This is a genomic window from Chryseobacterium sp. KCF3-3, assembly GCF_045865955.1.
Taxonomy (GTDB): Bacteria; Bacteroidota; Bacteroidia; order Flavobacteriales; family Weeksellaceae; genus Chryseobacterium.
In genome coordinates this window covers 5,013,993-5,071,663 of record NZ_AP035792.1, presented here as the reverse complement: position 1 = coordinate 5,071,663, position 57,671 = coordinate 5,013,993, and the positions used below count along the sequence as shown (strand labels likewise).

General features: G+C 36.0%; 49 protein-coding genes (1 of these 49 only partly in view). 26 read left to right on the top strand and 23 right to left on the bottom strand.

Features of this window, described 5'->3' with window-relative positions; translation table 11 throughout:
- Window positions 1-2,808, bottom strand: partial view of a fibronectin type III domain-containing protein gene (locus tag ACKTTZ_RS22645; protein WP_407846673.1) — the 5' portion only. It extends 1,701 nt beyond the left edge of the window; the window shows 2,808 of its 4,509 coding nt (coding positions 1-2,808); the start codon lies at window positions 2,806-2,808; the stop codon falls past the left edge of the window.
- Between the two features lie 768 nt (window positions 2,809-3,576).
- Between ACKTTZ_RS22645 and ACKTTZ_RS22640 the strand changes: the two genes are divergently transcribed.
- A complete protein-coding gene (locus ACKTTZ_RS22640) occupies window positions 3,577-4,335 on the top strand; it encodes a response regulator transcription factor (RefSeq protein WP_253317364.1) in 759 nt (252 codons plus the stop codon).
- A 161-nt stretch (window positions 4,336-4,496) separates the two neighbouring features.
- Here ACKTTZ_RS22640 and ACKTTZ_RS22635 read toward each other — a convergent pair whose 3' ends face one another.
- Window positions 4,497-4,856: a hypothetical protein gene (locus ACKTTZ_RS22635; protein WP_034696561.1), complete on the bottom strand. Its 360-nt coding sequence runs from the start codon at window positions 4,854-4,856 to the stop codon at window positions 4,497-4,499.
- Between the two features lie 252 nt (window positions 4,857-5,108).
- Between ACKTTZ_RS22635 and gndA the strand changes: the two genes are divergently transcribed.
- From gndA to ACKTTZ_RS22610, 5 genes are all read left to right on the top strand, one after another.
- On the top strand, window positions 5,109-6,527 hold the full coding sequence (gene gndA, locus ACKTTZ_RS22630) for an NADP-dependent phosphogluconate dehydrogenase (protein WP_034696560.1): 1,419 nt from the start codon (window positions 5,109-5,111) through the stop codon (window positions 6,525-6,527).
- A 13-nt stretch (window positions 6,528-6,540) separates the two neighbouring features.
- Window positions 6,541-8,022, top strand: a complete 1,482-nt coding sequence (gene zwf, locus ACKTTZ_RS22625) for a glucose-6-phosphate dehydrogenase (protein WP_407846672.1) — start codon at window positions 6,541-6,543, stop codon at window positions 8,020-8,022.
- 27 nt (window positions 8,023-8,049) lie between these two features.
- Entirely contained in the window at window positions 8,050-8,760 is a 711-nt protein-coding gene (gene pgl / locus ACKTTZ_RS22620; protein WP_407846671.1) for a 6-phosphogluconolactonase, read from the top strand.
- A 705-nt stretch (window positions 8,761-9,465) separates the two neighbouring features.
- Window positions 9,466-10,104: a TetR/AcrR family transcriptional regulator gene (locus ACKTTZ_RS22615; RefSeq protein WP_407846670.1), complete on the top strand. Its 639-nt coding sequence runs from the start codon at window positions 9,466-9,468 to the stop codon at window positions 10,102-10,104.
- 715 nt (window positions 10,105-10,819) lie between these two features.
- On the top strand, window positions 10,820-11,458 hold the full coding sequence (locus tag ACKTTZ_RS22610; protein WP_034696556.1) for a TetR/AcrR family transcriptional regulator: 639 nt from the start codon (window positions 10,820-10,822) through the stop codon (window positions 11,456-11,458).
- A 66-nt stretch (window positions 11,459-11,524) separates the two neighbouring features.
- On the opposite strand, the gene ACKTTZ_RS22605 is transcribed toward ACKTTZ_RS22610, so the two are convergent.
- Genes ACKTTZ_RS22605 through ACKTTZ_RS22590 form a run of 4 tightly spaced genes read right to left on the bottom strand, consistent with a single transcriptional unit; the run spans window position 11,525 to window position 17,047 of the window.
- Window positions 11,525-13,051 (bottom strand): peroxidase, FMP-type, encoded by a 1,527-nt coding sequence (locus tag ACKTTZ_RS22605; protein ID WP_407846669.1) that lies wholly within the window; start codon window positions 13,049-13,051, stop codon window positions 11,525-11,527.
- Window positions 13,052-13,069: 18 nt separating this feature from the next.
- The gene (locus tag ACKTTZ_RS22600) at window positions 13,070-14,524 is read right to left on the bottom strand and encodes a ferritin-like protein (RefSeq protein WP_156106469.1); all 1,455 of its coding nucleotides are present in this window, start codon (window positions 14,522-14,524) and stop codon (window positions 13,070-13,072) included.
- Window positions 14,525-14,528: 4 nt separating this feature from the next.
- The gene (locus ACKTTZ_RS22595; protein WP_407846668.1) at window positions 14,529-16,604 is read right to left on the bottom strand and encodes a GMC oxidoreductase; all 2,076 of its coding nucleotides are present in this window, start codon (window positions 16,602-16,604) and stop codon (window positions 14,529-14,531) included.
- Window positions 16,601-17,047, bottom strand: coding sequence for a hypothetical protein (locus ACKTTZ_RS22590; protein ID WP_034696550.1), 447 nt, complete (start codon window positions 17,045-17,047; stop codon window positions 16,601-16,603). Before ACKTTZ_RS22590 ends, ACKTTZ_RS22595 begins: the two co-directional genes overlap by 4 nt.
- A gap of 470 nt (window positions 17,048-17,517) precedes the next feature.
- Here ACKTTZ_RS22590 and ACKTTZ_RS22585 point away from each other — a divergent pair, with 470 nt between their 5' ends.
- Window positions 17,518-18,837 carry a M20 family metallopeptidase gene (locus ACKTTZ_RS22585; protein ID WP_407846667.1) on the top strand — a complete coding sequence of 440 codons (1,320 nt, stop codon included), beginning with the start codon at window positions 17,518-17,520 and terminating at the stop codon, window positions 18,835-18,837.
- On the opposite strand, the gene ACKTTZ_RS22580 is transcribed toward ACKTTZ_RS22585, so the two are convergent.
- Window positions 18,834-19,250, bottom strand: a complete 417-nt coding sequence (locus ACKTTZ_RS22580) for a RidA family protein (protein WP_034696549.1) — start codon at window positions 19,248-19,250, stop codon at window positions 18,834-18,836. The genes ACKTTZ_RS22585 and ACKTTZ_RS22580 overlap by 4 nt on opposite strands.
- 158 nt (window positions 19,251-19,408) lie before the next feature.
- A complete protein-coding gene (locus tag ACKTTZ_RS22575; protein ID WP_407846666.1) occupies window positions 19,409-20,011 on the bottom strand; it encodes an FMN-dependent NADH-azoreductase in 603 nt (200 codons plus the stop codon).
- Between the two features lie 118 nt (window positions 20,012-20,129).
- Between ACKTTZ_RS22575 and ACKTTZ_RS22570 the strand changes: the two genes are divergently transcribed.
- Both ACKTTZ_RS22570 and ACKTTZ_RS22565 read left to right on the top strand, forming a co-directional pair.
- Complete coding sequence (locus ACKTTZ_RS22570) at window positions 20,130-20,486, top strand: helix-turn-helix domain-containing protein (RefSeq protein ID WP_034696547.1); 357 nt, start codon at window positions 20,130-20,132, stop codon at window positions 20,484-20,486.
- A 112-nt stretch (window positions 20,487-20,598) separates the two neighbouring features.
- Window positions 20,599-21,195 (top strand): Crp/Fnr family transcriptional regulator, encoded by a 597-nt coding sequence (locus tag ACKTTZ_RS22565; protein ID WP_253317359.1) that lies wholly within the window; start codon window positions 20,599-20,601, stop codon window positions 21,193-21,195.
- Between the two features lie 28 nt (window positions 21,196-21,223).
- Here the strand turns inward: ACKTTZ_RS22565 and ACKTTZ_RS22560 are convergent, their stop codons facing one another.
- Window positions 21,224-22,066, bottom strand: a complete 843-nt coding sequence (locus ACKTTZ_RS22560) for a universal stress protein (RefSeq protein ID WP_407846665.1) — start codon at window positions 22,064-22,066, stop codon at window positions 21,224-21,226.
- Window positions 22,063-22,539: a MarR family winged helix-turn-helix transcriptional regulator gene (locus ACKTTZ_RS22555; RefSeq protein ID WP_407846664.1), complete on the bottom strand. Its 477-nt coding sequence runs from the start codon at window positions 22,537-22,539 to the stop codon at window positions 22,063-22,065. The genes ACKTTZ_RS22560 and ACKTTZ_RS22555 overlap by 4 nt, the downstream gene beginning before the upstream one ends.
- A gap of 254 nt (window positions 22,540-22,793) precedes the next feature.
- Here ACKTTZ_RS22555 and sph point away from each other — a divergent pair, with 254 nt between their 5' ends.
- Window positions 22,794-24,362 carry a sphingomyelin phosphodiesterase gene (gene sph, locus ACKTTZ_RS22550; RefSeq protein ID WP_407846663.1) on the top strand — a complete coding sequence of 523 codons (1,569 nt, stop codon included), beginning with the start codon at window positions 22,794-22,796 and terminating at the stop codon, window positions 24,360-24,362.
- Window positions 24,363-24,472: 110 nt separating this feature from the next.
- Here the strand turns inward: sph and ACKTTZ_RS22545 are convergent, their stop codons facing one another.
- From ACKTTZ_RS22545 to ACKTTZ_RS22535, 3 genes are all read right to left on the bottom strand, one after another.
- On the bottom strand, window positions 24,473-25,678 hold the full coding sequence (locus ACKTTZ_RS22545; RefSeq protein ID WP_407846662.1) for an MFS transporter: 1,206 nt from the start codon (window positions 25,676-25,678) through the stop codon (window positions 24,473-24,475).
- Window positions 25,679-25,766: 88 nt separating this feature from the next.
- Window positions 25,767-26,681: an AraC family transcriptional regulator gene (locus ACKTTZ_RS22540; protein ID WP_034696540.1), complete on the bottom strand. Its 915-nt coding sequence runs from the start codon at window positions 26,679-26,681 to the stop codon at window positions 25,767-25,769.
- Between the two features lie 166 nt (window positions 26,682-26,847).
- Complete coding sequence (locus ACKTTZ_RS22535; RefSeq protein WP_034696612.1) at window positions 26,848-27,363, bottom strand: hypothetical protein; 516 nt, start codon at window positions 27,361-27,363, stop codon at window positions 26,848-26,850.
- Window positions 27,364-27,481: 118 nt separating this feature from the next.
- Here ACKTTZ_RS22535 and ACKTTZ_RS22530 point away from each other — a divergent pair, with 118 nt between their 5' ends.
- From ACKTTZ_RS22530 to ACKTTZ_RS22510, 5 genes are all read left to right on the top strand, one after another.
- Window positions 27,482-28,897: a PLP-dependent aminotransferase family protein gene (locus ACKTTZ_RS22530; protein ID WP_407846661.1), complete on the top strand. Its 1,416-nt coding sequence runs from the start codon at window positions 27,482-27,484 to the stop codon at window positions 28,895-28,897.
- A gap of 308 nt (window positions 28,898-29,205) precedes the next feature.
- Window positions 29,206-29,382 carry a histone H1 gene (locus ACKTTZ_RS22525; protein ID WP_002978882.1) on the top strand — a complete coding sequence of 59 codons (177 nt, stop codon included), beginning with the start codon at window positions 29,206-29,208 and terminating at the stop codon, window positions 29,380-29,382.
- 218 nt (window positions 29,383-29,600) lie between these two features.
- Window positions 29,601-30,749 carry a carboxypeptidase-like regulatory domain-containing protein gene (locus ACKTTZ_RS22520; RefSeq protein ID WP_407846660.1) on the top strand — a complete coding sequence of 383 codons (1,149 nt, stop codon included), beginning with the start codon at window positions 29,601-29,603 and terminating at the stop codon, window positions 30,747-30,749.
- Between the two features lie 189 nt (window positions 30,750-30,938).
- Window positions 30,939-32,510: a M28 family peptidase gene (locus tag ACKTTZ_RS22515; protein WP_407846659.1), complete on the top strand. Its 1,572-nt coding sequence runs from the start codon at window positions 30,939-30,941 to the stop codon at window positions 32,508-32,510.
- Between the two features lie 141 nt (window positions 32,511-32,651).
- Window positions 32,652-34,277 (top strand): IS1182 family transposase, encoded by a 1,626-nt coding sequence (locus ACKTTZ_RS22510; RefSeq protein ID WP_407846658.1) that lies wholly within the window; start codon window positions 32,652-32,654, stop codon window positions 34,275-34,277.
- Window positions 34,278-34,309: 32 nt separating this feature from the next.
- On the opposite strand, the gene ACKTTZ_RS22505 is transcribed toward ACKTTZ_RS22510, so the two are convergent.
- From ACKTTZ_RS22505 to ACKTTZ_RS22485, 5 genes are all read right to left on the bottom strand, one after another.
- Window positions 34,310-35,512, bottom strand: coding sequence for an IS256 family transposase (locus ACKTTZ_RS22505; protein ID WP_253318248.1), 1,203 nt, complete (start codon window positions 35,510-35,512; stop codon window positions 34,310-34,312).
- Window positions 35,513-35,603: 91 nt separating this feature from the next.
- Window positions 35,604-36,254 (bottom strand): RDD family protein, encoded by a 651-nt coding sequence (locus ACKTTZ_RS22500; RefSeq protein ID WP_407846657.1) that lies wholly within the window; start codon window positions 36,252-36,254, stop codon window positions 35,604-35,606.
- A gap of 99 nt (window positions 36,255-36,353) precedes the next feature.
- Window positions 36,354-36,992 carry an HAD family hydrolase gene (locus ACKTTZ_RS22495; protein ID WP_253317351.1) on the bottom strand — a complete coding sequence of 213 codons (639 nt, stop codon included), beginning with the start codon at window positions 36,990-36,992 and terminating at the stop codon, window positions 36,354-36,356.
- A 46-nt stretch (window positions 36,993-37,038) separates the two neighbouring features.
- Window positions 37,039-39,162, bottom strand: a complete 2,124-nt coding sequence (locus ACKTTZ_RS22490) for a Tex family protein (protein ID WP_407846656.1) — start codon at window positions 39,160-39,162, stop codon at window positions 37,039-37,041.
- Between the two features lie 116 nt (window positions 39,163-39,278).
- Window positions 39,279-41,666 (bottom strand): hypothetical protein, encoded by a 2,388-nt coding sequence (locus ACKTTZ_RS22485; protein ID WP_407846654.1) that lies wholly within the window; start codon window positions 41,664-41,666, stop codon window positions 39,279-39,281.
- Window positions 41,667-41,993: 327 nt separating this feature from the next.
- Here ACKTTZ_RS22485 and ACKTTZ_RS22480 point away from each other — a divergent pair, with 327 nt between their 5' ends.
- A complete protein-coding gene (locus ACKTTZ_RS22480; protein WP_034696530.1) occupies window positions 41,994-42,671 on the top strand; it encodes a YceI family protein in 678 nt (225 codons plus the stop codon).
- 89 nt (window positions 42,672-42,760) lie between these two features.
- Here ACKTTZ_RS22480 and ACKTTZ_RS22475 read toward each other — a convergent pair whose 3' ends face one another.
- Entirely contained in the window at window positions 42,761-43,117 is a 357-nt protein-coding gene (locus ACKTTZ_RS22475) for a hypothetical protein (RefSeq protein WP_407846653.1), read from the bottom strand.
- Between the two features lie 309 nt (window positions 43,118-43,426).
- On the opposite strand from ACKTTZ_RS22475, the gene ACKTTZ_RS22470 reads away from it, so the two are divergent.
- The 6 genes from ACKTTZ_RS22470 (at window position 43,427) to ychF (ending at window position 49,752) form a co-directional block, all read left to right on the top strand.
- Complete coding sequence (locus tag ACKTTZ_RS22470) at window positions 43,427-43,681, top strand: DUF1294 domain-containing protein (RefSeq protein ID WP_034696528.1); 255 nt, start codon at window positions 43,427-43,429, stop codon at window positions 43,679-43,681.
- 109 nt (window positions 43,682-43,790) lie between these two features.
- Complete coding sequence (locus tag ACKTTZ_RS22465) at window positions 43,791-43,997, top strand: bacteriocin-like protein (protein ID WP_034696527.1); 207 nt, start codon at window positions 43,791-43,793, stop codon at window positions 43,995-43,997.
- 136 nt (window positions 43,998-44,133) lie between these two features.
- Window positions 44,134-45,939 carry a translational GTPase TypA gene (typA, locus tag ACKTTZ_RS22460; protein ID WP_034696525.1) on the top strand — a complete coding sequence of 602 codons (1,806 nt, stop codon included), beginning with the start codon at window positions 44,134-44,136 and terminating at the stop codon, window positions 45,937-45,939.
- A gap of 129 nt (window positions 45,940-46,068) precedes the next feature.
- The gene (locus tag ACKTTZ_RS22455; protein ID WP_407846652.1) at window positions 46,069-47,685 is read left to right on the top strand and encodes a glycoside hydrolase family 10 protein; all 1,617 of its coding nucleotides are present in this window, start codon (window positions 46,069-46,071) and stop codon (window positions 47,683-47,685) included.
- 245 nt (window positions 47,686-47,930) lie between these two features.
- Complete coding sequence (locus tag ACKTTZ_RS22450) at window positions 47,931-48,482, top strand: ferritin (protein ID WP_034696518.1); 552 nt, start codon at window positions 47,931-47,933, stop codon at window positions 48,480-48,482.
- A 178-nt stretch (window positions 48,483-48,660) separates the two neighbouring features.
- The gene (gene ychF / locus ACKTTZ_RS22445; protein ID WP_034696517.1) at window positions 48,661-49,752 is read left to right on the top strand and encodes a redox-regulated ATPase YchF; all 1,092 of its coding nucleotides are present in this window, start codon (window positions 48,661-48,663) and stop codon (window positions 49,750-49,752) included.
- A 420-nt stretch (window positions 49,753-50,172) separates the two neighbouring features.
- On the opposite strand, the gene ACKTTZ_RS22440 is transcribed toward ychF, so the two are convergent.
- Together ACKTTZ_RS22440 and ACKTTZ_RS22435 are read right to left on the bottom strand one after the other, a co-directional pair.
- Window positions 50,173-50,331 carry a hypothetical protein gene (locus ACKTTZ_RS22440; protein WP_185103701.1) on the bottom strand — a complete coding sequence of 53 codons (159 nt, stop codon included), beginning with the start codon at window positions 50,329-50,331 and terminating at the stop codon, window positions 50,173-50,175.
- Between the two features lie 271 nt (window positions 50,332-50,602).
- Window positions 50,603-50,794 carry a hypothetical protein gene (locus ACKTTZ_RS22435; protein ID WP_156106467.1) on the bottom strand — a complete coding sequence of 64 codons (192 nt, stop codon included), beginning with the start codon at window positions 50,792-50,794 and terminating at the stop codon, window positions 50,603-50,605.
- Window positions 50,795-51,030: 236 nt separating this feature from the next.
- Here ACKTTZ_RS22435 and ACKTTZ_RS22430 point away from each other — a divergent pair, with 236 nt between their 5' ends.
- From ACKTTZ_RS22430 to cls, 3 genes are all read left to right on the top strand, one after another.
- Complete coding sequence (locus ACKTTZ_RS22430; RefSeq protein ID WP_034696515.1) at window positions 51,031-51,969, top strand: AraC family transcriptional regulator; 939 nt, start codon at window positions 51,031-51,033, stop codon at window positions 51,967-51,969.
- A gap of 89 nt (window positions 51,970-52,058) precedes the next feature.
- Window positions 52,059-52,823: an SDR family NAD(P)-dependent oxidoreductase gene (locus ACKTTZ_RS22425; protein ID WP_034696514.1), complete on the top strand. Its 765-nt coding sequence runs from the start codon at window positions 52,059-52,061 to the stop codon at window positions 52,821-52,823.
- Window positions 52,824-52,903: 80 nt separating this feature from the next.
- Complete coding sequence (gene cls, locus ACKTTZ_RS22420; RefSeq protein ID WP_407846651.1) at window positions 52,904-54,370, top strand: cardiolipin synthase; 1,467 nt, start codon at window positions 52,904-52,906, stop codon at window positions 54,368-54,370.
- 91 nt (window positions 54,371-54,461) lie between these two features.
- Here the strand turns inward: cls and ACKTTZ_RS22415 are convergent, their stop codons facing one another.
- Window positions 54,462-55,610 carry a methionine aminotransferase gene (locus ACKTTZ_RS22415; RefSeq protein WP_407846650.1) on the bottom strand — a complete coding sequence of 383 codons (1,149 nt, stop codon included), beginning with the start codon at window positions 55,608-55,610 and terminating at the stop codon, window positions 54,462-54,464.
- A gap of 111 nt (window positions 55,611-55,721) precedes the next feature.
- On the opposite strand from ACKTTZ_RS22415, the gene ACKTTZ_RS22410 reads away from it, so the two are divergent.
- Window positions 55,722-55,820 carry a hypothetical protein gene (locus ACKTTZ_RS22410; RefSeq protein WP_081906471.1) on the top strand — a complete coding sequence of 33 codons (99 nt, stop codon included), beginning with the start codon at window positions 55,722-55,724 and terminating at the stop codon, window positions 55,818-55,820.
- Window positions 55,821-55,906: 86 nt separating this feature from the next.
- Here the strand turns inward: ACKTTZ_RS22410 and ACKTTZ_RS22405 are convergent, their stop codons facing one another.
- Complete coding sequence (locus ACKTTZ_RS22405; protein WP_407846649.1) at window positions 55,907-57,622, bottom strand: hypothetical protein; 1,716 nt, start codon at window positions 57,620-57,622, stop codon at window positions 55,907-55,909.
- Window positions 57,623-57,671: the final 49 nt, after the last annotated feature.

The following is a 57,671-nucleotide window of genomic DNA, read 5'->3' as shown; positions in this document are numbered from 1 at the left end:
CGTTATTGGAGTTGTGGTGCTGGCAGCAGAAGTCATTACTTTTTCAGCATCTGTGAAAACTCCGTCTCTGTCCCAATCGATCCATGCATTTATAGCATCGGCATATTGTGTTCCTACCCAGCCTTTAGAAACAGCTAATTGATTTCCCTGAGAACCGATCTCCAGATTAATAAGAGTAGCTGGTGTCGTATAGCTGATGTAGTTCGTTTGAACTGAGGTGTTGTCTATTGCCGGGAAGTTAACAGGGGTAACTTTCACATTAGAAATATAATCGTTTGTTCCTGTTCCGGTCATGCTACAATATGTTAATGGTGGAGTTGTAAAACTTATACTTGGAGAAAATGCTCCCTGGTTTCCATTACAGATTGTGGCAATTTGTACCTGATATCCGGTCTGCTCGGTAAGTCCCGTTATGGTATAAAAGCTTTGTCCTGCAGGAAGAGTTTGTCCTGTTGCAGATGGAAGCCATGCTCCTGTACTTCCTTGTCTCCATCTGATAACATAAGTAGCATTAGCCGTAGGAATCCATGACACATACGCAGAATTATGAGTAAGGTTATTCACTGCAATAGTAGTAGGAGCAGCTGTAGTACAAGGCTGAAGATCAATGAACTTTACGTAATAATCTTCCACCTCTCCATTACTTGTTAAAGGTCCGCAGGCGTTGGCCGGAGTGAGAGAATATACAATGACACGCATTTTTACTTTACTTGTTCCCAGATAAGCATTTGCAGGAACATCAAAAGTAGCAGTAACAGGAGTTGTGCTGGAATAGCCAAGATTCATAATTCTTTCTCCACCAGCAGTGGTTGTTGGGTTGTTATCAAAAATACCATCACCGTTAAAATCTATCCATGCATTGGTAGAATAGGTTCCTGATATAATTGATCTTCCTACAGATAATGTATTGTTAACTGAATTTCTCAGGAGTGTAATGGTCTTTGTAGGATCTGTAGAATAATCTGTATATGTTGTTGGCCCTGAATTATTACTTGTTAAAGGTACATTGGTACCCATCATCGTAATGTTATTAATGTAACCGTTCGTAACTGTTGCTGGAGCAGCATTACAGTAGGTGAGTGCAGGTGTTGTAAAACTGATAGGGGTAGAAAATGTCCCTTGCGTTCCACAAATGGTTGCGATCTCTACCTCGTATTGAGTCTGCTCAGTTAAAGAGGTAAGCGTTACACTATTAGTAAAAGGAGTTGTTACATTAATCGTTTGCCATGTAAGGGAAGGAGGTATTCTGTATCTTACAACATAGGTGGCATTGGCTGTTGCAGTCCAGGTAACATTGGCTGAGGTAGCTGTAATATTATTTACGGCAATATTGGATGGAGGCGTATTTGTACAACTTGGTAACGTTGTACCTGTCAGTTGTAACCTCGGTAATACAGCATATCTGCTTGTTGCAGTAGGAAGATTTGCCGGATCCGGATTGGTAGTAGAATTGTAATAAATCATCCCACGGTTATTTCCTGCAGAATAACTTCCCCAGTTGGCGGTACATGATGTTCCTGTTGAATTTTCATCAACACCGATCACGACATTGCTGACACCATCCCATAAGAATGGTGTACTTAAAGGAATTTCAACCCACGTACCTGCTACCATTGTTGGTAAAGTTCCAGAATATACCTGTGTTAAAGATGGGGTAGGGATCCAGCTTGAAGTGGTTGCAAAATCTGCTTGTGAGGTGTTTCCCATATATACTACCCATTGATTATAATTAGCTTGGGTAGCTGCAGTTGTGGAAACAAAAAATCTGATGGCTGTTATATAATTATTCGTTCCGACAGCGGCTCCAATCTCTGTAGCCATATAAATCTGCTGGGAATAATTAAAGCCTGAGCAGGAATAAACAGGTAGAAAGGCATGAGTGGCAGTACCTCCACCAATTTGTCCTGGTGTAAAAGGATTACCTGCTACCCATTGTGATTTATCCGTTGCAGAACAGACAGATCTTATCCACCAGTAATAAGTAGCACCCGAAGTAAGAGAGCTGATATTAGCACTCGTTCCGGGATTGGGTGTGCCTGGTGTTGCGGCTGCAGGAGGAGTACTGTTTGTACTGTAGTAATATTCATATCCATTGGCTGGAGCTGGTGGCGGTGCAAGAGGAGCAGTCCAGTTCAGTGTTGCAGAAGTAGGTGCAATATTAGACGCAGACAAAGTAACAGGTTCAAAACATGTAGGAGCTTGTATTACCTGAACTTCATCTAACAATACATCATCATAAAAATCACCATTTCCGGCTACATCTTTATCAACGGTAAATTTTAACTGAATGGTTGATCCAACATAACTTGCTGCCAAAGGAACGCCAACAGTTCTCCATTCAGGAGAATTGGTGTCACCGGACCAGACTTGTACCCATCCGGAACCACTATTTACAGCAAGTTTCAGCTGATTGTTGTCGGCAGCAGGCACTGTGCCATTGAGTGCAGTCAAATGATCCTTAAACCATTCAAATTTGATATAAGGATTCGTTAATCCGGCTAAGTTGATTTGAGGGCTTATCAGTTCAACGGTGTGTTCCCCTGCATAAGGGGAAGATGCATCAACCCATGCAAAAGTTCCGGCAGGTTTACCTCCGTTTCCGGTGGCTCCATATCCGGCTGATCCGGAAAATTTCCATTTAACATTAGCGTTCGTTGAGGTTGAAGAAGGGTTCTGGCTGGTCCAGCATGCTGGTAGTGCACCACTGCTGAATGACTGTGAAAAAGGCACAGGAACGGGAGAACAGGTTTGCCCCCGGGCATGCGCAAAAATCATTAAAAATAAGATAACGGGTAGAATTTTTCTCATATAGTTTCATTTTAAATTAGAGTCTGTTATTCAATTTACTTAAGCGCTCTTTTGAAAAGTACACGTGCTTTTCTATGGGATTCGTTTCAGAAACTCATAGAAAAACTCTGTTTTCAATTCACAGAGACGATAAGTGGGTTAAAGCATATCACTGTACTTCCACATCACCTCTTTAACAAAAGTGATTAATGGATAAACAGGAAAAATAGTAGAATACTAAGCGAGTGGGAATAATTTCGGTTGCAGATGAGTGGGGTTTAATATTTTTTATGAAAAATTCACTTTACTGCGTATAAGTTGTTATAGTTTTTAATTTTTTTTGGTGTCTTTCATTTTTATATGGTTCTCTTTGATTAGTTTTTATTGTTATGGCTTGGGTAAAATTAATTTATTAAAAATTGAATGTTACTATACTTTCGTATAGTTTTTAAATCAAAGTTTGATGAATTAATAAGAGACTGATCCTCTAAAAATGCTTTCAAAACAGAAAAAATATAAGTTTCCTTTTAAAAATAATGATTTATATATATCTTTCTTTCATTCTTTTGCTTTTTTAATTTCCGTACAAAGTGGAAAAATATAATTTTCAAGGTATTAAAAATGTAATAAAATGAAGCTGTGTAGATTTTTTTATTATCAAAATAAATAATTTGTAGTTTTTAGTTTAATTATAATTAAGTTTTGATAGATTTTTTATTTAGCGTAATTATGAATATGTTTGCAAAAATCATCTAATAAAAAAATATATCTTCTTATCATGTCAAAAATATGAGTGATAAAAATAATTCATTGGTTGCCAAAAAGGCATCAGGTTTATCAAATTTTGAAAATAAGAGTGGATCAGACAAATATCTTAATGTACTAAAAGCGGTATCGGAAACCAGTCTGGGCTGTGTTTACATTGCAGATCTTAAAACAAAGAAATTAGAATTTGTTTCAGAAAATCCTCTTCTTTTTTCTGGTTTAAGTGCTGCTGAAGTTGAAAAAATGGGCTATAATTTTTTCCGGAAATACACCAAGAAAGCAGATCTTGAAATATTAAGGAAAGTAAGTACTTATGGGTTTCAGTTTTTTGAATGCCTTTCAGCAGAAGAAAAAAAAATACACACGATTACTTATGATTTTCATCTGAAGTATACCAATAGTGTAGATGTACTCGTAAATCACAGGGTTACACCCATAGAAATTTGTGATGATGGCGAGATCTCCAAAATAGTCTGTGTAGTGTCTTATTCTCTCAATCGGAATGCAGGAAATATCCGGATTATATCCAATACCTCAGATACCTATTGGAAATATAATCTTTTTACAGGAAAATGGACAGAAGAATGTAAAGTTGCCTTAAAATTAAGGGAAATAGAAATAATACGGCTTTACCTTCAGGGGTTAAAAATAGAAGAAATTGCAGAACAATTGTTTGTGTCGCCAAGTACCATAAAGTTTCACAGGAGCAAATTGTTTGAGAGAATTGGAGTGAAGAATATCATCGAAGCAATATCCTACGTAATAACGAATAATTTGATTTAAACTATACTTTTTTAAATGCTTCCAGGCCGAAATGGCTGAGAATCAAAATAGAACGCTCAGTATAACTTACAGTTTTTAATTAAAAACTGGTTGCTTTCTGTGTATTGTTTTCTGAACATTCTCCCTCTGAAAAATGATAGAAGGAGAATGTCCGGAACAGCTTAATTAAGCTGATAATTTGTAATTACTAAACTCAGGATGAAATGAACATAATTCTGTTCTACCTCTTTTCTGTTAATCAGTTTGTTTTTGTATTCATAAGAGTTCAGGTCTCTGGATAATTTCTGATACGTTTCAAAATCATCACCCTTTATCTTTACTCTTATATTACCATCTTTTCTGTTGATAATGACATTATCTAAAGTTCTTACTTTAAATAAAACCTCACATAATGTAGGACGAGCCTTCATTGACCCGATATATCTTTCAACTATATTAATCTTGAACGAATCAAATATGATATTATTAAAAACGATTTTAGAATTAGGCTCCTGAGTGTTGAGTTCAAGTTTATAGTTCATTACTTTATAAATTTTGGCAAATATAAGTTTAATTATGCCAAAAAACAGACTGTTTTAATAGATCATTCCCATATTAATGATTGAATTTTATTCTGTAAGCACAAAATCATGTGAAAATGTGAATATTAGGGTATTATAAATGAGGGAAAAACAAAAGTGCTCTCAACTTTTTATTTCCTTTTATTTTTTTCATAATAGGCATTTCCGTAATTTTATTGTCTGTATAACAAAATTCATATTAATACCAATATAATGGAAAGATATAGTTATGGGATGGTTGGCCTTGGAGTAATGGGGCGGAATCTGCTTTATAATATCGCTGACAACGGATTTTCAATCGCAGGATTTGATCTGGATCAGGAAAAAGTGAAAGAATTAGAAGGCGGAGCTGCTTCAGAAATGAAGGTAAAAGGTACAGGCTCTTTAGAAGATTTCGTATCCGCACTGGAAGTTCCAAGAAAAATTATTCTTATGGTTCCTGCAGGAAAACCTGTAGATGCTGTGCTGGAAAATATTACCCCACTTTTAAATGAAGGTGATATCGTAATTGATGCAGGAAATTCTTATTTTGAAGATACCAACAGACGTGTTGCTGATCTGGCATCTAAAAAACTGCATTTTATGGGAATGGGAGTGTCAGGAGGAGAAAAAGGAGCCAGAACAGGTCCAAGTATAATGCCTGGAGGAGATCTGGAAGCCTTCAAACTTCTGAAACCAATGCTGGAAGCTATTGCAGCAAAAGTAGACAATGAAGCATGTACAGCTTATATGGGAAAAGGGTCTGCCGGAAACTATGTGAAAATGGTACATAATGGTATTGAATATGCAATTATGCAGCTTATCAGTGAGGCTTATGATCTTCTTAAAAGAGGAGCAGGCTTAAATAATGAACAGCTCTATCAGGTTTTCAAAGAATGGAATAATGGCGAAATGAACTCATTCCTTATTGAAATCACCAGAGATATCTTCACTCAAAAAGATTCATTAACAGATAGCTATCTTGTGGATCAGATTTTAGATAAGGCAGGAGCGAAAGGAACAGGGAAATGGACTTCCGAGCAAGCTATGGAAATCGGAGTTTCTATTCCTACCATTGACATTGCTGTAACTTCAAGAATTTTATCTGCCTATAAAACCGAAAGAGTTCAGGCTTCAAAAATCTATACTGAAAGCGAAATTACAAAGCCGGAAAATATAGAATTATTCATCAAGGAAGTGGGCGATGCTCTTTTCCTTTCTACCTTAATCAGCTATGCGCAAGGTTTATCTTTACTGGTAAAAGCATCTGAAGAATATGGTTTTGAAATTCCGCTGAAAGATGTGGTGAAAATCTGGAGAGGAGGATGTATTATCCGTTCTGTATTGCTGGAAAAATTCTATTCAGCATATACCCAAAACCCTAGTCTTTCTAATATTCTTCTTGATCAGGATATTTCCGAACTGGTAAAATCAAAAATCAAAGCTTTAAGAAAAACTGCAGGATATGCCGTTACCAACGGAATCTCAAGTTTGGGAATCCAGACGGCTTTGGGATATTTTGATGCCTATACTACAGAATCTCTTCCTGTGAATCTGATCCAGGCTCAGCGTGATTATTTTGGTGCTCATACCTATCAGCGTATAGACAGAGAAGGAGTTTTCCATACTTCTTGGCAAAGTGCAAATAATTAAAAATTCGGAAGAAATGAATCAAAATAGAATCTTGCAGCCAACAACTATCGTTATTTTTGGTGCTACAGGAGATCTGGCAAAAAGAAAACTTTTTCCGGCATTTTATAACTTATATATCGATGGCAGAATGCCCAAAGGCTTTAATATTGTAGCATTGGGAAGGGCAGAAAATACCAACGAAAATTTCAGAAATTATATCAAAGAAAACCTTGAGAGTTTCTCCAGAAAAAAAGTGACTTCTGAAGACTGGGCAGGTTTTCAGGCTCATATTACTTATTTTCAGCATCAGCTGGATGAAGAAAGTTCTTATGAGAATCTACAGCAGAAATTGCAGGATTTTGATTCCGTGTATGGGATAAGAGCAAACAGGTTATTTTACTTATCCATTGGACCTAATTTTATTACCACGATATCCAATCATATCAAAACAACTTCATTGGCTTCTGATCCGAAAAAGGACCGTATTATTATTGAAAAACCTTTTGGTCATAATAAACAGTCAGCCATTGAATTAAACAGTCTTTTGGCAAAAACTTTTGAAGAAGAACAAATCTATCGTATCGACCACTATCTGGGGAAAGAAACAGTGCAGAATATATTGGCGTTCAGGTTTGGGAATTCAATTTTTGAACCTTTATGGGATCATAAATATATAGAATCTGTACAGATTACAGTAGCAGAAGAAGTTGGGGTAGAGACAAGAGGTGCTTTTTATGAACAGACAGGAGCATTAAGGGATATGATCCAGAACCACCTGTTACAGATCCTGTGTATGGTAGCAATGGAACCACCTGCTTCATTGCAGTCTGGTGAAATCAGAGACCGGAAAGTAGACGTTCTGAAATCAATTCGAAGAATATCTTCCGATCAGGTTGACCATTATGCAGTAAGAGGTCAGTACGGAAAAGGTACTATAAACGGAGTAGAAGTGAAAGGTTACCGCCAGGAAGATGGAATTGCAGCAGATTCCAATACGGAAACTTTTGCAGCGATAAAATTTTATCTGGATAATGAAAGATGGCAGGATGTTCCTTTCTATGTACGTACCGGAAAGAAAATGAAAGAAAAGCACTCTTATATTACGATCCAGTTTAAGCCGCTTCCTCACTCAACATTCTCAGATAGTCCGCATCTTTTGTCAGCAAACAGGTTGATTATTAATATCCAGCCAATGATGGATATCAGATTACAGTTCATGACTAAAAAACCAGGACTGACGCTGGATTTGAAACCTGCAGAAATGATTTTTGACAATTTTGCCTGTCAGGATGATACTCCGGAAGCTTATGAAACCTTATTACAGGATGCTCTTTTAGGAGATCTTACCTTGTTTATGCGTTCCGATCAGGTGGAAGAAGCCTGGGATGTTGTCACCACCATACAGGAAGCCTGGGAAAATAATAAAGACCTTTCTTTTCCGAATTATAAAGCAGGAAGTTGGGGACCGGAAGACGTTAATGCTTTGGTAGAAAGACAAGGACACAGCTGGGTATAAAACAATATAAATTTAAACAAACAGAAAATGAATATTACAGTATTTGACGATCTGGAAAAACTGTACACAAAGGCTGCAGATACATTTGTTGACCTTTCAAAAAAATCTATTCAGAAAAATGACCGTTTTGTAGTGGCTCTCAGTGGAGGATCTTCGCCTAAAGCCATTTTCAAACTGCTGGCAACACCAGAATATAAAGAACAGATTGAGTGGAGTAAAGTCTACTTCTTTTGGGTAGATGAAAGATGGGTTCCTTTGAACGATGATAAAAGCAACTTCCGGATGACAGATGAGGCACTTCTCAATCAGGTTCCGATAGATCAAAACCATATCTTTCCTATGTATGCTGAAGGAATAACTCCTGAAGACTATGCTAAAGCTTATGAACAGCAGATCAGAACTGTTCTTGGAGATGATGGTGTTTTTGATTTTATCCTGCTGGGAATGGGAGATGACGGTCATACGGCCTCATTATTTCCGGGGGAAGAAGTTTTAAATGAAAAAGAAAAATGGGTATCTGCCTATTATCTTAAGCCTCAGGAAATGTTCAGAATCACATTGACTGCTCCTATTATCAATAATGCAGATCATATTCTGGCTATTGCATTTGGTGAATCCAAAAAACATGCATTAAACGAAGTTTTGAACGGTGAATATAATCCTTCATTATATCCAATGCAGCTTATTGAGAAGAAGGATGGATTTCAGTTTTTTACAGACGAAAAAGCCAGAGGTTAATATACTTCAATCTTAAAAAAATAAGAGACTGTCCCTGGACAGTCTCTCTTCATATCAACTATTCTATTACCGGATTCCCGGTAAATACAATTTTCTATAGATTAAACGAAAGTAGCATACGCTAAATGAAAACAGCATCATTAGAGATCTCATGACGCTGCTGCATTTAGTGTTTTTACCTTAGTTGCTTTTTTTTCGAAACTTAAATTTTTCCAACTCAAATCGTGTTTCTATATAAAATGGTTATTAGTTTGCAGCAAATATACAAATTAAGACACTACGAAGTGTCTAAAATGAAAAAAAATTGAAAAATATTATTAAAAAATTTTAGAAAACTAAAGAAATCCTTTTGTATAGGACGTTTTTGAGAGAATGATATAAATTAAAAAAATGATTTAATTAAATCAAAAACAGCAATATCAGGTATTTATTATGGTTGACTGCTAAAAAATCCTTTTATTAATAAAAACAGCACCATTAAATTAATTAATGATGCTGCTTAAGAAATGTTTCACCTCAGTAATTGAATAGTAAAATATTTATACTGAGGGTACTAACGGTACAACCTGATCTCTCTCAACCTCACAACTTTGATTGTCTGTTTATTTAAAATGGTTATTAGTTTATGCAAATATATAAATTTAGACACTAAAAAGTGTCTAAAATGAAAAAAAATTCATAAACTTGTACGATTGAAAGTTTACCATGGAAAGAAAGTCTGTAGCAGGAAGTATCCGGAACAAGGAACGCAGTAAAAAAAAGTTTTTGGATGCAGTGGGAAAGATACTGAGAACAAAAGGGTATACTGCCTTGAAAGTGAATAGTATTGCTGCTACAGCCGGGGTGGATAAGAAAATGATTTACTCTTATTTTGGAGGAATAGACGGTTTGATTGATGAGTATATCCGGTCGCAGGATTACTGGAGTAAAGTAACCATTGAAGAGATTGAAAAAATAAAACCCAAATTGGATGATGGAGGGAAATCTTTCATGGAAGAAATGCTTTTATCTCAATTTGACTATGTTTATTCCAGCAAAGAAGCGCAAAAACTCCTGCTTTGGCGCTTATCAGAACCTCGTAAATCTTTAAAAAAACTTACAGAAACACAGGAAGAAAACGGAGAGTATATTTTTAAACTTTTGATGGATTCCCATTTTAAAGATAATGCTGAAGATGTACGCTCCATTATGGCGATTATGGTTTCAGGACTTTATTACCTGAATATGTACGCTGCAATTAATGGAAGTATTTTCTGTGGAATAGATGTTAACACGCCTATAGGAAGAGATAAGATCAAGAAAGCCATTTCTTTCATGTTGCACCATACTTATGAAAACCTGTAGTGTTCTTAATTTTGAAAATTGAACTTCCTGTAAAAAAACAAAACCATTAGAAATCTAATGGTCTGTCTATAAGTTGTGTTTCTACCTTAGTTGTTTCGTATTTGAAATTGTCTTAAAGTATGGGAACTCAATAATCCAATTTGATTGTCTTATTTTTCAACCTAATAGTGTTTTAAATATATAGTTGGTTTTAGTTTGTACAAATATATAAAATAAGACACTGTTAAGTGTGTAAAATAGTGAAATTTTTCTTAATTTCATTTAATGTTTTGAAATTCAGTATATTATTTTTTGTTATAAGAGTAAGAACTTCTATTAATTAATGTTTTTCAATAGGTTTAACCTGTAAAATACAACAGAATTTCTATCTTATAGTAAGTGTATGCTTCCTAAAAAGAATAAGTGATAAAAAATATCTATAAAAAAGTATTTTATTTAATATCATTCCATTTTTTTGAGATGAAAAAACAGCATCACTATGGAAAAATGATGCTGCTGGTTGTGTTTTTACCTCAGTCGTTGATGTTCGAAATATTTTAAACTGAGGGAACTAACGATACAATCTGAATAGTTTTTAATTTTTCAACTTCGATAGTGTTTTATATATAAAATGGTTTTAGTTTGTGCAAATATATACAAATAGATTAAATTAGACACTTGATGGTGTCTAAAATGATAAAAAAATTTCTTAAACTTGTATATTGAATGTTTAGTCATGGAAAGAAAGTCAGCATCAGGTAGTATTAGGAATAAAGAACGCAGCAAAAAAAAGTTTTTGGATGCCGTTGGAAAAATACTCAAAACGAAGGGACATGCAGGGTTGAAGATTAATGATATCGCTGCTACTGCCGGGGTAGATAAGAAAATGATCTATACCTATTTTGGCGGAATGGATGGTCTGATGGACGAATATGTCCGTACACAGGATTTCTGGGTAAAAGTAACCAGCGAGGAAGTGGAAAAGATGAAACCGAATCTTGAAGATGGAGGCAGAGAATTTATAGAACATATGCTTCTTTCACAGTTTGATTACGTATACGCCAATAAAGAAGCTCAAAAACTATTGTTGTGGACTATTTCTGAGCCCCGGAAATCATTAAAAAAACTGATTGATACTCAGGAAGAAAATGGAGAATATATCTTCAAATTATTGATGGAATCCCGTTTCAAAGATAAAATGGATACCTACCGCTCTATTATGGCTATCATGGTTTCAGGACTATACTACCTCAATATGTTTGCATCTCTGAATGGCAGTATTTTCTGTGGTATAGATACCAATACTCCTGAAGGGCGTGAAAAAATCAAAAAGGCAATATCTTTCATGGTAGAACAGACCCACGATAATCTTTAATTTATTATAAAGAAAATAAAAAAGAGGCAAATTATTGCCCCTTTTTTATATGATACTTATGGTAGTTTATCCTTTATGATAAGGACACCCTGAAGCTGCATCAGAACTTCCTGCAGTATTATAAAACTGTTCTTCAATAACCTTTCTCTGATCTTCAGGAATATCCTGTATCTTACGAAGGGTATTAACCTGAATGTGAGGCCAGCTTGTAGTACCTCCGTCGTTACCGAAATCAAATTCAAAGAATACAATTTGTTCGTACTGAAGCTGAAGAATTTCTTTTCCGTCTTCAATGATGGTTTCAATCCACATGTCCATATCCACTTCAACAGTCGGAACGAAACGGTTGACAAAAGGAACGTTCAAAACTCCTCCCTGCGCTCCGGTTTTCATTTTGGAAGACATTCTCACATGAACATAATTGCTGACATGTTGACCTCTTAGCGTATCTCTTAATCTTAAATCAGGGCGCACAGAGTAAGGATATAAATCATCTGCCAGTATTCTCTGGGTATAAATCTTATTTGAACCCGGATCATTAACATCATCAAGTGTTTCATGAACCCACTTCGGTGCTGGTTGATCAAGATCAATGATTTCCTCAGGAGTTACTCCGGCATTTCCCATTGTACGTGAAATTGAAAGGTGATTGGTTTCCCAGGCTTCTTTACCATAAGGGAACTGAGGAGAGCCTTCAATTAAATAGTACGTCTTTTTATCTTTATTTTGAGGGATGATATCTCCAAGCAAAGTAATGGTACTTCCATGAGGAATAACACCGCTTCTTGAGATAGAGTAGTCCGGGATAAAATAAGGGCCATCAAGCCCTGCTCCCGGCTTTATTTCCTGTGCCGGAATGATCTCATAATAAGGTTGTCCCGGCTCCAGCTGGCTTTGAAGAATATATTTTGGGTGGGCTTCTCCGTCTGGTGTTATCCTTAGCAAAGGCTCATCTCTGTATTCTCCGGTATATCCATATTTTGCATCTTCTGTTGAAATGGCATGAATACCACGGTCTCTTTCAATAGATTCTTTCGTTGCTGCATGATTATAGACATCACTCAGCCATAGGTACATTCCGTTTTCTTCGTGGATGGGTGTATATTTCAGGGCTTCCTGTCCTGGTATAGCATTAACACTTTTAATGGTTTGTTCATATTTAACTGCTCCGCAGAAAAGTTCACTTGCACCACCACGGTTACGTACTCCTCCGGGAACGATGGAGAATGTCAGTTTCTCAATATATTCTTCACTGTCAAAAGCGAATTTTCCGGGAATCGTTCCTGAATTGGTTCCTGGGGAAGGCATGATGGTAGTATGTACTCCGCTTGCTAATGAAGGTTTGGGAACGTCTTTATTGTAATTAACATTATAGCTTACCCATGTACCGTTTAATGCAGCAAGGATTCCATAGTCTACATTATTTTCAATGGCCTGCAGGTTGTCTTCTCTGAATGGTCTTACCGGATCATCAATAAGAAGTTTTGAATAGCCATCCATTACTTCAGCCAGATTAACTTCATTTTGACCCGGCATTTTTCGGAATAACTGTTCTCCTCCCGTTTCCGGACTTACTTTTTTTCTTTTTAACATGATATATCGTTTTTATGATTATAGATTGATGTATTCGAAAGTGGGACCTGCGTTAGTTTGTGCATCCAAAGGTTGTTTCATCAAATTAACAGCCTGCTCTTTCAAAGCATACATATACATAATGGATTTTTCCAGTTCTCTCTGATTTCCTTCCACAGCACTTTGTATAGCATCCAATAAACGTCTGTAAGTTTTATTAAACTCAACAGCCTGTGTATGTAATGCTTCATTTTCTGCATAGTCTTTCATCTTCGGATTGGGCTTCATAGGATAAGCCTCATTCCAGTCTACCGGAAGGTCTTTTCCTGTAGGCGGAGTTGTTACAGGCATCATTCCGTTTTCATCCATGAAAGGTTCATAGTTTCCTCCGAGATAGAAATGCTCATGGAAAACTTCTTTAAATCTGAAATAATGTGCCAGTTCAACCCCTTCTTCAAACTGGGATGGGTCAACATCAAAAATAGAGTCATCAGCACCTTCACCTTGCCCTTTGATTTCCTGGAAAACAGCAATTACTCCGGCCAAAGCCTCTACAGAATGTAATTTTCCTCCACTTCCGTAATATTGTTCCGGACGGATCTGTTTTTTTGAATCTCCTGTAAAAATTCCTCCGCTATTTAATTCCTCAAAATTTGTCGGAAGTTTTCCATGTTCTTTGTAATAAGCAATGATTTGGAAAATAACGATATAGAAGAATAGTACGTCATAATATTCACCGATAGTATGTACGTTTTCCATGATGAAGCCCTTCATGTTTTCAAGAGTCCAGAAGTTGTTTTCCTGTACCGCAGCTCTTTGAGAATATAATGCAGAAGAATCGGTTTCGTGATCATATTTTGGAGCTTTTACCAGAGGCTGGCTTGGACTTTCAATTGCAATAAATGTAGCAATGCTGTTGCTTGAGAATGTTTCCAGACCTACATAGAAATCAACGTTCATCGGTAATTTCATCGGATAAGTAGGGTAGTTTTCCTGTTTGTTGACAGAAGGCTGAATATCAATAGCATTCAGAACATTACAAACCATAATCAGGTGAAGCATCTCTTCTACAGCAACACTTCTGATAATTTGTGAAGCCAAAGCGTTAGTTCCATCCTTGATTGAGTACAAAGCCGTAAGGTAAGGAGGAATTGTAGAATGTTCGATAAGAATGGCCGTTTGCAAGAGGTCTTGTAAAACCGGTTTATAATCAATTTCTGTTATCCCTTTTTTTAATTCTGAAACTCCAGATCCCAACTCAGATTCCAGATAAGCATTAAAATCTTTGATCTGATCATTAAGCAAAAGATTAGTTAAGGTTTTGCTGTGATGTTTTAATCCTTCTATCCAATCTTCTTTACTAAGTGTTGAATCAAATAATAAAGAAGGTAATGAAACGGCTTCAGTAACAACGGCGCTTCTTGCTGCCATCCTTCCTGCGGTTAATAAAGTTTCCTGGGGTTGTGCTGTTTTATTGATAAGTCTTTGTCTCATGTTGTTATTTTTTAAGTTGAATTTCAAGATCAGCAAGAATAGATTCTACCGAACGGATTGTGAATGCTGATAAGGTTAAAGTAGGGTTTGAAGTTCCCAGAGTGGTCATATTTCCTGCTCCTACAATGTATAAATTCGGGTGATCCCAGGCTTTGCAATAGCTGTTGGTTACAGAATCTTCTGCTGTAGAACCCATTCTGTGAGTTCCTACGATGTGGCCAGCTCCGTTATAAGAATATCTTTCTCCGTTGTACATCACAGAATTCTTGTCTTTTGCAGTATATTCTGTGAAGCTCTCAATATTTAATCTTTTAAACATCTGATCAGAAGCTTTTTTTGCCTGTTCCATTGCTTTCATTTCATACTCTGTCAGTTCATAGTGAATAACAGGGCGCGGAATTCCCAATACATCCAGATACTGATCGTTAATCGTAACTCTGTTATTAGGATTGGGAAGCTGTTCAATTTCAAAATGAAATAATACCTGTTTTGAAAGTCTGTCGGTAAGTTCTTTTCTTAATTTTGCTCCAAAAAAACCTTTTTCAATAAATTTTGCGACATCAGAGCCCGGAGAAAATGCCGGCCATCCCCATCCCCAGTTGTCAAGAGGAGAAATCCATGCTGAAAATTGATCTCTGAAGCTTCCGTCACGGAAAGAAGAAATGTTTGTGGTAGAACCAGGGCCTCTGTAAGGATAAACCGGTTCAGGGAAAAGTCCCCACGTCAGCATTACCATATGATCCATTAAGTTTCTTCCCACCTGATCACTGCTGTTGGCAGCTGTTTTGACAACGTTGTTAACCGTATATTTGGAGTTCAGTAGAATTTTTGGGTTTTCAAAAGCATTAGCAGCCAAAATCACAATAGCTTCTGAAGTATCAATAGATTCTTCAACAAAATCTGTTTTCTCTTTTGAAGTATATCTTCTTAAATGAACCTTCGATATTTTATCTTTATCATTTTGGTCAATACTTAATCTGTAAACCACACTCTGCGCCTGGATCTGCATGTATGGGTTACGCTTAAGATTTTCGTTGTCATTAAGTTTATATAAAGCTTTTTTCAAGGTTTTTAAAGCATTATACTTAGCCTGAACAGGGCAGATCGGAACACATGACGCATTTCCTTCACAGCGTTCTCCCATATAAGGATTCCATACAGAACCAAGCGCTTTGTATTCTTCTTTTTCAGAGCTGTCTAAAACCAGTTTATATCCGGAATCTTTTGGTTCAGCTTTGATGATCTTTGTTTTCCCGTATTTTGGATTCGGAATAGAATTTCTTCCCTGTGGAGAAGGTACCATCATTAAGGAAATCTCTCCGGAACTCAGTTTTACACTTGTCCCTTTAAGACCTTCAATGATTTTATGATCCATATAACTCTGAGGAATTTCCTCCATCGGAAATACATAATTCCCATAATATTCTTCCGTTTTCTCCGTAATTGGATATTCCTGTCTTGAAACATCTCCGGAAACCCCGATTTCAAATTCTGCCATTTCATAATAAGGCCTTAGTTCTTCATAATTTATCGGCCAGTTGATAGAAGTTTTTTCATCAGAATCCGGCTTTGGAATAGTGATGCCATATTTTTCTGTAAGTTTAAAATCGTTGGGAAGCATTCTTGGTGTAGTTCCCAGCCAGTGAAGGGTAGTTCCACCACCTACTCTTATCGCATCACTTGCAAAAGGCATTGGCCCAAACTGTACCAGATAACCCTTTTTACTAGGATACGGCTGAACAATGTGGTCCATATCCAGAACGTTGGGAGAAGGAGCCTGCTTTAAGTTCGGATAAGGAGAATTGGGAACTTTGGCTTCCTCTCTGTAAAAAGTACGGATATATTCATTGTAAGTGGTCATTGAGGATACGGAATCCAGTTCGATACCAGCTTCCAGGCCTGCTTCGTACATCAGGATTGATATTTCCTTGATATTATCCGATTTTCCGGCATCTGCACGATGGATCATTTTTCCTTTGGTTACATCAAATACATGATCGGACAATAGCTTCGCGATCAATGATCCTGCGATCCCCGTTCCTACGATGATTACATCTTTTTTGTTATTGGTCTGGCTCATGAGTTACTGTTTACAGGTTTAATATTCCATGATTTATATCCCGGCTGCTTGGCTCCCGGAGGATGGGAGTGCATCAGATTCCATACAAGACCTTCCTTGTAAGAAAGATCATTGATATAGGCTCCTTCCCAGGTTCCCAAATACCACATGGTGATTACTTTTCCGGCAATGTCATTCATTCCCGGATTTCCGATAATTTCCGATTGAATAGCCTTGTTTACTTCTTCTTTACCTGAATGATTTTCAAGAATATTTTTAGAAACGGTAAGGAATTCTACGAAAGTTTCTGTATCCAGGCTTTTTAAAACATAAGTATAATACGTTTCTGCAAGCCCTGTTGACTGTAGTTCATTTACTGTAAATCCGGCAAGCGCTTCCGAGATAGACATAAACACGTCGAAATAATAATCGTCGACGTTGAGGATTTTGTTAATAATATTCATTTCGTTAAAAATTTGGGTTAGATATCTTCAACTCCTTTTCACAGGAGGTTATCATGCCGATCGATCTATAGTTGCCGGATTTTTCAGATAGCACCTCTTTTTCAGAAATGATTGAATGTTTTTCAAGCGATCCATAGTTATCAATTTTGTTTATCCGAAATTAATCAGATCGCTGCAGATAAGATTCAGTATTTCTACGTAATTTGTGTTTATTAAATTTTAATTTTTTGTAACAAACCCTTTATAATAGGCTGTTTCAGGAGGTTTTGTTTTCACCTAGTTTAGAATTATTTTAAATAATGTGGTATTGAATATAAAACGGGGTTTTAATGTCCGAGGAGTCCATAACTTAAAAAATAATAATAAATTGATGATCAGCATGTAACGAAAGCGAAACAGCATATGTCTAATCTGTATAATTGAACCTTTGACTTAACGATTATAAAAGATAAAACCCATTACTGATAACCATGAAACGCCTTACCTTAACTTTATTATGCTTTGTTTCTTCTCTTTTGTCTGCTCAGGGACTGGGTAACAAAAAGGAAACAACTGCCCATTCTTCGAAAAATAGAAGTTTGCTGTCCGTACATCAATCTATTGAACAGGAAACAGATAAGATATTCAATAAATTGGTGAATATCAGACGGGACTTTCATGAAAACCCGGAGCTGGCAGGGAAGGAGAAGCAAACTCAGGAAAAAATTAAGAAGTATCTGTTGGATCTGGGAATAGAAGTTCAAACAGAGATTTACGGACATAGTGTTGTAGGGATTCTGAAAGGAGGTAAGGCAGGAAAAAAAATTGCGTGGAGATCAGATATGGATGCCCTTCCGAATGATTATCCCGATCCTGAAATTTTCAAATCAAAAATAAAAGGAATTCAGCATGGCTGTGGTCATGATATCCATATGGCGATTGGATTGGGAATTGCTGAGGTTCTTGCAAAAAATAAAAAAGAATTAAAAGGTACAGTTTATTTTATATTCCAGCCCGAAGAAGAAACTTTTAAAGGAGCAAAAGAAATGCTTCACAACGGATTGCTTTCCAAAATAAAACCAGATGAAATTTACGGATTGCATGTGACCGCTACACCTGTCGGGCAGATCATGGTGAAACCCAATGAAATGTTTGCGTATCAGAAGAGAATCAGGATTCAGTTAAAAAATGGATTGTCAGAAGAAGAGCTCAACGGGTTAGCAAAGAAGATCAGCAATTCTTTACTCCGAACTTCTGACGGAGGCAAACCCTGGGAATTACAATCTATCGTAGATCCTAAATTAGGACTGACGAATCCTGATACTATTTTCAAAGATTATCTTTTTGCTGACGGGAAATTCAATATATATTCTAAAAATAATGAATCTGTTCTTGAAAACTATCTGTATAAGACAAATGCCTCTAATTTGGATAAGATAATTCCTGCCATTCATAAAATTATTGAAGGCAGCGGTTATAAAGAAAAGCTTCTTTCGGTGTCATTTATTCAAGGAAACCCAACTGTTATCAACGATGAAAAACTGACTCATTTGGCAATAGAAATTCTTCAGAATCTATATGGAAAACAGTCAGTAGCCTCAGATTACGGACAGGTTCCGTTTTTTAATGATGATTTTGCCTACTTTCAACAAAAAATTCCGGGAGTTTACTTCTTTCTGGGAGGATCCAATTTTGGAAAGGGTGTAATTGCCATGAATCATTCTCCCAATTTTCAGGTGGATGAAGAAAGTATCAGAACCGGAGTAAAAAGCTTTTCATCATTACTTATGGAAAGACTTAACAGTAACTAATTTTTTACTGCAATCGCATCAATCTCAAACAACATTCCTGGTAAGGCAAGTTGACTTACAGGGATAAGCGTGCTGGTAGGCAGGTATGCATTTTTCCATGCTTTTTTTGCCTCTTCTGCCCAGATTTCAAGTTTATCCTGATTGTGGTCAACAATGAGAAGAGTAATTTTGACAATATTATCAAACGTCATAGAATGGTTTTGTAATACTATTTCAAGATTATTCAAAGCATCCTGAACCTGCGTTTTAAAGTCATCTGCTAATGCATGGTTTTCTCCAACACCACCGCTTTGGCCGGATATAAAACATATTGTGGAGGGAGATTCCACAGAAATACTGTGGGAGAAGCCATAAGGGCTGGGATTGAATAATTCAGCGGGATTAATCAGTTTGGGTTGTTTATTGTTTTCCATAATCTTTCATTTAATAAAGTAAAAATGAGAGAAAAAAATCGGAAAAGTCTTTACATATGTTGAGAAAAATGTTCTTTTAATAATGTAAAGATTAACTTCACCAATAATGTAATCCGGATATAAAAAAAGCTGTTCCGGAGAAACAGCTTTTTTAATTTTTACTCTACAACAATACTTTCAATGCCTTTTTGCAGGGCCGTATCCTGAATAACCGGAACAGAAAGTCCTTCTGCACGGACAACGGAAATATCAGTCATTCCCATAAATCCAAGCGTTTGTTTTAAGTAAGGAACTACAAAGTCATAAGCTTGCCTTTCTCGTTCAGAATATACTCCGCCACTGGAAAAAGCAAGATATACTTTCTTATTTTTTACCAGTCCTTCAGGACCATTTTCGCTATAGCTGAATGTTTTTCCTGCTCTGGCAATATGATCAAGCCATGATTTCAATGTAGACGTGATACTAAAGTTGTAAAGAGGAGCTTCAATAATGATAATATCTGCTTCATGCAATTCATCAATTACGGTATCTGAAAGTTTTACTGTTTCCAACTGCTCAGAAGTACGGTTTTCAGCGGGAGTAAAAAATGCATTGATATGTGTTTCTTCCAAATGAGGGAAAAGAGGATTGGCTAGATCACGTTTTTTTAAAACACTGTCAGGATATTTGGTTGTAATTTTTTCTACAACAGCATTTCCCAGTTTTTTACTGATTGATGACTCGCTTCTTGGACTTGAAGTAATATGAAGTACTCGTTTCATTTTTTATTTTTTTTTAAAATTGATGTTTCAAAATTATTTATATTTACTAATAAAAAGATAGTAGTTACCGAAAGGTTAGTAATAACATTTAGGTTAGTAACAACAGAAAACAGAGACAATGGAAGAAGAAAAAATAGTGTACTCAAGGCCGCAGTGCAGTACTCATCTGGCTGCTACAGAGGATGCTTTGTACGTTTTGGGAGGCAGGTGGACCATTCGGGTTATGATTGCTATTCTGGGTGGGCATACACGCTTCAATGAACTCCAAAGAACCATCAGTGGTATTTCGGCAAGAGTATTATCCAGTGAATTGAAAAAGCTGGAGGTGAATCATCTGGTGGAAAGAACCGTTATCACAGACCAGAAGCCGGTGTTGGTAGAATATGTTCCCACAGCATACAGCGAGTCACTGAAAGATGTTATTGCTGCACTGGCAGATTGGGGAGCAAAACATAAAAAGAAAATTACGGCCTGAATCAGGCTGAATGAGTAATGCTGATTTTAAAATATACCATGTTTTGGGTATTTGATAAGTTACGGCATTGCTTATGCTTTAAGTATTTTTTATTTAAATTAATAATAACAAGATGGTCATAAATGAAGACTTATTATTTTCTCACGGAGCCACTCTGGAAAACTATGAAGCAGGAGATGCTGTTTTTCAGGAAGGTACCGCAGCAAAATATTATTTCCAGATCAGGCATGGTACTGTGAAACTGAATACCTTTTTGGAAGACGGAAAAGAATTTGTTCATGGGCTTCCCTTTGATGGACATTGTATTGGTGAAAGCTATTTATTTACCGATCATCATTATGCCATTAATGCCATTGCTGTTACCCATTGTGAAATTATTAGAATTCCCAAAACTAAAATTCTCGAAATACTGCTGGAAAAGCCTGAATTAATGCTTGAGATTAATAAATACATGGCTGACAGAATGCATTTCAGATTTATGATTTCCAGCTTTCTGGCAATTTCAGATCCAATCATAAAGCTCATGAAGCTTTTTGATCATATTAAAAAATATTTCGGATTTGAAGAACCTTATTCATTTCTGGTTCCTTACACCAGACAGCAAATAGCAACCTTAACCGGTCTTCGTGTGGAGACGGTGATTCGATATGTCAAGAAAATGGAAGAGCAGAAAATGGTTAAAATTGAAAGCACTAAAATTTATTATTAGCTTTCATTCACTTTATTGGGTTCTTTTATTATTTTAAAATTAAAACAGGCTGATGGGTGTTCTGGTAAATTCCTTCAGAAATACTTCTGCTTGCCAGATAATACAGAAAGCTATGCTTACCCGGTAAAGCAATGATAAGGTCGGCTTCATTGGAGGTGGCAAAACTTAGAATACCATTGATGACATTTTCATCATGAGAATAATGAATACTGCTCGGAATTTCTGTTAAATGCTCACGTATATAATCTTCCAGTTCCCTTTTTTTGCCTTCATCCTCTTTTTCACGGGTATTGATATTTAAAAATGAAAGGCGTACATCTTGTTTGTGAATAACAGATTTGTGGTGAAAAAGTCTTTCTAATCTTCTAATATCCTTTATATCACAGGGAATAAAGATATTTTTAATAGGGGTATAATGATAGCTGTTGGGTATAATTAAAGTCTTTACAGGGCTTGTTCTTGCAATACTTATGATATTGTCAGAAACAAAACTATCAGTGGATGAAGTCTGGTCATCACTGCCCAGAATAATCAGTTCCACAGACGGTTGGTTTTTTAAAAGCTCATTAATACTTCTGGTAAGAGTCCAATCACTTAAAACTCTGGAAACTTTAACTTCAGGTGACTTTTCTGTAATAATTCTGCTTAGCTCATCAAATAATAATTCTGTTCTCTGCAGCAAATTATTGACACTTTCTTCATTCACAAATGAATGCCCTTCTGCAATATGCAGATAATCAAATTCAGATTCTCCCGCTGTTTTGAGTAAGATGATGTTTTGATATTCGTAGGTTTTTGCCCAATCTGCGGCAATTCTTACTGCATTTTCCGTAGTTGATGTAAAATCAATGGGTACAAGGATTGTTCTCATATTGTATTATGTTTTGGTCCTGATTCTTCCAGGTTAGCTGTCATTTTTTTTACCAAAAGCAGTGCTTTAATGATCTCTTCTTCATGAATATCATCAGCTGCCTTTTTATAAAGATCCAACGCCCAGGGATAAACAGTTTCTACAATCTGTCTACCTTTTGGAGTTAAAAAGATCTGTTTATTTCTCCTATCGTTTTTATCAGCGATCCGTTCAACAAGATCTCGTTTCACAAGACTGTTGATAAGATAGGTGATACTTGACTTGTCTTTGCTTACCTTATTTCCTATTTCCTGCTGGTTGATGCCACTATTGCGTGAAAGCAATCCCAGGATTTCAATCAGTTCAAATGACAAATCCGGATCATATTCATTAATAATAGTCTGGATTTTCTGCCGAAGACGGCTTTTCATTTCACTCATTGCAAGGCCAAGCTCCAGAGCAAGTTCCGATATGTTATTCTGTTTTACGGGCATACTTTTATAATGAAATAGACGGCTAAAACGCCTGTTAAAAAGGATTTTCAGCAAGATTTATCCTAACAAATATACGAAAAATTAGTTTTAATTGAAACTAATTAGGCCGTTAGATTATGATAATTTTTAATAGTTAAATGACGAACCGGAAAATTATTATTTAGATAACATTCAGTTCATTTTTGTTTATGCTGTAAATTTTACTTTGGCCGCAGCAAAACAAAACAATTTTAACTTAAAAACTTATGAATCAAATGAAATTTTCATTATTCCGGTTTCTTCCGGTACTTTGTCTTTTAACCCTTTTATCGTGTAGGTCAGATCAGTTTCAGCCAGATGAGACTCTTCCTAATGCACAGGAAAATGCCATGAGAGGTGGTTTTCCAAATATCAAAGTATTATCGTATAACACATTCCTGTTGAAAGAACTCGCAGTGTCAGGTATGACACAATGGTCACAACAGGCGAGAGCTCAGAAAATTGGTGAAGCTTCCTTTTTGAAGAACTATGATGTACTGATGCTTCAGGAGTGTTTCGATAATGCAGCCTCCGATAAGCTGCGTGAAAAACTTCTTCCTACTTTTCCTTATCAGACTCCAATAGTAGGACGCACAAAAAATGGGTGGAACAATACTTTCGGCCATTGGCGTGAGATTATCTCCGGAGGATTTGAAGACGGTGGTGTGATGATTGCCAGTAAATATCCTATAGAAAGAATGGATCAGTATATTTTTCCGGCAGGATGTGATTTTGATGGTTACTGCCTGAAAGGCTTTGCTTACGCCAGAATAGTAAAAGGAGGAAAACGGATCCACTTTATAGCAGTTCATGCTCAGTCTACACAGCCATCGTGTAATGGAAAAGATGTGGAAATCCGTAAACAACAGTTGGGAATGATGAAATCATTTGTTGACCGTCTGAATATCCCTGAAGATGAAATGGTAATCTACGGTGGAGATTTTAATATTATAAAAGATACACCTGAATATTCTGATATGCTGCAAACCCTGAATGTAAATGCCCCTACATACAGAGGATTAAAATATTCATGGGATACGAAAACCAATACGATGGCTTCTTATCATTACCCTTATCCAGCCAATAAAAGAGAATATCTGGATTATATTTTGGTTTCTAATGATCATCTTGTGCCTCCAACCTGGCAAAATATTGCATTCGATCCTGTGGCTTCAACCCTTATGACGTATACGAATGTAACTGGAATTAAATATCATTGGACAGAATATTCAGATCATTATCCTGTGGAAGCCAATGTTTACTCCGATCAGAAGACTCCTACGAAAAGTTTGAAATTCAGAAAGCATGATCGTATTTCACTGAGATCTGTGGCAACAGGAAAATATATCAGTTCGAACCTTTCAACACCTAATGATTGGCTGACGGTTAATTCTGTACTGCCAAGTGATGCAAGAACCTGGTTTAATATCGTGAATATCGGAGATTCTGACAATTATTTTGATCTGAAAGAAGGATATGTAAGAGTAGAGAGCAGTGAAAGGCTTAACCATTTCTGGTATTGGTTTTCTTCAGGCAGTGGTAGCTATTATTTTTATCCAAAATATGGGAAAACGACTTATAACCTAAGGATTCAAATTGTAAAGAAAAAGGCAGGAAACTTTTCAACAAGTGTGGAAGATGGAGATATTGTTGCCTTCAAGGATACCACGGGAATTGGGAATACCTATTATCTGCAGGTTTATAATAAATCAGGAACAGACTGGATTTACCTGAACGGGACAAGCTTAACGCCTGATGTTCAATTTGAAGTTAAAATGAACAATACAGTTGCACAGCCTTTTTAGAATTATTGATTATCAATTTACACAACAATGTAATAAGCGGTTGCCCTTTGGTGGCCGCTTTTCTTATGAATTATATCTTGAACATTTAGTATTAATAAAAAAAGCAGAGATTAATTCCCTGCTTTTTCTTTTTTAACGGCCTGATGCATAATAAGGATAATTCCCAAAAGGAAACATGCAATAATCAGATAGCGCCAGGAAAGACCTTTTTGATCTGTTACCGTTCCGCTTACCGAAATGATAAAACTTGTTACAGAAGTGATCACATATACCAATCCACCCATCAATCCGCCGGCAGTACCTGCATTTTTCGGAAAGTAAAGCATACTTGTCGTAAAGAAAGAGGTAAATAAAATTCCGGAACAGATATGAATAAAAAAGGCAAAAGGGATCATAATGAAAAGACTTTCTGTAAAATAGCTGGTGATAATCAAGGCTGAGATCAGAATCAACTGAAGAAGGATGGGTTGTAAAATCCTTGGTTTAAAATCAAGAGTCAGTCTGCGTTTTCCAATGAACCCTCCGATCATCCATGAAAATCCTAAGATCAGTGTACAGTATCCAATAACTACAGGGGTAAAATGGAAGGTGTTTTCAATAATAAACGGGCCTGTAATATTAAATAACATCACGATAGAATAGCTCAGTCCTAAGATAAAAATACCCAGCATGAAAATCCTGTTTTTAAGCATCATTTTGTAAAGGCTGATATTCTCTGAAAGATCCAGTTTCTTTTTCTGGGGAAGACTCTCTTCACTGAAGAACCATTCAAAAAGGAATAGGAATCCTGCATATCCGGCCAGAAAATAAAAATTAGCATGCCAGTTAAATATTTTCTCAAGATATCCTCCGAGGAAAGGAGCCAGAATAGGTCCGCAAGACCATACAATGGTAAAATAGCTCAGGTAATGTTTTACCCTTTCAGCATCATAAATATCCACAAAAATAGCACGAGTGGCCACAACAAGTACGGAAACTGCAGCTCCCTGAAGAATACGAAGCAGACAAATCAGTAAAATGCTGTTCGTCATCGTAATTAAAATACTGGTCAGGATCAATAGGAATAATGCTATCAATTTAGGACGATAGCGCCCGATGCTATCCAGAATTCCTCCAACAAACAACTGTGAAATCCCGTAACTAAGAAGATATGAAGTTAATGTAATCTGGATATCTTTTTCCGATACCATCATTTCTTTGGCCATAGAAGGAAATGATGGCAAATAAATATCTGTGACAAACCCCGAAAGCGGGATAGACACAAACGCCATAATGGTAATTAATCTGATTCGTTGTTCAGATGCTTCTCTCAACATATTCATTCATTTTTTACTATGCAAAAATAAGTCAAGAAATACAAAACTGGATTTTAAAAGACAAAGTAAAAATTACAAAAATCAAATATTAAGATAAATTCTTAAACTTTAATGGGGAAGTCCGGGCATGCTTTTTAAAGAAGTTATTAAAATGTGCAGGCTGATCAAACCCTAAAGTATAGCCTATCTGGGCAATATCCCAATTCGTATACTTCAGCAGGTTTTTAGACTCTTCAAACATTTTTTCCTTAATGATCTGGGTTGTCGTAAGGTGTGTTACAGATTTTACGGAAGAGTTCAAATGATTGACGTGTACATTCAGGTGCTCGGCAAAATCGGAAGGTGTTTTTAATGCCAGCGGATAAGCAGGAGAGTCCAGAGGAAACTGTTTATTGAGTAATTCATCAAAAAGTTTGTACAGACGAACATTGGCAGGAAGTTCATTGGGATTGATGTCTTCCACACGGTTTTCCAGTGCCAGATGCATAACAGAAGCAAGATTACTTTTGATGCTGCTGCAGCGGAAAGGATAGGTAGAGTTATTCATTCTGTAAATCTGATCAAAATAAAGAGTGGCTAGTTGGGTCTGTTCTTCCGTCAGAAAAACAACCGGTTTGCTCCATTCCTTGAACATTGATGTCTTTTTAAACAGATTGAATTCTGAATTTCCATTAAAAAATTCCTGATTAAACAGGCAGAAATATCCTTCCTGTATATCGCTTTCACATTCCCAGGAATAAGGAATGCTTGGGGAAGGGAAGAATAGGGCAGGACCATCTATAAACAGCTGATGTGAACCATAGTGGATGGTGCCTTTTCCGATGATAAAGCTGATTTTATAATAATCACGACGATTATAAGGGCTTTTAAAGCTGCAGTATCTCCGCATCGAAATGTTGAAATGGGATTTTCCTGTTTCAAAATCCTCAGAATCAAACATTTTAATCTGATTTTTACGGATACGTCTGTAATAATCTTCTATAGTTTCCAGCTGATCACTCATAGGTAAAAATTATAAAAATCAAAGATAGGTAAACAATTGCTTACCTAAAATAATTTTTAGTGAGATAATAAAAATAAGAACTATAGTCTTTCTCAATATCAATAAAATAAAAAGAAGAACTACCATTAAAGCATACACAAATACCTGTGCAATCTGTCATTAAGAATTAACTTTTATTGATTTCCAATTCCAAAATATGGGAAGGCATTTGAAAAGGGCCAGCCTTCGAACTTTCTGCCGCTATAAAACCACACTCTTTTAAAAAATCAGCAAGCGGATCATGATCCAGTATATTGATCCAAATAATATCTGTGAAACTTACTGCAGATCTGCATTTTTTCCAAAGAGATTCTCTTGTTTCAGGAGTGTCAAACTCTGAAAGAATCACAAAACTTATTTCTGTTGCTCTTTTTCCATCTGGAATTCCTGAATGCAGAGAACCGCTTTTTATAATGCTGTATCCGATTGGCTTCTGATCAGCATAAGTCATGATCAGTTGGTTGGAGAGATTGTTCAGATCATTGATCATCTTTCTCGGATCAATTTGTTGCTGAATATATTTTTTGATGTCTTCCTCACTTACAAACTCTTTGTGCAATGTATAAACGGAAGAATCTATAATGGTTATAAGATCAGAAATTCCCTCTTCAGAACCTACTGTAAATTTTGAAATGATATCCATGGGATTTTTTTTTATTCAAAATTATAAGATTAATCCGTTCAAAAGGGGTACAGTTTGCTAAAATATAATCGGTACAGAAAGGTATTTTTGTAAATTTGTTCAGTACAGTTGAAGTGATATGATGAAACCATATAAGTATGAAGTTTTTACGGCTGAAATAGAGAAGCAGATCTACAGTGGAATTTTACAGGAAAATGACAGGCTTCCATCCGTTCGTGACATCAAAGAAAAATACAAACTGAGTACAAGCTCGGTACAAAGCGGATTTGAATATCTCATGATTAAAGGGTTGATCAGAAGTAATCCACGGTCTGGCTATTTCGTCACAGGGATTCAAGAGGAAAATATTCCCGAACTAAGAACAAAGCTTCCGCCTGTAGTGAGAGATGAGGTATTTATGAAAAATATAATGCTGACTTCTAAAAGAACATTAGAATCAAGTTCTTTCAATACCGCCATGCCCGGAGACCTGTTGATTCCACAGAAGCTTATTCTCAGAACAATGCAGGAAGTCATTCGTGAAAAAGGAGCAGCACTGCTCAGATATTATCCTTCAAACGGTTTGGAAGCACTGAGGAAGCATATTGCAAAACAAATGGGAACCTATGGCTGTGCATTAAACCCTGAAGAAATAATTATTACTGATGGTGCTTTGCAGGCACTGACAATTGCTTTAAAATCAGTTACAAAATCTGGGGATGTGGTTGCTGTTGAAAGTCCCTGCGTGTTTTCTGTATTGGAAGTGCTTGCTCATCTCGAACTGAAAGTTATTGAGATTCCTGTGCATTATAAAACAGGCTTTGACACTGAATATTTCCAGAAGATCTGCAAGGAAAATAAAATCTGCGCTCTTATTACGACTCCCAATTTTCACAATCCCACAGGTGTTGTAATGAAGGATGAAACAAAAAAAGAAATTCTGAGCATCGCCGAAATTCATCAGTTCTGTATTATTGAGAATGATATGTATTCCGATCTTTATTTTGGAGAACAAAGACCGCGAAGTATCAAAAGCTTTGATAAAAAGGGAATAGTGATGATGTACTCCTCATTTTCAAAGACGTTAGCTCCCGGAATTCGTTTAGGCTGGTTGTATGCGGGCGATTTCTATGCAAAATCCGAAAGGGTAAGATTTGCTTTAGGGCGTACAGTTTCTCCCATTTATCAGGAACTGGTGTTGAAGCTGCTGCAGGGGAGTAGTTATGAAAGACATCTCCGTTCATTTCGGGAAAAGCTCAATCAGCAGGCTGTTCAGGTATTGGAAGCGTTAAGGAAATTCTTTCCGGAAGAGGCTTATTTTCATAGGCCACTGGGAGGTTACAGCATTTGGGGACAGCTTCCGGAAAATACGGATATGAAAAGATTTTATCAGTATTGTGAAGAGCATCAGATTCTGTTTACTCCCGGAAATACCTTTTCGTTCACTGACAAATACCATTATCATTTCAGGATTGTTTTTGCCGAAAGAATTACTCCTGAAAGCATTGTTTTATTAAAAAATGCAGGCAGGAAAGCAAAAGAACTACAGTTTTGAACGGTTAAAAATAATTAAGTATGATAAGGAAATCAAATGGCTTTGTCAATAAGCTTTTTTAAGAGAATCTTGTTTGTTGTTTTTGTTGATTCTTATTGATTCTGAGTGGTTTATTTAAATATTGATTTCTTCTGTATATAAACCCTCAGATACGTGGTTGATTTTCTACAATAATTTGATTTTATTTTAAAAATTAAATTGAATTTAAGAAAGACTCAGAAAAAATGATTAAATCCACTATTTTTTTTCAACACAATTAGGCTGGAATCACCATAAAACCTATATTTGCAGCCTAAATTTTTAAATAAATGAAAGAACTAATTGAAAAAATCAACGCAGAATTTGAAGCGTTCACAACTGAGGCAAACCAACAAGCGGAAAAAGGAAACAAAGCAGCTGGTACAAGAGCTCGTAAAGCAGCTTTAGAACTAAGCAAATTGTTCAAAGAATTCAGAAAAGTTTCTGTAGAAGAAGCTAAGAAATAATTCACCTTTAGCCGGCTTTTGAAGCCGGTTTTTTTATTTCCGGAATACAAAAAGTGTTTTAATGTGAAATAGATTAAAAATTCCCAGTTTTAGAATGCATTTTGCTGAATTTAAATTTTTAGTGTTAAATAGTATTAAAGTGTACTAAACTTCTGTTCTTCTATGTACTTCCTGATCTATATTTGTGTTATTAATTAAAACTAATATAACAAATAACCATGAAGTCCTTTTATCTTTTATTCATTTTCTTTTTCGGCTTTTTTTCTGCACAGAAATTAAGAGTAGTGGATTCCGAAAATGGAAATCCTATTCCTAATGCAAGAATTATCCTTCAGGATCAAATCATTTATACCAATGAAGATGGTTTTGCTCCAGTGAACTCAGATGCTGTCAATTTTGAAATTTCTGCTTCAGGTTTTCAAAAAGAGAAAATACAAGCCTATAACGCTCAGGTAAAACTTAAACCTGTCTATAAAAATATCGATGAGATCAAAATCATCAATGTAGACATCAAAAAAATATTTGAAGACATCAGTAAAAATTATCATAAAAAATATTATGATGATCCTTCTCTTTATGACGTTGTATACAAGGAAAAAGGTTTTGATAATAATAAGCTCTACTTTCTGGTCATTGCAGAAGCCAAGTTCTGGAGTAAAAATAACCAATATAATTTTAAAGATGGTTTTCGTAAAAACTATGATGAAATCCTTCAGATGCAGCTGAATAACGTTAAATATCTGAAGAAAGTAAATACTGATAGCATTTTCACGGGAAAAACCAATGAGTTTTCACATGAATATCTAGGAAACCTCTTTCTGAATTATGAACTTTACAGAACACTCCAGCATCTGAGAATGAAGGATTGTAAATATACCGGAAGGTTGATTTTTGAGGAAGGTGATGAACAGCTGATTACCTTTAAAATAGAATCGGTAAGAGGAATTCAGATGAAAGGTGAATTTAAATATAATAAAGCAGATAAAGTGATTACTTATTTTGAAACGCATTATTATCAGACAGATTTTCCTACCATGAAGAAAACTACAACAGATGGAAGAGAATTTCAGTACAAGCTTGGTGATGCTACACTGATTTTTGATTTTTATAAAAAAGATGGTGTCTATGTACCTGCATTGACGAAGCTGGAAGGAGATGGTTTTACCGTTTTTTATAAAGATGAAACTCATGTAAGGAAATTCAGTCGTGAAATTATCTATACTACTTTTACCAAAAGTGATAAGAAAGGGCTTAATCCGAAGGTTGATTTTAAGATCAGTATCTGGAATAATGTTCCTGTAAAAGAAAAAAAAGCTGGGATAACACTGCTTTCCAAAGAAGAACAGGCGTTTCTCAATGAAAAATAAAGTGTCATTTCTAAAGGCCACAAGACTGTCGTATTGATGGTCTTTTTTTATTAATTATGGTTGCTTTCAGAATTTTATTATTTCTTTTGGATGAAACTATTGATAATATAATTGAAAAACCTCTTTTTTAGGCTTAATTCTTCACTATCTCCCCAATTTCTTTTATCTTTAAACCAATCAATAAATAGTATGAGGATAAATAGATTTTTTGCAGTTCCTGCAGTAGTGCTGGCTGCCCAGTTTTCATGGGCTCAGGTAAAGGTTGACCCAAAAGAAAGGCTTAACCCTATCGTAAAAAGTTTTGTAGATGAAGTAAATAATAATTCCCAACTGGAAAACCTTGCGTCTGAGTTGCTTGACGGGATCGGTCCCCGTCTTGTAGGAACTCCCGAAATGCTGGCAGCCAACGAATGGAGCGCCAATAAACTTCGTTCTTGGGGAGTAGATGCCAATCTTCAACAATTCGGAACATGGAAAGGATGGCAGAGAGGAACGACTCATGTTGATATGACATATCCTCGTGTAAAATCTCTTTCAGCAACACAACTTGCATGGAGTCCGGCTACTAAAAAAGCAATTGAAGCCGAAGTGATTATCCTTCCGAAGGTATCTTCTAAGGCTGAATTTGACCAATGGCTTCCTTCTGCGAAAGGAAAAATTGTGCTGATGGCTCAATATCAGAAAATAGGACGTTCTGATGAACAAATCAAAGAATTTGCAACTCCTGAATTGTATGAAAAGCTTAAATCAGAGAAAGAGCAGGCTACCAAAGATTTTGCAGCTTACATAAAGAATATCGGATATGATAATAACAGTCTGCCGGAAGCACTGGAAAAAGCAGGGGCGGCAGGAATTGCTATTTCAAACTGGACCGGAATCATGGGAGCAAACAGGATTTTTGGTGCTAAAACAAGCAAAATTCCAATGATCGATATTGATGTGGAAGACTATGGAATGCTTTACAGAATGGCAGAAAAAGGAACTCTGCCTAAAATCAAAATTGATGCTCAGTCAAAAATACTTCCTGAAGCCAAAAGCTTCAATACAATCGGAATGATTAAAGGAAAAGAAAAACCTGAAGAATATGTGATTCTTTCCGCTCATCTTGACTCTTGGGACGGTGCTCAGGGAGCTACAGATAATGGAACCGGCACGATTACGATGCTGGAAACTATGAGAATTCTGAAGAAATATTATCCTAATAACAAGAGAACTATTGTAATTGGGCTTTGGGGAAGTGAAGAGCAGGGATTAAACGGATCGAGAGGTTTTGTAGCAGATAATCCTCAGATTATAAAAGGAGTACAGGCTGCTTTTAATCAGGATAACGGAACAGGGCGTGTGGTGAATATCAGCGGTCAGGGATTTGTAAAAGCTTATGATTACGTAGGAAGATGGCTTGACGGTGTTCCAAAAGCAGTAAGAAGCCATATTAAAACTGACTTTCCAGGAATGCCTGGCGGAGGAGGTTCTGATCATGCTTCATTCGTAGCAGCTGGAGTTCCAGGGATTTCTTTAGGGTCTTTGAACTGGGGATATTTTGGATATACATGGCATACCACAAAAGATACTTATGACAAGATTGTTTTTGACGAAGTGAAAAACAACGTAATTTTAACAGCAGCATTGGCTTACATGGCATCCGAAGATCCTGAATTCAGTAATAGAGAAAAAAGAGTAATGCCTCAGGATGAAAAAGGGGAGACGGTAAAATGGCCGGAAGTAAAAGAACCCAGAAGAAGTTCTAGAGACTATAAATAATAGTTTTTCTATAGAAGAAAGAGTAAAGAGGCTGTCTAAAAAGTCCAAAAAAATATCCCCGTTACTTAAAAAGTTTCGGGGATTTTTTTGTTGTTTGTCCTTTAAGATTTATCTTTAAGGTGCACCCAAACAAACATTGATATGAAAGTACGGTTTAAATCTTTACCCACCAATACTCCCAGCTTATTTCCTGAAGATATTTTTGATAAGATAGGTGCTAATGATCCGGTACGTCTTATCAATGAATTAGTGGATAACTTGAATATCGATCATATTATAAGTGAATATAAAGGCGGTGGAACGACAAGTTTTCACCCCCGGATGATGATCAAAGTTTTATTCTATGCCTATTTCAACAATATTTATTCATGCCGTAAAATAGAAAAGGCACTTGGAGAAAATATTCATTTCATGTGGCTTTCCGGCAACAGTAAGCCTGATTACAGAACCATCAATTACTTTAGGAGCAAACGGCTTAAAAACCATATTCACCGTCTTTTTGCAGATGTTACCGTTGTTTTGCAGAATTTAGGTTACGTAAGTTTAAATGTTCAATATATAGATGGTACAAAAATAGAATCATCTGCCAACCGATACAGCTTTGTATGGAAAAAATCTGTAGAAAAGAATAAATTAAAACTGGAAGCTCAAATTCATTCCGTACTTGAAGATATTGAATCCCAAATCAAAGAAGAGCGTTATGAATCCCATGAAAAGACCCTTCCAAAATCTATTGACAGCAGAGAGCTTCAGGATAAAATAGCAGAACTTAATCACTCTGTGGCACAGGACAATAAAACCGGTAAGAAGCTCATTAAAAAGCTTCAGCATCAGGACCTGCCCAGATTACAGAAGTATGAAGATCAATTAAAAATACTCTCAGGCCGCAACAGTTATAGTAAGACAGATCCCGACGCCTGCTTCATGCGGCTCAAAGACGACCATATGAAAAATGGGCAGCTTAAGCCAGCCTATAATGCACAGATCAGTACTGAAAACCAGTTTATCACCCATTACAGCATTCATCAGACTCCTGGAGATACCACTACATTGAAGGATCATCTTAACAGCTTTGAAAATCAGTATCACAAACAAAGTAAAGAGGTAGTAGCAGATGCCGGATATGGAAGTGAAGAGAATTACGAAATGATGGCAGAAAAAGCTATAGAGGGCTATGTAAAATATAATAATTTTCATAAAGAACAGAAGCGCAGTGAGAAGAACAATGCGTTTGCTGTACAGAACTTATATTATAATGAGGAAAATAACTTCTATGTATGTCCCTGCGGACAGCAAATGAACTTTATCGGTAAAGGCAAAAGAATCAGCAGTAACGGATATGAATCTCAGGTACATTATTATCAGGCTTTCAGATGTCAGGGTTGTCCTCTTAGAGAAAGCTGCCATCAAAGCCAGGATAATCGATTAATCGAAGTGAATTATAATCTGAACCATCACAGAATGAAAGCCAGACAAAGGCTGATATCTGAAAAAGGGCATTACCACAGAAGTAAACGGCCTATAGAAGTAGAAGCTGTATTCGGGCAATTAAAAAGCAATAATAAATTTTCAAGATTTACTCTAAAAGGACTTGAAAAAGTAAATATTGAATTTGGATTAATGGCATTGGCACATAATCTTAGAAAATTAGTGAAAAACAGAAAACTTAACCGTAAAAATTGGCTAAATACACTTAAATGCAAACAACATATGCATCTTTTCCATAAGTATATGAAAATCCAAAAGTATAAAGACACTATCCCGTAAAGTGTGTAAGTTAAAAAGTCAGGGCTTAGATTTTATAATCTGAGCCTTTTCTCAAAAATAAGCATAAATTGGTTGAGGACAATACCCCAATTCTGTATAGGCATTGTCCATTTTTTAGTAGCTTCTTTTAATGCCAAATAAACTGATTTCATTACAGCATCATCAGTAGGAAAAGACATTTTATTTTTGGTGTATTTTCTGATTTTGCCGTTGAGATTTTCAATTAAATTTGTGGTGTAAATGATTTTTCGTATCTCGAGAGGAAATTCAAAAAATACAGTGAGTTCATCCCAATTGTTTCGCCAGGATTGTATAGCATAAGAATATTTGCTTTCCCATTTATCTGCAAAATCATTGAGAGCTGCTTGAGCCGCTTGTTTTGTTGGAGCGGTGTAAATATGCTTCATATCGGCAGAAAATTCTTTTCTGTCCCTCCAGACCACATATTTGCAGGCATTTCTTATTTGATGGACAACGCAAATTTGGGTTTGAGATTCAGGAAAGACGGAACGGATTGTTTGGGTAAATCCGTTTAAGTTATCGGTAGCAGTGATGAGAATATCCTCCACACCACGGGCTTTTAAATCCGTGAGAACACTCATCCAGAAGGCTGAACTTTCATTTTTTCCAAGCCACATTCCCAAGACCTCCTTTCTCCCGTCACGGTTTAATCCAACAGCCAGATAAACGGTTTTATTAATGACTTTGGAATTTTCCCTTACCTTGAAAACAATCCCATCCATCCAGACAATGAGATACAAATCTTCAAGCGGGCGGTTCTGCCAGCTAACAACTTCACTGGCAACCGCATTGGTGATTCGTGAGATGGTAGAGGTAGAAACATCAAAATCATACATTTCTTTAATTTGTTCTTCAATATCACTTACACTCATTCCCTTAGCATAAAATGATATGATAATATTCTCCAAACCATCGATAATATTATGTCTCTTTGGAACCAATGCTGGTTCAAAACTACCTCCTCTATCTCTGGGAACTTTAATTTCAGATTCGCCAAATGAGGATTTTATCTTTTTAGTCCCGTGACCGTTACGGTAATTTCCAGTGGCAGATTTCTGATGTTTATCATTATCCAAATGAGAGTCCAATTCTGCATCAAGCATATGCTCTATAGCTCGCTTGTGCATTTCTTTGAAGAAAGAAGTTAAGTCTTCTCCATTTTTAAAGGACTTGTAAAAATCCTTGTTGTTTAATAATTCTTCTTTGTCGATCATAACTATGTAATGGTTAAAAATAATAAAAAGTTATTTCCGTAAAATTTTTTGAGCTATAAGGGCTCAAAATTTTCCAGAATAACTTTTTAACTTACACAGTTAGTGAGATACTACCAGTATAAAATTGCTGCATAACTATACGCAGTCTCAAAACAAAAAAAAAGAGGCTGACCTTTTTGGACAGCCTCTTTTTATCTTCTTGTAACAGCATTTCTTGTATTTCTTTTACTTTGCTTTCTTTTACAACATAGGTTTTACAGATCTTATTATTAAGATGCATACTGAAGTTCATATGAGTTCTGGTTTGTGTTCCCATTGCAACAGTTTTTGAAGTATGCTCTGTAAAAACCGGCCTGAAGTTGGCCAGACACAAAAAATTTCTTTGCAGTGATATCGGAAAATCAAGCTGTCTCCCATAATCATCAAGAACTTTAAGGTTAAAAATTCTCTTGCCGAAAGTTGTACCGAAATACCCTTCACAAAAAGCTCCGGAGATGATCACAGGCGGAATAGAAAGCAAGATGCCAAAGACGAAAGACTGATGAAAGATCAATACGATGATCATGATAAAAGGAGCCATATCAATCACTTTAGCAAAAAGGCGTTCCGTTTCATTTCCTTTATGAACAGGGTTGTAAGGGAGTTCAAATTCAAACTCGTTATAAATTCTATTGCCCGATTCATCAAAGGATCTGGTAGGCCTATGAATAATTTTCTTTACTTTAAGTTCGGATATTTTCAATGAGTGCTTGTAATTTGTTTTAATGGATTAATGCTTCAAAAAGCTATATTTTTTTAAAAAAGATATGACAGTTTCTCATTATCAATCAGCTGTCACTACTTAAATGTGGCTTTTCAGTTCGTGAAATTTTAAAAGAGAAGGTTTATATCCTGAATTATTCAATGTTCCAAATCCGTATTCACAGAAAATAAACGGTACTCCGTTTACCAGAGCAGAGTCCTGATCTGTTTGGGTATCACCAATATAAATGGAATCTTCGGTCGTCAAATGATTTCTTTCCATAAGAAGCTTTATGTTTTCAGACTTTGGCTTTTGGGTTCGTCCGTGAGACTCAAAATCAACAAACAGATCATTGAATTGATAATAATCTAAAAATGATTCAATATACCCATCCTGACAGTTGCTCACTATGAAAAGGGAATAAGTGTTGGCCAGATTCTTTAAAGTATCTTCTACGCCATCGTATAAAATTCCACCTTCTAAGTGAAGTGTTTTATTTTCTTCGGCTACAATTTCAGAAAGGATTTCTTTGGCTTGCAGATCCGAAATGCCGGGAATAATATCTTTTACAATATCGTGAGCTAGCAGTCCCATATACTGATCCATGTCTTCTGGTTTCAGGGCTTTTTTGATCAACTGATGTTTTTTGCCCAATACCTCATTCCATATTTTGATGATTGTAGCTCTGGAATCCCATAATGTTCCATCCAGATCGAAGATTAGATTCTTTGTTTTCAAAATGATTAATTTGTGGTTTAAATTTAAATAGGGTAATATTTAAAAATTACAAAATCATACTCAGCTGGACTCTTTTTCTTGCTTCATCCACTTCCGTTACTTTTACACGAACATGTTGATGAAGTTTTACTACCTCGTTGACATCCGATACAAATCCTTCTTTCAGCTGGGAAATATGAACCAGTCCGCTTTCTTTGATTCCAAGATCTACGAAACATCCAAAAGCAGTAATGTTATTGACAATTCCCGGAAGAATCATCCCTGCTTTTAAGTCTTTAATGCTTTTAACATTCGGGTCGAATTCAAATACTTTTGCTGCTTTTCTTGGGTCCAGTCCCGGTTTTTCAAGCTCTTTCAAAATATCTTTTATTCCTAAAATCCCGATTTCACCTGTGATATAACTTTCGGGTTTTACCAGGGCTATTTTTTCTTTATTGGCTATCAGTTCATTGGTTTTAATACCTAAATCTTTTGCCATTTTCTCTACAATTTCATAAGCTTCAGGGTGAACAGCAGAGTTATCTAAGGGGTTTGTGGCGTTTGTGATTCTTACAAAAGCAGCGGCTTGCTGGAAAGCTTTTTCTCCAAGTCTTGGAACTTTTTTCAGCTGTTTTCTATCTTCAAAAGCACCGTTTTCAGTACGGTAATTCACAATATTTTCTGCCATTTTTTCTCCGATTCCGGAAACATAACTTAATAGTGACTTGCTGGCGGTATTTAAATTAATTCCCACAGAGTTTACACATTTCATCACGGTAGAATCCAGCTCATTTTTCAGCTGGGTCTGGTCTACATCATGCTGGTATTGTCCGACACCAATAGATTTAGCATCAATTTTCACCAATTCTGCCAACGGATCAGAAAGTCTTCTTCCGATAGAAACTGCTCCACGTACCGTTACATCATACGACGGGAATTCATCTCTTGCAATTTTACTTGCAGAATAAACGGATGCTCCTGCTTCTGAAACTACAAAAACCTGCAAAGGTTTATCAAAAGCAATTTTTTTGATAAAGAATTCTGTTTCACGGCTTGCTGTTCCGTTACCAATAGAAATAGCCTCAATATTGTAAGCATTCACCATAGAACGGATTTTTTTCATAGCCATTCCACTTTCATTCTGTGGAGCATGAGGGTAGAGGGTTTCGTTGTGTAATAAATCTCCCTTTTCATCCAGGCATACTACTTTGCATCCGCTTCGGTATCCGGGATCTATTGCCAGAATCCTCTTTTCTCCTAAAGGTGGGGCAAGAAGGAGTTGGCTTAAGTTCTCAGAGAAAATTTCAATGGCTTTTTTGTCCGCTTTTTCTTTAGCTTCCTGTAATGCTTCATTCGAAATAGCAGGCTCCAGTAGTCTTTTATAACTATCTTTTATAGCCAGTGCAATTTGTTCAGAACTTTCATTATTAGATTTGATAATGGCTTTTTCAATGAAATCAATGGCTTCGTCTTTGTCTATTCCTACATTTGTTTTTACAAAACCTTCTGTTTCAGCTCTGAGCATGGCTAAAAGCCTGTGAGAAGGTGTTCTGCTAAGGCTTTCTTCCCATTCAAAATATTGGGAGAATTTCTGGGCTTCTTCTTCGTCTTTTTTAGCTTTTACAACCTTGGAGGTAACTACTGCTTTACGCTGAAATAGTCTTCTAAGGTTCTTACGGACATACATATTTTCGTTAATCCATTCTGCCATGATGTCTCTTGCTCCCTGCAGGGCTTCTTCTTCGGAAGCAACTTCATTATTCAGATATTTTGAAGCCAGAAAAAGAATGTCATTACTTTTCTGGCTCATAATAATTTTAGCTAAAGGTTCCAGTCCTTTTTCCTTGGCTGTATCAGCTTTGGTTTTCTTACGTTTTTTGAAAGGCAGATAAAGGTCTTCCAGTTCCTGAATGTCAAAGCTTTCTTCTATTCTCTGTTGAAGTTCAGGAGTCAATCCATTCTGTTCTTCTATTGATTTTAAAATGGATTCTTTTCTCTTAACAATTTCATCAAATTGCTTGCTGATTTTTGAGATCTGTTCGATTTGTATTTCGTCAAGGTTTCCGGTTTTATCTTTTCGGTAACGGGAAATAAAAGGAATGGTACAGTCTTCAGATAATAGTTGTAAGGTATTGTTGATGCTCTTTTCAGAAATATTGAGCTGTTTCTGTATAAATTCTACGGTCGTCATTGTTCTGTTTTCGGATAGCTAAAATAGGGTTTTGGAATGGAAAAAATGAAATTGAAATATAAAAAAAGCCTGATTACAGAAAATGTAATCAGGCTGTATGAGAATTTTTAAATTAATTAAGGCAAAAATTCATTATAATAAAGTGGGGTATCATTGTTTTTATCATATCCCATGATGATTATTTTATATTTTTTTGTATCATCATTGTTATAAAACTGTACTTTGGATGACTCTTCAGGCTGTGCCTCGAGAAAAGAGTTCCAGTAAAGGACACTTCGGGTATCCTGTGTAACGCTCTTGAATTTTTCATTTCCATAATCAGGACTTTCAAAAGTTGCTTCTTTGTCATATCCTGTTAGAGAGATTTGTCTTAATTTTGACGATACGATTTTGTTAGAGGATGCACCACGACGACTATAAATGGCAATAGCTCCGTTGCCTCCACCAAAACCACCAGCAAAAAATCCTTTTATCACCTTTACCATAGCAATATCGGAGGGAGATATATTATCTATTTGACTAGGATCAACAAGCATTTCATCAAGATAGATCCCCACTTGCCCACCTCTCAGAGAAGCAGTGTAACTTCCACGTTGCATTTGAATTGTTAAGCCTGCAACTCTTCCTTGCAGCCATTTCAAAATATTTGTGGAGGTAACCATTGTGGAATCATTTACAAAGTCGAAAACTTGTTCATTCATACTCTTGAATCGTGGGCTGCTCAATTCGTCGTTTAATTTTTTCGTCTTATTCTTTACTTCTCCTTTTAATTTTATTTCTTCAATATTGGTGATGTTTTCACTGATAACTTTCTGAGTATTAAGAGCGGTAAGTGATCTATTGACTTCATTAGAGGGTTTGTCATCAGCCGGACGAGGAACCAGTTTGTAGGAACTTGGCGGAAAGTTCTTTTTGTAAGGGATAAAAGCAAATGTAGGTTGGAAGTAAACAGAATAATTATTATTAAGATCTTTTGGCTCAGAATTTAACTGATAAAAAAATTTCATTGTGTCTTCAAAAACCAAATTATTCAATGTTAGAAAACCATTGTTGTCAGATTTTATTTGAGACATTCTGGAACCCGGTTCTGAACCGAAAATTAAATTTACTTCTGTATTAGGAGCGGTTTTCCCCTGAATATTTACTTTCCCTTTATAAGAAAGATAGCTTTCCGGTTGATATTTGATCATAGGATAGTTTCCTGTCATAATTGATTTCCATTCAAAACGCTTCCATTTTTCTGAAATTAAAAGGGCATCCAACGCTTCTGTATTACGGGTTTTTGTAAAATATTGAGCAGGACTAGTAACGGGTGATGTTATGTCTCCGGTCAGCCATAAAGAGCTTAATAAACTTTGATCCTCTTCTGTACTTTTGGTGTTGGCATCAAGTACTAAAACTGTGTAATTGGAATAATTAGCATCCTTAGGAATATCAAACGAGTTCTTACCCCGTGGTATATCTTTTAATGAAACAGCCTGTAATAATGGTTGCTTGAACTGCAACAACTGAGGTTGTACAAAAGCAAGCCTATTAGATACAACATTTTCTTTGTCATCAAAAATGGTAAGTTGTAGGATTCCACTCACAAGTTGGTTGTTGGAGATAGAATATTGAGCTTCGTTATTGATTTTATTAATCTTAGCTTTGTAAACAAGCTGATTGTTGATGGTTCCTAAAACAGTATAATACTGTGAGTCCTGAGACTGATTTTTGGCTTTTATGGTGTACTTTACGTGGTCTTTATCACTTACTACTTGTAGGTTTATTCCAGATGCAGAGACTTCAGGAAGAGCAATATTTTGTTTTTGTCCGCTCTTATCCTGAACAGTCAGTTGGTATCTTTTTCCGGTTTTAGGAGTGATATTAAATAATCCGATATTTTGATCAAACCCTTTAAATGTTGTGATTTTTATATCAGGATTATCAGAGTCTGTGACATACCCTTCCCAGTCAGAAGGCGTTATTCCATTAGATTGTAGCCTTACTGCTACTTTTGTACTGATTCCGTCTATAAAGCTTCCGCTTTCAGGATAAGCTGATACCATCCATGGAGTTGGATTGATTATTAATTTTTCTTGCGATGAAGGGTTATAGACTGTAATAGGTTTTATAAGCTGAAAATCTTCATTAAAGTTAGCCATCCAGCTGGTGTACGCTCTAATATAGTAAATGTCCTCTTTTAAAGAATCCTTAAGGGCAATGTTGCCACTTCCTTCACCATTTATTAATGGAATTAATTTTTTGCTGATCTGATTTTTATTGCTGTCATACAATTCTACAAATAAGGTAGTCGAAATAGCAGATGTAGTATAGCCATCAAATACAAATGACTTAAACCATAGGTTTTCTCCCGCAGTATAACTGCTTTTATCCAATAGCAAGTGTATTTTTTCCTGAGGATATTTTTGCTCAAATGTTTTGAGAGCTTCTTCAGCTTTGGTTTGTGCATTAAGACAATAAATTGTGCTTATTGCTAATAATGTTATTAGTTTTTTTGTCATGTTTTTATTAAAATTTGTGTTTTTCCTACAAAGCGCCAAAAATACATTTTTATTGTGATCTGGAATAGTGAAAAATTATAAAACAATAAAAATCTATAAAATTTAGAGTTAATTTAAGAATATATTAGTATTGTAAGGTTTCCGTATTGTGGAGTAGAATGATTTTTTATACTTTCAGCCAACAAAATTAAAACTGATGGTGGAAATCAATAAAAAAATCAAAAAAAGTCATTTCTTGATATATGTTAAGATGATGCAAAGCAGGTTTTTCTATTTTTGTACCCGAAAACAACAAAATTTTAATAAACTTTTTTAAAACAGTTCAATATGAAAAAAATTAGCGTAATTGCATTAGTAGGAATAGGATTGCTTTTGGCGTCATGTGATAAAGGAAAAACAGCAGAAACTGCAGCTACGGCTCAGGAACAAACTGTAGCAGAGAGCAAAGGAGAAACGCTGGCAGTAGATACAGTAGGCTCAGTAGTAAACTGGAAAGCTTTCCACAAAGGAGGAATGGCACCTCGTTGGGGAACTCTTACGGTAAAGTCTGGAGATATCAGTGTTGATGCAGGTCAGGTTTCTGCAGGAAACTTTGTAATTGACATGAATTCTATCAAAGTAGATCCGGCTTCAGTAACAGAAAAAGATAAAAAACCAGCTGATCTTGAGGCGCACTTAAAAAATCCTGATTTCTTTGATGTAGCGAAAAACCCTACTTCAGATTTCAAAATTACAAGTGTTACAGATTTGAAAGAAGCACCAAAAGATGCAGTAGCAGGAGCTAATAAAACAGTAAGTGGAAACCTTACTTTATCAGGAAAAACAATGAATGTTACTTTCCCTGCGAAAGTAGATGTTGCAGAAAATTCAGCGGCTATTCAGGCTAAATTTACCGTAAACAGAGCAGATTGGGGACTTAAATTCGGTACTTCTGAAGCAGATCCAGCAGAATGGATGATCAGCAAAGATATCGAGATTGCAATCGACGTAAAAGCTAAAAAATAAGTTATTTAAACTTTAATAATTACAAGAGCTGTCTTCACGAAGACAGCTCTTTTTATTTAGAAATCTTTTTGCTCAAATGGATAAAGAAATTAATTTACAATCTTGGAGTTCTGGATTCTAACACAATATTCACTTCCCAGATATAAAGGATTTCCGTGCTTCTCAGACCAGAATCCATCCAGTACGTCTTTACTCAGGCAGCGGTACACAGCAACTCCTTTATAGATTTTATCATCTTCTCCTTCGTAGTTGAAATTAATCACTAAAATTTGGTCTTTATAAAATCCTGTACCGTTTTGCTGATGGTCACCAATCATCCATTGGGCAATAATACGGTTGTTTTCATCAATGGTTAAGGTTAATATTCCATGATAAGATGGATGGGAAGACTCTTCCTGATTACTTCCCTCAATTGAATAGCTTCCTGCAAGATCCTGTACCGTCATTAATTTGTTTTTTAAGAAAGACAAATTTAAAAAATCCTGTTCTGATAACCTTATAAATATTTTCTGTCCGGGTTTTAAACTTTGGAATTTCTTTATTGATGAGTCTGTTGAAATTTTTATTTTTAAACCATTAAGATTTAATAAGAGTTTAAGAGTATTAAGATTAGCTTCGCTTTAAGCTTAAAAATCAGAATGATTTACCTTAACTGTACTTTACTTCTTAAATCTTCCTTAATGGTTTAAAAATATGGAATGGGTACGTGTATTTTTATAAATTAAGCTCTATTTTTGCGGCAAATTAAATGAAGAATGATTCCTTTTCTGTTGATAATAAACGTGCTTGCATTAGGTACTTTTGGTTTTGATAAGTGGCAGGCCCAAAAGCATCAATGGAGAATTTCCGAAAATACCCTTTTAGGAATTTCTCTGCTGGGCGGAATTATAGGAGCTGCTATGGGAATGATTCTCTTCAATCATAAAGTTTCCAAGAAATCTTTTCTCATGAAATTTATATTGGTTGTTTTAATTGATCTTGTTTTGTTTTACAGGTTGCTAAGGCATTGAATGTGAATGTTAAAAATATTTCTCCGAAATGTTAAATATTTGAATAACATATTAATTATTGTGTTTTTTTTATATTTTTATCATGCTAATAACAAATAAACAAAACAACATGAGAAATCTTAGAAAAATTTCCAGAACTGAAATGAAATCAGTTCAGGGAGGAATCGTTAAAGGAATGGTAAAATGCAAAGATGCTGACACATGTGCCGTAAGATGGGGATGGGCAACCGGATTCTCCAGTAATTGCGCAGAATTTGACATCATATGCGGAGAACCGCCTGTAATAGATCCATGCGAAATACAAGCTTGTGTATAAATAACTTAAAGAGTGTTTTTCGGACACTCTTTTTTATTGTCTTGTAAATAAGTATTTTAAACAAATTATTAAATATTTAGATAACTAAATATTTTTTCATTAAAAATCACTACTTTTGCACCCGTAAAAATCTTTTATGCAAAACATTAGAAATATTGCGATTATCGCACACGTTGACCACGGAAAGACGACTTTGGTTGACAAGATCATTCACGCTACCAACATTTTCAGAGAAAATCAGGAGAGTGGGGAGTTAATTATGGATAACAACGATCTTGAAAGAGAAAGAGGGATCACCATCTTATCCAAGAATATTTCTGTTACTTATAAAGACACAAAAATTAACGTAATTGATACTCCTGGTCACGCCGATTTTGGTGGAGAAGTAGAAAGAGTATTGAAAATGGCTGATGGGGTTATTTTGTTAGTGGATGCGTTCGAAGGACCAATGCCACAAACAAGATTCGTACTTCAGAAAGCATTGGAATTAGGATTGAGACCATTAGTGGTTATCAACAAAGTAGATAAACCAAACTGCCGTCCGGACGAAGTTCACGATAAAGTATTTGACTTATTCTTCAACCTTGAAGCTACAGAAGAGCAATTGGATTTCCCTACGTTCTATGGATCTTCAAAACAAGGATGGTTCAACACTTCATTAGAGCAAACTGAAGATATCTTACCACTATTAGATGGTATTTTACAATATGTTCCTGAACCGAAAGTAACAGAAGGAAATCTTCAGATGCAGATTACTTCTCTTGACTTCTCTTCTTTCTTAGGAAGAATTGCAATCGGAAAAGTGACAAGAGGTGAAATCAAAGAATCTCAATGGATCGGTCTTGCTCAGGCAGAAGGTAAAATTGTAAAAGGAAAAGTAAAAGAACTTTACGTTTTCGAAGGATTAGGAAAGAAAAAAGTAACTGAAGTAAAAGCAGGTGATATCTGTGCTGTAGTAGGTTTCGATGCATTCCAGATTGGTGATTCTTTCGTTGATCTTGAAAATCCTGAGCCATTGGAAAGAACAGCAATTGACGAGCCTACGTTGAACATGACGTTCTCTATCAACAACTCACCTTTCTTCGGTAAAGATGGTAAATATGTAACTTCAAACCACCTTAAAGAAAGATTAACTAAAGAATTAGAGAAAAACTTAGCATTAAGAGTTCAACAGACTGATGATGCAAACACTTTCTTGGTATTCGGTAGAGGTATTCTTCACTTATCTGTTTTGATCGAAACAATGAGAAGAGAAGGGTACGAAATGACAATTGGTCAGCCGCAGGTTATCTTCAAAGAAATTGACGGTGAAAAATGTGAGCCTTATGAATCTTTGGTTGTTGATGTTCCTGAAGAATTTGCTTCAAGAGTTATCGACTTGGCAACGCAAAGAAAAGGTGACCTTCACATTATGGAAACTAAAGGTGAAATGCAGCACATGGAATTCGAAATTCCTTCAAGAGGTTTGATCGGATTACGTTCTCAGATGTTGACAGCTACTGCTGGTGAAGCTATCATGGCACACCGTTTCACAGAATATAAGCCTTTCAAAGGTTCTATCCCTGGAAGAAACAATGGTGTTTTGATCAGCAAAACTACAGGTCCTGCTACAGAATATTCTATTGCTAAACTACAGGATAGAGGTAAGTTCTTCGTTGATCCGGGTGAGGAAATCTACACAGGAATGATCATCGGTGAACAAAACAAACCTGGTGACTTGGTAGTAAACATCGTTGAAGCAAAACAATTGAACAACATGAGAGCTTCAGGAAAAGATAAAGACACTGGTGTTGCTCCAAAAATCTTATTCTCTCTTGAAGAATGTATGGAATACATCCAGGGTGATGAAGCTATCGAGGTTACTCCGAACTTCATCAGAATGAGAAAGAAAATCCTTTCTGAAGAAGAAAGAAAAAGAGTTGAAAGAGGAGCGAAAGCATAATCTAAAATTCTTAAAATATAATAAAGCCTCGATTTTCGGGGCTTTTTTTCTATGCCAACCCATTAAAATGCTTATTTTGGCATAATAATCTCTAAGAATAAAAATAAATTTTAATGTAGTTTTGTGACTATGAGAATGAATAAATTAAAACTTATCGTTTTACTGGGCTTTTTTGCATCTTACACTACCTCATGTTCCGTTCAGAACAATGTTGTAAAAACACCTTCCACAAAGAATCCGACAAAACCAACCAACAATACAAATCCACCAAAAGTAAATCCAACAGCTACAAAACCTACAACAGGAACAGTAGCTTCAAGTGATGAAAATTTCAGAACCAATCTTCCGGAAATCAAAAGAGAATTCCGTGGAGCATGGATTGCCAGTGTTGCCAATATCAACTGGCCTTCAAGGAATGATCTTACGGTGGAACAACAGAAAGCAGAAGCAATCAGTATGCTTGATATGCTGAAAGAGAATAATTTCAATGCTGCTATTTTTCAGATCAGACCTTCCGCAGATGCACTTTATACAAGTAATATCGAACCATGGTCTTACTTTCTGACCGGAGAAACAGGAAGAGCTCCATATCCAAACTATGATCCGCTTCAGTTCTGGATTGAAGAAGCTCATAAAAGAGGGTTGGAACTTCATGTCTGGTTAAATCCTTACCGTGCCCACCATACAAATGGCGGAGCTGTTAATAACCTGTCGATGGCCAATAAGCTGTCTGATATTGTAGTAAGATTAAAGAACGGAATGTACTGGTTTGATCCGGCTAATCCGAAAACTCAGGGTCACGTATCCAATGTGGTGAAAGATATTGTAAAAAGGTACGATATTGATGCTGTGCATTTCGATGATTATTTCTATCCTTATGCTACTTACAATAAAGGAGCAGACTTTCCCGATAATGCCAGCTGGAATGCTTACCTAAGCAGCGGAGGTACTTTGTCCAGAGCAGACTGGAGAAGAGATAATGTGAATAAATTTGTGGAACGTATCTATAAAGAAATTCATGCAGAAAAAAATAATGTAAGATTCGGGATCAGCCCGTTCGGAATTTGGAAACCCGGATATCCTATGGGAGTTATAGGTTCCTCTCAATATGACGAATTGTATGCAGATGCTAAATTATGGTTAAATAAAGGCTGGGTAGATTATTTCTCTCCACAGCTGTACTGGCCCATAGATTCTAAAGGACAAAGCTTCGAAGCTCTGCTGAGTTGGTGGCAGTCCGAAAATACAATGAATCGTCACTTATGGCCGGGATTGAATACTGTTGAGATTAAAGTATCAGACCGCCCAACGGAAATCAAAAACCAGATTGCTATTTCCAGAAATATCCTTAAAAGTGATGCCGGAGAAATTCACTGGAGCATTGCAGGGCTTACCAAAAACCCAAATATGCTTCCCGCTTTGAAAAGTGGTCCATACAATGAAAAAGCATTGGTTCCGAAATCACCATGGATAAAAGCAGTTCCATTGCAAACTCCTACCTTATTTATTGCTGATAACGGAAGCTTCGCTCAGACAAGCTGGAGTACAAAAAATGCTGCCGATGTATTTCTATGGGTGCTTTTTACTCAATATAACGGTGTATGGCAAACAGAAATTTTAACGCTGGATACCCTTTCAAAAGACATTCCTAAATCTAAAGACGGGAAAAAACTGAATGCAGTTGCCATTAAAGCTATTGATAGGTTAGGGAATGAAAGTGATTATACAGCAAGAAAGATTAAATAGTTGGGATACAACCCATTCTAAATATGTCATTGCGAACCTTTAGGTAAAGCAATCTCAATCATGAATTTAATAAAACCGGTTCTGTCTGAGAACCGGTTTTTATTTTAGAATAACTATAAATTATTAGCTTAAATGATTGTAAATCAGTTGTATTTTTAAGTGTGGTATGCAATTTTATATAAAATAATGAACTTGTCGGAACTGTTTTTGCATGATTCATTCCATAATCACCAAAATATAACATTATGAATACTAAAAGACTTTCCACCAGCATGGAAAAAGCACTTAGCGATCAGATGAACAAAGAAATTCATGCATCACACGTTTTTTTATCTTACGGAATCTGGGCCGACGACAAAGGCTATCAGGGGATTGCTAACTTCCTATACCGCCACGCTCAGGAAGAGAGAAATCACTCCATTAAATTCATGGAATACATTTTAAACAGAGGCGGAAAACCAAAAGTAACAGCCATTCCGGCTCCTCCGGCTGATCCTAAGACTCTTACAGCCTGCTTTGACGGTGTTTTTAAACATGAAGTTGACAATACAACTGCTATCTACAAAATTGTGGATTTGTCTATGGAAGAAAAAGACTGGGCAACATGGAATTTTATGCAATGGTTTGTACAGGAACAGATTGAGGAAGAAACATTAGCTCAGAATTTGATTGACAAGCTGAAAATTGCAGGTGGCGACAGAGCTACTGACGAATCTTTATTTACTTTAGATAAAACTTTACAGGAAGCACCCAATGATGTTCCACTGGCTCAGAATGCTACGGGTGCTAACCCATAAAACATCCGGTGAATTCAAACCTTTTGAAAATCTGTCAGAATATTGGCAGATTTTTTTATTATGAAACTCCCCCAAAAATCACTATCTTTGCACACTCGTAATTCAAGGTTCTGAGATCAATGTTTAAAGTTGAAGATACCTTGGGTTGCCCTAAACCTTAAACTTTGAATTTTACAATATGAAATGTGGAATCGTAGGCTTACCGAATGTAGGTAAATCAACTCTTTTTAACTGTCTGAGCAATGCAAAAGCTCAATCAGCAAACTATCCTTTCTGTACTATTGAACCGAACCTTGGAACGGTTTCTGTACCGGATCAGAGATTGTTTGAACTGGAGAAAATCGTAAAACCTGAAAGAGTTTTACCCGCTGTAGTTGAGATTGTTGATATTGCAGGTCTTGTAAAAGGAGCCAGCAAAGGAGAAGGATTGGGAAACCAGTTCTTAGCTAATATCCGTGAGTGTGAAGCGATTATTCATGTTTTAAGATGTTTTGACAATGGAAATATCGTTCACGTAGAAGGTTCAGTAGACCCATTAAGAGATAAAGAAATTATTGATATAGAGCTTCAGCTGAAAGACCTTGAAACCGTAGGAAAAGCAGTTGAGAAAGCTAAAAAATTCATCAAGTCAGGGAAGAAAGAAGATATTCTTACTTACGAAACGCTTCAGAATTTACAGAAATTCCTTGAAGACGGTAAAAATGCAAGAGAGTTTGCGACTGATGACTTTACAAAATCAATCATCGGAGAAGTTCAGTTGTTGACGAATAAACCGGTTCTTTACGTTTGTAACGTAGATGAAAATTCTATCAAAAACGGAAATGAGTGGATTGCTAAGATTGAAGAAATGGCTAAAGGTGAAGGAGCTGAAGTAGTAGTACTGGCAGCACAGATCGAAGCTGATATCAATGAACTTGAAACTTTCGAAGAAAGAGAAATTTTCCTTGATGAACTTGGTCTTACAGAACCTGGTGTAAACCGTTTGATCAGAAAAGCATATGATCTTTTGAAACTTCAGACGTATTTTACAGCTGGAGTAAAAGAAGTAAGAGCATGGACTATCGGACAGGGATGGACAGCTCCACAAGCTGCAGGAGTTATCCACACAGACTTTGAAAAAGGATTTATCCGTGCAGAAGTAATCAAGTATAACGATTACATTACTTACGGTTCTGAAGTAAAAATAAAAGAAGCAGGAAAGCTTTCTGTAGAAGGTAAAGAATATATCGTACAGGATGGTGACATCATGCACTTTAGATTCAACGTATAAGAAAAGTATTAAAGTTAGTTATAAAAAAAGCGTTTCCATGAATTTGGGAGCGTTTTTTGCATTTATTCAGAATAAATATTGTTGATTAAAAGAACTGCTCCTGAAATCAGAGAGCAGTTCTTTTTGTTTTTATCATTAAAGCGGAATACCTATATCGAATCGGCATTTTGGCTCTATACAGGATAGAGAGAAAACTACACAGTGATTGGCTATATCTGTACATCTTAACTGTGCCTCTCCAGTTCGGCACTCCGGTTCATAACATGAAGGATGAACTTGTGCGCAAATACCTTGATGGCTGCATATCATTACACCTCCTTTAATGGTCTTCAACTCTTTTTTATTGAGTTTTTTACCATTGTTTAAATATTGATTTCTCATTCGTTAAAGTTTTTATGGTTTTAGTTTTTCGGGAGCTTATTACAATTCAATACCGGGCTGGCATTGTAGTTCTGCACAGGCAAAAGAATATTTCTTACATGTAAGGTCTGGAAGCAGACACATTTCTTTTCCTCCGGTTATTACTCTTAATTGTCTTTTGTTCAATTTTTTTCCGTGAGTTAAATCTTGATTTTTCATAGTGTTTGGTTTAGTGATTATTGATATAATTAGAATTCAATAGATGTTAGGTCTTAAGGTCTGCAAATTTTTTGAGCACAACTTGGAGAAAATATAGTACAGTTTCTAATATCCCCAGGAGGATAAGTCTAGCAAGGAAACTCTGTACATGGGACAGCTTCCATACAGTCCAGCAATCCCCCTTTGATAGTTTTTAATTCTTTTTTGTTAAGTTTTTTACCTTTATTAAGTTCCATTTTCATATTATTTTTATTTAAAGAATTATTAGATATTATAATTGTGGTCTACACTCCTTTTGAGCACATTTTGGAGAAATGATCGTACATCCATAAGGATCAGATGAAGGTTCACATGGAAGAACAGGGCATAGAACTGGTTCGATACAGTTGATAAGACCTCCTTTAATAATACTTAATTCTTTTTTGTTTAATTTTTTTCCAATTTGATTGATTTGATTTTTCATTGATTTGATTTTTAATAAGTTAGTTTTAACGAAAGTAAGTAAAATAAATGAATTATATCACTGTGTTTAGAAAAAATGAAGAATTTTAAATAAATCTTCGGAATTTTCAATGGAGTAATGAGATATTCATTATAACAATATTTTCAGAAATGAGAAGTTCAGATGAACAATCTGGAAACATTTTAAAGCAGTCTGTTTCATAACTTTGTATATTTGAATTTTACAAATCATTTGTGATGGAAAAAATAGCACACACTTCACTGGAAGATTTTTATAAAGCGATGGCAGCCAAGCTGGGAAAAGATCTTGAAAGTATTTTTCCCAAAGGGCTTCATAAAGATATCGGTCACTTTAATGTTTTTGATATTGCCCAAACGATAGAAAGAGCAAAGGCCACTTCCGAAATGCCTTATAACAGGAGGAAATACTATAAAATCAGCTTTATAAGAGGGCGGAATAGGGCAGAATATGCAGACAAAGTAATTTCAATAAAACAGAATGCTTTATTATTTGCTACGCCTAAAGTTCCCTATCACTGGGTTCCTGAAGATCCTGAACAGTCCGGAAGTTTCTGTGTATTTACGGAAGATTTCTTCATTAAGGATAAATCTTATTATAATCTGGAAGATCTTCCTATTTTTCAGCCAGGTGGAGTTCCGGTTTTTGAAATTGATAATGAGCTTGCAGAAGAGATTGAAAGTCTATTTAAAAAGATAAAAAAAGAAATAGATTCAGATTATGTATTTAAATATGATCTGATCAGAAACTATGTTCTGGAATTGATTCATTATGGGCAGAAATTACAGCCTGCATCCAAAATATCAGCTTCAAATGATGCATCCATGCGAGTAGTTTCTTTATTTATAGAGCTGCTGGAAAGACAGTTTCCTATTGAATCAGGGGAACAGAGACTGCAATTGAAAACCGCCAAAGATTATGCAGACCGATTGGCTGTTCATGTCAATTACTTAAACAAAAGATTAAAAGAAAGCACCGGAAAGACAACCACAGAATTTATTTCGGACCGGATTATTCAGGAAGCTAAAATACTTTTAAAACAGACAAAATGGAATGTTTCAGAAATATCTTACGCTCTGGGATTTGAGGAGATTGCTCATTTTTCCAATTTCTTTAAAAGGAAAACAACGTTTACTCCATTGGAATTTCGTTCCTGATTTGAATTTTGCAAATTTCAGATTGATTCAAGCAAACACTTCAGTCTGAAAATATCCCAACTTTGTACCATCAAAATAATCAAAATACAATGAACACAAAAACAAATATTGCACTGGTAACCGGAGGAAGCCGTGGATTAGGGAAAAACTCAGCGCTTAAAATTGCTCAAAAAGGATTAGATGTTATCATTACCTACAGAAGTAACAAAGAAGAGGCTGATGCTGTTGTCAATGAAATCAAATCAATGGGAAGGAAAGCTGTAGCATTTCAGCTTGATACAAAAGATATTAAAAGCTTTGATACTTTTGTAAAAAACGTAACAGATCATTTGCAGCAAAATACAGGAAGTACTCATATCGATTACCTGATCAATAATGCAGGAACAGCCTTATATTCCCCGATTACAGAAGTAACGGAAGAGCAATTGGACGATGTGGTAGATATTCACTTTAAAGGAGTGTTTTTCCTGACTCAAAAATTATTACCATTTATTAATGATGGAGGAGGTATTATTAATGTCTCTTCAGGGCTGGCAAGATTTGCAACACCGGGATCTTCTATTTATGGATCAATTAAAGCAGGTGTAGAAATGCTGACCAAATACATGGCTAAAGAATTAGGTTCAAGAAAAATCAAAGCCAATGTTGTAGCTCCGGGAGCTATTGAAACAGATTTTGGTGGCGGAAGAGTAAGAGACAATGAAGAGATCAATGCAATGGTAGCGGGAGCTACAGCACTCGGAAGAGTAGGTCTTCCGGATGACATTGGTGGAGTGGTGGCATTCCTGTGTACGGAAGATGCAAGATGGATCAATGGACAAAGAATTGAAGTTTCAGGAGGAATGTTCCTATAGAACTTTAAAAGGCCAAAAAGAGAAATTTTTAATTTCCTTTTTGGCCTTTTTCACTATCTTTAACCTAGAGATCAGTCAATATGGTTAAAGAATTTCTTGATCAGTACCCATACCTTCTGTTGGGACTTGAGGCCCTTTATCTTCTCGGGGTTACTTTCCTTGCGGGTAAGATCATTATGGATACCAGAAATACAAGCAAAACACTGGCTTATCTTCTGCTTATTATTTTTCTTCCGGTGGTTGGAATCATTATTTATTTTGTTTTTGGAGTCAACTTCAAAAAGAATAAATTTTATACTTTCAAAGTAGAACGTAATGAGCAGATATATCAAAAAGTACAGCAATATATTGAAGAAACACATCATAAAACACTGATTGCTCATCAGGAAGAATTACAGAATTTTTTGCTCACAGTTAATTTTCTTTACAATGCCGGAAATGCGCCTGTTTCTCAGGGAAATCATACAGAAGTCCTGATCAATGGTGAAGCTAAATTTGAAAAAGTTTTTGAAGTACTTGAAAAGGCAGCGCATCATATCCATCTGGAATATTATATTTATGATAATGACGATGTCGGAAACAGGCTTGCTGATCTGTTGATGAGGAAAGCAAAGCAAGGTGTTAAAATACGTTTTCTTTATGATGATCTGGGAAGTGGAAAATTAGGCCGGAAGTTTTTAAGAAAATTACAGGAAGCAGGAGTGGAAGTATCTCCGGTCAACAAAATTACTTTCAGGCTTCTAGCCAACAGAGTGAATTACAGAGATCACAGGAAGATCATCATTGTAGATGGGACTGAGGTTTTTACAGGTGGCATTAATGTTTCGGATAAATACATCAATCCTAATCCAAAACAGTACTGGAGAGACGTTCATCTTTATATTAAAGGAGAAGCCGCTTTTTATTTTCAATTTTTGTTTTTCAGCAACTGGGTTTTTGCTACTGAAAAATTTCCTGAAATCTCAACATCGTATTTCGATTATAAAAAAACAGAAGCAGGAAGTTCCCTCGTTCAGGTTGCTGCAAGTGGCCCTGATACCAGACCTTCCATTATGTTGAGCGCCAGTTCGGCAATTCTTTCTGCCAAAAGAAGAATATATATTGTAACGCCTTATTTTATCCCTGTTGAAACGGTATTGAACGCTATAAAGCAGGCTGGTCTTTCCGGACTTGATGTAAGGCTTATGGTACCAAAATCAGGAGATTCTGTAGTGGTGAATGCCGCAGCCTATTCCTATTATGAAGAGCTTCTGGAGAACAAAGTGAGAGTATTCTTTTACAAAAAAGGATTTATTCATGCCAAAACAATGATTGTTGATGACCATTTTTCGTCTGTAGGAACTGCGAATATGGATGTCAGAAGTCAGGAACTTAATTTTGAGGTAAATACATTGATCTTTGATGCAGAAATTAATCAGAAGCTTAAAAACCTTTTTATTGAGGATATGAATGATTGTGAAGAAATCTTCCTTGATAGCTGGAAAAAAAGGTCAAAATTCAAAGTTTTTTTTGAACATCTGGCCAGACTGCTTTCACCGCTAATTTAAAATTCACCTGTGAATAAAAAATAAAAACTCCGGAAACATTTCCGGAGTTTTATGTATAATTTCTTTACCTCTTTGTTTTAATCAGGAAGTATTAAATCTTTGATAAATTCTCAAGTGCTTTTTCCAGAGTTTCCTGTTTCTTGGCAAAGCACAACCTGATTACATTCTCATTCAGCTTGTTTTTATAAAAAGAAGAGAAAGGAACACTGGCCACCTTATGATTGATGGTAAGTTCTGAAGCAAAATCAAAATCATTTTTATCTGATATTTTATCATATTTCACCGCCTGAAAATAAGTTCCTTCACAGTCCAGAAGTTCGAACGATGTACCTGCAAGACCTTTTCTCAGAAAGTCTCTTTTCTCCTGGAAAAACTGATTCAGATAAGTATAGTGTTCATCATTTTTCATGTATTCTGCCAGAGCCAGCTGAATAGGAGTGTTTACACAAAACACATTGAATTGGTGTACTTTCCTGAATTCTTCCGTTAAGCTTTTAGGTGCTGCACAATAGCCTACTTTCCATCCGGTAACATGAAAAAGCTTCCCAAAAGAGGCCACAAGAAGGCTTCTTTCTTTCAATTCCGGATACTTACAGATGCTTAAATGCTGTTTTCCATCAAAAACAATATTTTCATACACTTCATCACTCAAAATAAGAATAGAAGTTCCTTTTACCAGTTTAATAAGTTCTTGTATATCATTTTCTTTCAGAATTTTTCCTGAAGGATTGTTAGGGTTATTAAGAATGATCATCCTGGTTTTTTCGCTGACAAGATTTTTTACTTCATCCCAGTTGATTTCATAATCCGGAGCTTTCATTTCAAACCGTTTTACAATACCTCCGAAAAGTTCTACCGTAGGCTCATAACAATCATATGCAGGTTCAAAAATAATCACTTCATCATCTTTTTTAATAAATGATGCAATAGCCGTGAAAATTGCCTGAGTACCGCCTGCAGTAACTGTTATTTCAGAATCCGGATGGTAAATTGCCTGATGACTATTTTCAATTTTTCGTGCAATTTCTTCCTTTAAGCCAATCATTCCGCCAAGAGGAGCATACTGATTGAAGCCTTTTTTAATAAAATGATCTACATGATTTAATAATTCTGAATCTGGCATAAAATCAGGAAATCCCTGAGACAGATTGATGGCTTCATTTTCATTGGCAAGCTGAGTCATCTGGCTGAAAATAGTAGTTCCTACATTGGAAAGTTTTGATAAAGGAAGTTGTATCATAAAAACAGTTTTGTGGACCGAATTTAATGAAATAATTAAAACAGTTTGAACTTAAGGAGATAAAAATTAGCAAACAGTAGGTTTAATGCGGTTTTTAGATTTCATAACTGGCTGGGAGTTCTCTATTTTTTACCCGTTCGGCCTTTCTATAGACTGATTGTACCAGCGATGCAGAAAAATATAATTGTGCAGCTGGAAAATAAAAGGTAATATTTTGAATCCTCACATGAGGTATGCTTGAAATAAAAAACGACCATCTTCACAACAGGATGGTCGTTATTTTTAATGGAATAAGCCTAATAAAAGCTCAATAATAAATCAATCTGCGCATTACTTACTCCTGCCGGTCTGTTCGCTTTAAGCTGTGTACTTAAACTGCTTAATCCATAACAATGTTTTAGAAAATTAGTTTCAATATTGGCTAAAGTATAGCCGGTAACCTGGTCGTTTACTGTTCCCATAGGTTGAGAGCTAAATGACTGCCCCAATTCGTTGAAATTGTCAACTAAATTAATAAATAAGCTTGTATAATCTGAACTGGTATTCAAACTCCAGAACTGATATCCGAAACGATTAGGAAATACAGGAGGATTAGATGGATTATAATTTGGAGTTCCATAATTTGCAATACCTCTTTCTCTATATTCTATTCCTGTTACAAACCATTCTACAGCGCATGGCCAGCTTTCCTGTAGCATAGAATTAACTTGGAAATACTGAACAGGTCCGCTGTTCATTTTGATAATATGAGAGGTATGGGCCAGTTCATGTACAGTCGTTGAAAAATAATCATCAGACTGATACTCTGTTGTTGATCCAGGTCGGAATCTTGCTATTTTCAGGTAAGGAAAAGCAACGTAATTGATTCCCTGCCAATCTTTAGCTGTATTCTTTGCTATAATGTGCGAACGGTTTCCACTAGGCCTGATAGGTCTTTGTAAACCACCAATATCTTTATAAAAATAACGGTAGGCTGCTCTAAACATATGGCCCTGCATATTTTCATAGCCAGGCATGATGTCATGACTCCAATGATTACTTTTGATATTATTTCGGGCTACATTGGCAGGGCTAATCTGGTTATCTTTTATTACAAAATGCTTTCTATCCATATGCAGCTTAAAGTCTACATTTCTGTTGTTTGGAAAAGGTGTACCGTCCAGTCCGTACTGACCATTTGCATTGGTGATACCTTCTCTTGTTCTCAAACCCCTTTTAGCAGTAACTTTGGCGCCTTCAAAAGGGATCAGTGTATTTAATCTTGTATCGAAGATTCGAATGGTACCATATATTGGTGCACCACCTCCGCCGCCTCCTGGATTCGGGTTGGGATTGGGATACCATTGCCCGGGTTCTCCTATATTATCCCAGGGCTTATAGTCGCTAGGCTCCCAAGGTGTGAAACCGGATATATTTTCTGCCCTATTGACCAGGCTATAAACGAATTTATAATTCATATTACCAGTTCCTAAGAGTTCAAGATCCTCTTCGGGAAGATACACATCCTGAAGAATTTCATAGCTAATCCCGGCTGGTAAGGCTGCCTCATTCCTCACAGTTGCATATTGCGGTGTAGGCTGATCGGCGGGAACATCAGGATCGTGATAGAATTTACCGACTACCAATACTTCTTTATCAAGTGGATAATCATAAATAATAAGATCGGATTGCTGTAGTGTTTCCAGTTCATCTTCCGTTGCCGGATTGAATTTAATGTATTTGTGTGTAGGGCGAATATTTACAGCAGTTAATGATCTGTTGCCTTCTGCTTTGGGCTCAGCCAGTAATGATTTGTAGGCAGCCATCATGTTTTCAATCGTGTACGGAATAGGAAGCTGTTCTCCTAATACCGTGGGTTCTCCCTCTTCAGCATATTTTGTTTCATCCTCTGAAGTGAGATCCCTGTTCATGAGTTGGGAATTGGATGCTTCAGTTTCATATTGTTCTATCACATCAGAACAGGATGTCGATAAAAGAGAAACAAAAGTCATGTAGAGTACTATTTTTTTCATGGTTTAATTTTTTCAGTTTTTACATTATTTTCTGGTCCGGAATAAGATT

Bases quoted from the DNA above. Each gene is read 5' to 3' on its own strand.
- ACKTTZ_RS22640 (WP_253317364.1), top strand. From the start codon at position 3,577: ATGAGTGATAAAAATAATTCATTGGTTGCCAAAAAGGCATCAGGTTTA.
- ACKTTZ_RS22635 (WP_034696561.1), bottom strand. From the start codon at position 4,856: ATGAACTATAAACTTGAACTCAACACTCAGGAGCCTAATTCTAAAATC.
- gndA (WP_034696560.1), top strand. From the start codon at position 5,109: ATGGAAAGATATAGTTATGGGATGGTTGGCCTTGGAGTAATGGGGCGG.
- zwf (WP_407846672.1), top strand. From the start codon at position 6,541: ATGAATCAAAATAGAATCTTGCAGCCAACAACTATCGTTATTTTTGGT.
- pgl (WP_407846671.1), top strand. From the start codon at position 8,050: ATGAATATTACAGTATTTGACGATCTGGAAAAACTGTACACAAAGGCT.
- ACKTTZ_RS22615 (WP_407846670.1), top strand. From the start codon at position 9,466: ATGGAAAGAAAGTCTGTAGCAGGAAGTATCCGGAACAAGGAACGCAGT.
- ACKTTZ_RS22610 (WP_034696556.1), top strand. From the start codon at position 10,820: ATGGAAAGAAAGTCAGCATCAGGTAGTATTAGGAATAAAGAACGCAGC.
- ACKTTZ_RS22605 (WP_407846669.1), bottom strand. From the start codon at position 13,051: ATGTTAAAAAGAAAAAAAGTAAGTCCGGAAACGGGAGGAGAACAGTTA.
- ACKTTZ_RS22600 (WP_156106469.1), bottom strand. From the start codon at position 14,524: ATGAGACAAAGACTTATCAATAAAACAGCACAACCCCAGGAAACTTTA.
- ACKTTZ_RS22595 (WP_407846668.1), bottom strand. From the start codon at position 16,604: ATGAGCCAGACCAATAACAAAAAAGATGTAATCATCGTAGGAACGGGG.
- ACKTTZ_RS22590 (WP_034696550.1), bottom strand. From the start codon at position 17,047: ATGAATATTATTAACAAAATCCTCAACGTCGACGATTATTATTTCGAC.
- ACKTTZ_RS22585 (WP_407846667.1), top strand. From the start codon at position 17,518: ATGAAACGCCTTACCTTAACTTTATTATGCTTTGTTTCTTCTCTTTTG.
- ACKTTZ_RS22580 (WP_034696549.1), bottom strand. From the start codon at position 19,250: ATGGAAAACAATAAACAACCCAAACTGATTAATCCCGCTGAATTATTC.
- ACKTTZ_RS22575 (WP_407846666.1), bottom strand. From the start codon at position 20,011: ATGAAACGAGTACTTCATATTACTTCAAGTCCAAGAAGCGAGTCATCA.
- ACKTTZ_RS22570 (WP_034696547.1), top strand. From the start codon at position 20,130: ATGGAAGAAGAAAAAATAGTGTACTCAAGGCCGCAGTGCAGTACTCAT.
- ACKTTZ_RS22565 (WP_253317359.1), top strand. From the start codon at position 20,599: ATGGTCATAAATGAAGACTTATTATTTTCTCACGGAGCCACTCTGGAA.
- ACKTTZ_RS22560 (WP_407846665.1), bottom strand. From the start codon at position 22,066: ATGAGAACAATCCTTGTACCCATTGATTTTACATCAACTACGGAAAAT.
- ACKTTZ_RS22555 (WP_407846664.1), bottom strand. From the start codon at position 22,539: ATGCCCGTAAAACAGAATAACATATCGGAACTTGCTCTGGAGCTTGGC.
- sph (WP_407846663.1), top strand. From the start codon at position 22,794: ATGAAATTTTCATTATTCCGGTTTCTTCCGGTACTTTGTCTTTTAACC.
- ACKTTZ_RS22545 (WP_407846662.1), bottom strand. From the start codon at position 25,678: ATGTTGAGAGAAGCATCTGAACAACGAATCAGATTAATTACCATTATG.
- ACKTTZ_RS22540 (WP_034696540.1), bottom strand. From the start codon at position 26,681: ATGAGTGATCAGCTGGAAACTATAGAAGATTATTACAGACGTATCCGT.
- ACKTTZ_RS22535 (WP_034696612.1), bottom strand. From the start codon at position 27,363: ATGGATATCATTTCAAAATTTACAGTAGGTTCTGAAGAGGGAATTTCT.
- ACKTTZ_RS22530 (WP_407846661.1), top strand. From the start codon at position 27,482: ATGATGAAACCATATAAGTATGAAGTTTTTACGGCTGAAATAGAGAAG.
- ACKTTZ_RS22525 (WP_002978882.1), top strand. From the start codon at position 29,206: ATGAAAGAACTAATTGAAAAAATCAACGCAGAATTTGAAGCGTTCACA.
- ACKTTZ_RS22520 (WP_407846660.1), top strand. From the start codon at position 29,601: ATGAAGTCCTTTTATCTTTTATTCATTTTCTTTTTCGGCTTTTTTTCT.
- ACKTTZ_RS22515 (WP_407846659.1), top strand. From the start codon at position 30,939: ATGAGGATAAATAGATTTTTTGCAGTTCCTGCAGTAGTGCTGGCTGCC.
- ACKTTZ_RS22510 (WP_407846658.1), top strand. From the start codon at position 32,652: ATGAAAGTACGGTTTAAATCTTTACCCACCAATACTCCCAGCTTATTT.
- ACKTTZ_RS22505 (WP_253318248.1), bottom strand. From the start codon at position 35,512: ATGATCGACAAAGAAGAATTATTAAACAACAAGGATTTTTACAAGTCC.
- ACKTTZ_RS22490 (WP_407846656.1), bottom strand. From the start codon at position 39,162: ATGACGACCGTAGAATTTATACAGAAACAGCTCAATATTTCTGAAAAG.
- ACKTTZ_RS22485 (WP_407846654.1), bottom strand. From the start codon at position 41,666: ATGACAAAAAAACTAATAACATTATTAGCAATAAGCACAATTTATTGT.
- ACKTTZ_RS22480 (WP_034696530.1), top strand. From the start codon at position 41,994: ATGAAAAAAATTAGCGTAATTGCATTAGTAGGAATAGGATTGCTTTTG.
- ACKTTZ_RS22475 (WP_407846653.1), bottom strand. From the start codon at position 43,117: ATGACGGTACAGGATCTTGCAGGAAGCTATTCAATTGAGGGAAGTAAT.
- ACKTTZ_RS22470 (WP_034696528.1), top strand. From the start codon at position 43,427: ATGATTCCTTTTCTGTTGATAATAAACGTGCTTGCATTAGGTACTTTT.
- ACKTTZ_RS22465 (WP_034696527.1), top strand. From the start codon at position 43,791: ATGAGAAATCTTAGAAAAATTTCCAGAACTGAAATGAAATCAGTTCAG.
- typA (WP_034696525.1), top strand. From the start codon at position 44,134: ATGCAAAACATTAGAAATATTGCGATTATCGCACACGTTGACCACGGA.
- ACKTTZ_RS22455 (WP_407846652.1), top strand. From the start codon at position 46,069: ATGAGAATGAATAAATTAAAACTTATCGTTTTACTGGGCTTTTTTGCA.
- ACKTTZ_RS22450 (WP_034696518.1), top strand. From the start codon at position 47,931: ATGAATACTAAAAGACTTTCCACCAGCATGGAAAAAGCACTTAGCGAT.
- ychF (WP_034696517.1), top strand. From the start codon at position 48,661: ATGAAATGTGGAATCGTAGGCTTACCGAATGTAGGTAAATCAACTCTT.
- ACKTTZ_RS22440 (WP_185103701.1), bottom strand. From the start codon at position 50,331: ATGAAAAATCAAGATTTAACTCACGGAAAAAAATTGAACAAAAGACAA.
- ACKTTZ_RS22435 (WP_156106467.1), bottom strand. From the start codon at position 50,794: ATGAAAAATCAAATCAATCAAATTGGAAAAAAATTAAACAAAAAAGAA.
- ACKTTZ_RS22430 (WP_034696515.1), top strand. From the start codon at position 51,031: ATGGAAAAAATAGCACACACTTCACTGGAAGATTTTTATAAAGCGATG.
- ACKTTZ_RS22425 (WP_034696514.1), top strand. From the start codon at position 52,059: ATGAACACAAAAACAAATATTGCACTGGTAACCGGAGGAAGCCGTGGA.
- cls (WP_407846651.1), top strand. From the start codon at position 52,904: ATGGTTAAAGAATTTCTTGATCAGTACCCATACCTTCTGTTGGGACTT.
- ACKTTZ_RS22415 (WP_407846650.1), bottom strand. From the start codon at position 55,610: ATGATACAACTTCCTTTATCAAAACTTTCCAATGTAGGAACTACTATT.
- ACKTTZ_RS22405 (WP_407846649.1), bottom strand. From the start codon at position 57,622: ATGAAAAAAATAGTACTCTACATGACTTTTGTTTCTCTTTTATCGACA.